This is a genomic window from Streptomyces sp. NPDC016469 (assembly GCF_040632905.1).
In the GTDB taxonomy this organism is placed as follows: Bacteria; Actinomycetota; Actinomycetes; order Streptomycetales; family Streptomycetaceae; genus Streptomyces.
In genome coordinates this window covers 1-54319 of record NZ_JBEYCQ010000002.1, presented here as the reverse complement: position 1 = coordinate 54319, position 54319 = coordinate 1, and the positions used below count along the sequence as shown (strand labels likewise).

Genomic DNA, 54319 nt, shown 5'->3' with positions numbered 1-54319 from the left:
CGGGGCTGGCGCAGGCCGCGGTGTATTCGCGGTCGGCGCGGCGCAGGAGCTCCAGCGCACCGCGCCGGTCACCGCGCCTGCGCCGGTCGTCGGCGGCCGCGTGCAGCACCTTGGCGAGCACCGCGCGTTCGCGTACGGCGCCGGGGCGGGCGGCGGCCCGTTCGGCGGCGCGTTCGGCCTCGTCGAGCAGGTCGGCGCCGCCTTGGACCTCCCACAGGCGCAGCACGCAGCGCGCGTACTCCGCCCAGAGTTCGGTGTCGTCGGCGGGGGCCGGGGTGTGCTCGGCGGCGCCCCTGAGCAGCTGTACGGCGTCGATCAGGCGCTGCACCATCTTGTCGGCCTCGAAGTGGCGCACGAGTTCCCGCGCGCGGCGCACGGCGAGGCCGGCGGCCTGGGGGTTTCCGGAAGTCTTGGGCTCCCGGGTGACGAATCGTGGGGGTACGGGCATGAATCGCTCCAGTACGCGTGCTGCGACTTCGGCAAAGGCATGGGGGACGCGCGGACCCCCGGGTCTCTCGTTCCCCCCGTTCCCCTCGTTCTCCTCACTGTCGTCGGCGTCCTCCGCGTCCCCGTCGGTCTCCCGGGACGCGGTGTCCGCGGCGGGGACGGGCCAAGGGGTGCCGTGCGCGGCGTCGCGTGTGGTGCCGTCGCCGAGCTGGGCGTAGGCCAGGGCCGGGAAGTTGGGGCCGCCCTTGCCGAACCGCTGCTCTATGTACTGCGAACAGTGCTTGAGCACGAGGAGAGCCTCGTCGCGGCCGAGGGGCCCGAGCAGTGCTTCCTGGACGTCGGGCTCGAAGGCGTACCACTGTCCGCGTCCGGTGCCGCCCCCGGTGCGCCTGAGGAGTCCGCTGAGCAGGACCTCGGCGAGTTCGGAGGGGCCGGAATGGGGCAGCATCGTGCGCTGGACGAGTTGCATGACGGGCAGGTAGAGGGGGGCCGCCGCGAGGTAGACGGCGAGCTGTCCGGCGGCCGGGGAGGCCGTCGAGCGGAACCGGCTGACCAGTTGCAGCGAGGACGGCCGGTCGCCCGGGCGGCGGGCGGGGGCCGCCGGCTGGTCGGCCCGGACCCAGCCGACCGCGCCCGGGACGGAGGCCGCCCCGGTGCCGGAGAGCAGCCGGGCCCACGCGGCGAGCGCGTCCGCGAGCGGCGGCAGCACGGGCACGGCGAGGGCGCCGGGGTGGGCGGGGCCCGTCCCGGCGTCGCCGGTGACCTTGAGGAGGGTCGCCCCGGCGGGGCCCTCGCCCCGGGTCAGCGAGCCGAAGGTGACCGGCAGCCGGGTCCGGTTCCACATGCGCTGCGGCAGCGGCTGGAGCACGGCGACCGGGGCGAGCCGGGCGAGCTGGTGCAGCAGCCGGTGGGCGTGTCCGGTGCGCCAGAGCGGGCCCGCGCAGTCGCTGACCACGACGGTCACCCGGCGTCCGGTGGGGTCGCTGAGCCGGTCCGCCGAGTGCAGTGGGGCGGCGGCCGGGTCGGGGCTCCGGCTGACCGTGCAGCCGCCGTCCGGGCCGGGGTGCAGGTAGCGCATCTGCACGTCCCGGAACGCGCCGATCCGGGCGAAGATCTGCTGGAGCTCCTCGAACAGCCGGTCCCAGACCAGCATCGAGGAGGAGGCGTCCATCACGCACTGCACGACGGCGTCGCCGCGCCGCACTCCCCGGAAGACCGGCATGACCATGCCCCCGGCGCGGGCGCTGCGTTCGGCGGTCGCCGTCTCGTCCAGGACCCGGCGCAGCGGTGCGGAGACCGGGCGGTAGCGCTGCAACGGGCGCAGGGCGCGCGTCAGTTCGAGGGGGGCGGGCAGCACGGGCGCGGCCGGCACGCCGAGGGGCAGCACGGCGGCGCGGGCGTCCGCGCCGGGCCGGATGTCCTCCGGGTCCGGTGGCGCGTCGGGGTCGCCGGGCCGGGTACGGCCGGGGAGGGGGTGCAGGGAGATCCGCTCGCCGTCCCCCGCTGCGGGTGTCTCCTCGTGCCGGGCACCCCGGTCCGGGTCCGGGGTGCGGACGTCCGGGGTGGTGGTGCTGCCGGGGCCGGGGCGCTCCTCGGAGGGGCGGTGGCCGGGGCGGCGCGCGGCGTCCGGGCCGGTCTCCTCGCCGGGCGCGGACGCGCCGCGGGTCCACCGGGCCAGCCAGAGGGCGTCGCAGAGCTGCTCGACGTCCGGGTCGAGCCCGGCGCCGCGCAGCCGCGCGACCAGCTCGGGCAGTAACCCGTCGTCGTGGAGCTCGGGCGCGCCGGGCCCGCCGCCGCCACCGTTCTCGTCCGCCGCACCGGACATCAGATCCTCACCTCGGCCGGTCGAGTCGCTGGATGAGCAGGTCGGCGAGCCGGTCGCGGCCCGCCGGTGACGCGGCGTGCGTGAGGTATATGGCGTTCAGCAGCTGGTCGGTGGCGAGGAGTTCGGTGCGGGACCGTTCCAGGAAGTGGGCGATCAGGTCGTCGCTGGCGCGGGCGGCCTCCTCGCCCAGGTGGGCCTTGACGAAGGAGGCGAGGCGCTTGTGGTCGGGGCGGCCGAGTTCCAGGTGGATGCAGCGGCGCATCAGCGGGGCCGGGAAGTCCCGCTCGCCGTTGCTCGTGAGCACGACGAAGGGGAAGGCCCGGCACTGCACCCGGCCCCCCTTGATCCGGACCTTGTTGCCGTCGTGGTCCAGCACGTCCGCCTCGCCGTCGGGCAGCCGGTCGGCGATCCGCTCCAGTTCGGGGATGGCGAACTCGCCTTCCTCCAGGACGTTCAGCAGGTCGTTCGGCAGGTCGATGTCGCTCTTGTCCAGCTCGTCGATGAGCAGGACGCGCGGCCGGTCCGAGGGCAGCAGCGCGGTGCCGAGCGGCCCGAGCCGGATGTAACTGCCCACGCTCTGTGCCGCGTCGTCCCCGGCCGCGCCGCCGGCCGCCGCGTGCGAGGCGATCTGGACGTCCTGGAGCCTGGCGATGGCGTCATAGTGGTAGAGGCCGTCCTGGAGCGTGGTGCGGCTGACCACGGGCCAGCGCAGCACCTTGCCGAGTTCGAGCTCCCGCGCCACGGAGTGGGCCAGGGTGCTCTTGCCCGCGCCCGGGTCCCCGGTGACGAGCAGCGGGCGCCGCAGGTAGAGCGCCGCGTTGATCATCTCCAGTTCCTCGGCGCCGGGCCGGTGCTCCTCGGCGACGCGCCCGGGGATGCCGAGCCTGCGGTCGGCGGACTCGCCACCGTCCGCCTCGCCGGGCCCGCGGCCTCCGGTGAAGTCGCGCCAGGGCGGCGGGGGCGGCAGCTGGGGCACCTCGTCGTGCGGTTCGCCGATGCCCCGGTAGATGAGCCACTCGCTCGGTTCGCTCATAGCGTGTCCCTCGTTGTCACTCGTCCGCCAGGGGCGGCCTGCGTCGGACGTGCCCTACCGTATCGATCCGGCTCAACACCCGTAAGAGGAAGCCCAGTTCGCTTACACGACTGATGCGTTGCGCGGTGGCTCACGGCGCCTCCAGGAAGTCGGAGCCCGGCATCGGACGGTGCGGATCGTCGTAGTAGAGGGCGGCGCCGGCGGACCAGTACATCTCCGTCCGCCCCGCGCTCACCCCTCGTCTCAGTTCATGGATCTTCCACGGCAGCCGGTCGTGGGTGCGGGTGTCCGACACCGCCTCGGCCACGCGCCGGTGGAATTCCTTGCAGACCGTGTCGCCCTCCGCCGTGCGCCGCTGGAACAGCGCCACGCCGAAGCCGCTGTCGAGCAGCCGCACCACCCCGGCCGTCACGTCGGGGTCCGGCAGGCTTCCGTAACGGCACAGGACGGGCACGGTCTCGTGGGCCAGGGTGCGCAGCCGCGCCGACTCCGGTACACGTACCCGCAATTCGTCCTCGCAGTCGACCACCTCGGCCCGGATCGCGGCCGCGAGACCCGCGTCCCACCGGACCGGCCGCTCGCCGGCGGCGCCCTGATACGGGCTGCGCAGCACCACCGGGCGTACGGCTCCGAGCCGCAGCCCGGACGGCGGCAGCACCCACTCGTCCACCGGGAGGCCGAAAAGCGCCGGCGCGACGACGACCTGGAGCATGGCGGGGCTGTCCGGTTCGTCGCACCGCCGGAACGCCTCGGTCAGCGCGGCGGCGAGCCGGTCCGGGACGGTGCCGAGCGGGACGCCCCGGCTGTCCTCGTCCACCGGCTCCGCCTCCCCGGCCCGGCGGTCCACGGCGACCCGCCAGTCGTACTGGTCGCGGGCCCAGCCCTGGAGGTCCACGTGGAGCACGACGCAGTCGCGTTCGCCGTACAGGACCGGGTCGCCCGCCGGGGCGCGGGCGGCCTGCTGGCGGTTCTGCTCCAGCCGCAGCCGGATCGCGGCCCACTCCACGTCGAGCTGCCGCCGCAGGTCGCGGGGCAGTTCGGTGTCGGCGATGCGCTTGACCCAGCCCCAGAGCGCCTTGGCGTTGCGCACGGAGAGCTGGCCGCAGGGCCGGTCGGCCGCGAGGACGCCCATGCAGTAGCGGACGATCAGTTCGAACCGGGCCTCGCGGTCGCGGGCGCGGGCGTCGTACAGCGCGCCGAGTCCGTCGCGCCAGCCGCGCGGGGCCGGGCGGTGGTCGCGGGCGTACACCCCGGGCAGCCGGTCGAGCAGCGTCAGCAGCGACCGGGTGCTCGCCGGGGGCGGCAGCTCGGCGAGCCGGCCGAGGAGCTCGGCGCGCAGCTTGGGGCCGAGGATGCCGCCGGGCGGGTCGGGCAGGTCGCTCTGGGCGTCGGTCCAGGTCCGCTCGGTCCCGGCGGAGCTGGTGTGCCGGTCGGCGTGGTAGCGGTCGTGGGCGTGGAAGACGGACTGGTATATGTCGTCGGTCTCGGTCTCGACGGGCCCGGCCGGCACCTCCAGGGTGCGCAGCCGCTCGACGCCGACGGCGGTGCCGCCCTGGTGGCCGTTGATCTGCGACTTGATGACGCCGACGACCTCGCCCCGGGCCAGGTCGACCAGCGGGCCGCCGGACATGCCGAGCTCCACCCAGTCGCCGTCGATCCTGACGACCTGCTCGGCGTCGCCCGATCCCCCGTACGAGCCCTTGACGACGCAGACACCGCTGCGGTTCCGGAGCCCGCCGCCCTGGACGGGCGCCCAGCCCACGCAGCGGACCTCGCGGCTGCGGAGCATCGCCTCGGACCGCTCGGTGACGTACACACAGGGGTGCTCGACGGGGCGCTGGAGCTGGATGAGCGCGAGGTCGGGGGCCGGCCAGCCGCCCGGGCCCGCGGGCCGGGTGCCGGGCAGGGCGGCGACGACCCGGCCCGGAACCTCGGTCAGTTCCGCGCTGTAGCGGTCCTCCTTGAACCACACGCCCACCACGCCCCCCTCCCCCCGCATCGCCACGTGCGCGCACGTGAGGACCCAGCTGGGTGCGACGAAGAAGCCGCTGCCCAGGAAGTCCCCTTCCGGCCCGTCCTGGGCATACCCGGACGGCGGGCGATGGATGCGTACGGTGGCGTCCTGGACGAGGTCCATGAGGGCAGCCTGGGCGGGGCCGAGGCCCCCCTCTGCGCCCCCCTGTTCCCCGAACGTCATGCCCCGCCGCCGTCGGTGTCGTCCGCACCCCCGGGGTGTGCCGGTGCGCCGGGGGGTGCCCCGGCAGGCGGGTATCCGGGAGGTGCGCCGGCGTCCGGGGGCGTGGCGGGGGGCGCGAAGGGAGGGGTCGTCTGCGCCGGTACGGGAGCGGGCGGGGGCGCGTCGATGGGCGGCCCGCCGCCGTTCCAGGTGAGCGTGACCGTGATGGCGCCCTTGGCCTCGCCGTCCGCGAGCAGCCCGACGATCCTGCCGGATTTGGCGGTCAGCTCGATGCCGAACTCGACGCTCACCTCGTCCGGCCGCACCGCGCGCAGCGGCACGGCGAGCGAGCGCGCGACCCCGGTCACCACGGAGTGCAGGCTCTCGACCCGGGCCTGCACCTGGTCCGCGATGTCCCCGAATCCGGTGTCCGTATAGCTCGGACCGCCGCCGGGCACCGGCCCGGTCAGCTCCTCGGCCCCGGAGATCCTGGCCCAGACCGGCGTGCCGTCCGGCAGCTCAATGCGCGTAATACGGGACCCACTGTCACCCATGACACCCCCCGTTTCGCCAACTACCCGCAGATTAACGGGCGTAGCAGCCCGGGGCGAGGCACTTCGGCCATGCCGCGTGCGCGTGGCGGCAAGGGCCCGCCACCCGGTGGCGGGCCCTCGGGTCATCCCTGGTTCCACCACCGGATGAGCCCGGTGACGACGGCCCCGCCGACCGCGGATGCCAGTGCCCGGGCCAGTCCATGGCCGGCGGTACGGGCGAGGGACCGCGACCCGCGGCGGCCCCCCGGGACGCCGCGCCCGGTGGACGCCCCCGCGCGGTGGAAGGCGCCGCACGACGCCTCCCGCCGCGCGGGAAGGATCGACGCCCCTTCCGGATCGCCCGTAGGCTCGGATGCGCAACCCATGGTTCTTTCCTTTCGTCGGGTGGAGCTGCTGGGCAAGGCACGCGGCCTCCTGTTCGCAGCAGGGGGCCGCAGCCGTTCTCGTATGCCTCGTCCCCTCCTTTCGGCATCGGAGTGCGACGCACTGTATCCACGCCGGAAAGCAGCGGTAAGGGAAACGATCGTGCGGCGGACGGAACGAAATCCGGCTTCGGACGCCGTGGTTCGTCGTAGAAGACGGACGTCCGGGGTCGTCGCAGAAGAAGGTCTGGGCGACATGCCGCCGGAACGGCACAGCACCGGCATACCCGGACCCGCACCGACGGACGCGCGCGTGGGCGGCCTGCACGAGGTCGTGGACACAGCACGCGCGGGAGCCGCGCCCCGCCCCACCACTAGACTTGGGCCATGTACTTCACCGACCGCGGGATCGAGGAGCTGGAGAAGCGGCGAGGCGAGGAAGAGGTCACCTTCGAGTGGCTCGCCGAGCAGCTTCGTACGTTCGTCGATCTGAATCCCGACTTCGAGGTGCCGGTCGAGCGCCTCGCGACCTGGCTGGCCCGTCTGGACGACGAGGACGAGGACGAGTAGGGCTACTCCCCGCCGGGGCGGCCTTCGCGTACGCGGTCGTACGCGAGTCCCAGCGCCCCGTGCGCCATCAGGAGCACCCCGGCGAAGGCCCAGCCGCCGCTGCGCCGGGCCGCTCCCCACAGGGCGAGCGGCAGTCCGGCCGCGAGCTGGGCGCCCGCGAGCGCCCGCGCCCGCGGGCCCCGCACCCACGGTCCGAGCCGGCTGCTGTCCACCGCGCCCAGGTCGACCCTGACCGCGTCGCGCCACCCGGGCCACTCGATGTGCTCGGCCCCCTCCCACGCCTCGCTCCCCTTCGCGCCCGGGGCGAGTCCGGCCGGGAGCGCGAGGCCGGTGCGGGTGAGCACGGCGAGCAGCCCGCGCAGCCGGGCCCGGGCGTCGGCGTCCGGGTCGGGGCGGGTGAGCGCTTCGAGCGACTGCACGTCCAGTACGGGGTCGAGCCCCAGCCGTTCGGCGAACGTGCGCATCGCCTCGTCCTCACCGGCCGGGGTGCCGTCCGCCAGCCAGACGTAGCCCACGGGGCGGCGGAACCCCGAGGCGAGCGTGTAGCCGGCCCGGTCGCCGTCCCACCACAGCGCGAGCACCGGCCAGGTGGAGCCGACGGCGAGCGCCGTGGCCCAGCCGCCCAGCACCCGGTCGACGGGCTCGGGCCGCTCGCCCTCGCCGGACCGGGCCGGGCGGCCGCCCTGCCAGGGCTCCCCCTCCGGTACGAGCGCGCTCCAGCCCGGTCCGGCCGGCGCGAGCAGCAGCGGTTCGCGCAGCAGCTGCGCGACCGGGCGCACGGCGTCCGGCACGGTCCGGCACAGCAGCAGGGCACCCACGGGTGAGGTCGCGTCCATGCCTCACACCGTAGGCCACCTTGTGCCGTTTCGTGGCGTTTTGTGCGCCCTGACCCTGCCCTCCTCGACCCCTTTCCTTGACTTCCCGAAGCCGCGATATATCGTGTTCTTCAAGAGACGCGATATGTTGCGTCGTCAGTGCTATCGGGAGGTCAGATCCATGCCTGTCTCGACGTGGGCCGTCGCCGAGCCTCGGAAACTGGCCTTCGAGGAACCCGTGACCGCGCTGAAGGTGCGCATCGTCAACGGCACGGTCAACGTGGTCGGCACCGACGAGCCGACCGCACGCCTGGAGGTCTCCGCCATCGACGGTCCGCCGCTGGTCGTGACGCAGGAGGACGGCGTCCTGACCGTGGCGTACGAGGACCTGGCCTGGCAGAACCTGCTGAAGTGGCTCGACCGGAAGGAGTGGCGCCGCACCGCGGTCGTCTCGCTCGCGGTCCCGGCCGGCTCCTCGGTGGAGGTCGGCGTGGTCGGCGCCGGGGCCTTCGTGTCCGGTATCCGGGGCCGTACGGAGGTGCGCGGCGTCACCGGTGACACCGCACTCGTCAAGCTCTCCGGGCCGGTCGGCGCGGAGACCGTGTCGGGAAGCGTCGAGGCCCAGTCCGTCACCGGCGACCTGCACTTCAAGTCGGTCTCCGGCGAGCTGACGGTGGTCGAGGGCGCGGGTGCCTCCGTGAAGGCGGAGTCGGTCAGCGGCGGCATGGTGCTCGACCTGGACCCGACCGGGAAGCCCACGGACGTCCGGCTGACCACGGTCTCCGGCGAGATCGCCATCCGGCTGCCGCACCCGGCCGACGCGCGGGTGGAGGCGAACACCGCGAGCGGTTCGGTCTCCAACGGCTTCGAGGACCTGCGGGTCAGCGGCCAGTGGGGCGCGAAGAAGATCACCGGCACGCTGGGCTCCGGCACCGGCACCCTCAGGGCGACGACCGTATCGGGGTCGATCGCGCTCCTGCGCCGCCCGCCGGCCGAGGAGGAACCGTACGAGTCGGCGCCGGCCGGAAAGGTGTTCTGACATGCCCCCCGTTTTCGCCCACGGCCGACTGCGGCTGTACCTCCTCAAGCTGCTGGACGAGGCTCCCCGGCACGGCTACGAGGTGATCCGTCTGCTGGAGGAGCGCTTCCAGGGCCTGTACGCCCCCTCGGCCGGCACGGTCTACCCCCGGCTGGCCAAACTGGAGGCCGAGGGCCTGGTCACGCACGCCACCGAGGGCGGCCGCAAGGTCTACTCGATCACCGACGCCGGCCGCGCCGAACTGGCCGACCGCACCGGGGAGCTCGCCGACCTGGAGCTGGAGATCCGTGAGTCCGTCTCGGAACTCGCCGCCGAGATGCGTGACGACGTGCGCGGGGCGGCGGGCAAGCTGCGCAGCGAGATGCGGGCGGCGGCCGACGAGTCGCGCCACACTCCGGGCGCCGCTCCGGGCGGCAAGGAGCCGTTCGGCGGGTTCGGGGACCTGGGCGACTTCACCGATCTGCGCGACGGGGAGGCGTGGCGCTCCGCGAAGGAGGAGCTGCGCAAGGCCAGGCAGGAGTGGAAGGAGCAGGCCCGCCGCGCGAAGGACGAGTCCCGGCGCGCCCGCCAGGACGCCCAGCAGGCCCGCCGCCAGGCGAAGGAGGCCCAGGACCGGGCGCGCGAGCAGATGCAGAACGCCGCCCGCCAGGTCCAGGAGCACTTCGCCCGGGGCGACTGGCCGGCCGGGGTCCGCGAGGGCCTGGCCGAGATCACCGGCCAGCTCGGCGGCTTCGCCCGTACGGGGAGCTGGGGGCCGTCCATCAAGCCGGACGCCGCCGGGACCGACCCCGAGTGGGGCCGGGAGACGGGGGGCACGGGTGACCCGGCCCGCGATCTGGACCGGCTGCTCGACCGCTTCCGCGACGAGATCCGTGACGCGGCGCGGGACCACGGAGTGACGGAGGCCCAGCTCACGCAGGTCCGCGGCCACTTGGCGACGGCGGCGGCGCATGTGGGTGCGGTGCTGCGGGGGGACGGGGTGAAGTAGACGCGGGCCGGGGTGCGGACTGCCCGCACTCCGGCCCCGTACGTCAGCCCGCCCTGCGGTCCTGGCCCGCGCCGCCGTTCCCGTAGAGCGCGCGCTCCACGCTGCCGTACGTCGCCCCGTGCTCGGCGAGCACGTCGGCGACCGGGCCGGGCATGGCGGTCAGGGCCAGCAGCAGGTGTTCCCCGCCGATGAACCGGTCGCCGCGCCCGAGGGCGACGCGCAGCGACTTCTCCAGGATCTTCTTGCCCTCCCGGGAGAAGGACGGGCCGTTCGACCACCGCCGCCGGCCTCCCCGGTCGCCCCGCAGGGCCCCTTCGCCGTGCGCCTCCTCGATGCGCGAGACGACGGCGGTGAGGTCGATGCCGATGTCCGCGAGGGCGTCGGCGTCGGCCCTGCTCATGCCGCCGCGCCTGCGGGCCTCGGCGAGCGCGGCGTCCACGGACTCCCTGCGGTCCGTGAGGCCGAGCGCGGTGATCGCGAAGGAGGCCCGGCCGCCGTCCTGGTCCAGCAGGGCGAGCAGCAGATGTTCCCCGGTGACCCGGCCGGCCCCGGCGCGCTCGGCGTGCTGCACGGCGCCGGTCACCGCGGCGCGGGCGTCCTTGGTGAATCGCTCGAACATCAATGCCTCCCGTACTTCTTGTGCACGGCCTGCCTGCTGACGCCCAGTTCGGCCGCGATCTCCTGCCACGACCAGCCCTTGGCCCGGGCGCTTCTCACTTGTACGGCTTCCAGCTGCTCCAGCAGCCGCCGCAGCGCGGCGACCGACCGCAGCCCCACCCGGGGGTCGCGGTCGCCCGCCCGCTCGGCGAGATCCGTTGCTTCGGTCATGATGTCAACTTACGTTGACACTCCGCCCATGTCAACCGTTGTTGACAGTGAGCACGATCTTCCCGAACTGGTCGCCCGCCGCGAGACGTTCGAAGCCCTCCCGGGCACGGTCCAGGGGCAGCACCTCGTCGATCACGGGGCGCACGCCGGTGGTGGCGCAGAAGGCGAGCAGGTCCTCCAGTTCGTCCTTGGAGCCCATGGTCGAGCCGACGACCTTCAGCTCCAGGAAGAAGATCCGGGTCAGCTCGGCGTGCGAGGGGCGGTCGCCGCTGGTGGCGCCGGAGATGACCAGGGTGCCGCCGGGGCGCAGCGACTTGACGGAGTGGGACCAGGTGGCGGCACCGACCGTCTCGATGACGGCGTCCACCCGGTGCGGCAGCCGCGCGCCCGCCTCGAACGCCTCGACGGCGCCCAGCTCGACGGCCCGCCTGCGCCTGGCCTCGTCGCGGCTGGTGGCGTAGACCCGCAGCCCGGCGGCCCGGCCGAGCACGATCGCGGCGGTCGCGACCCCGCCGCCGGCGCCCTGCACGAGCACGGAGTCCCCGGGGCGCACCCCGGCGTTGGTGAAGAGCATCCGGTACGCGGTCAGCCAGGCGGTCGGCAGGCAGGCGGCCTGCTCGAAGCTCAGCTCCCTGGGCTTCGGCAGCACGTTGTACGTGGGAACGGTGACCCGCTCCGCGAAGGTGCCCTGGTAGCGCTCGGTGAGGATGGACCGGGGCTCGTCGGGCCCGACCCCGTGCCCGGTCTGGCCGATGACGGAGTGCAGGACGACCTCGTTGCCGTCCTGGTCGATCCCGGCGGCGTCGCACCCGAGGATCATCGGCAGCTTGTCCTCCGCGAGGCCGACGCCGCGCAGGGACCAGAGGTCGTGGTGGTTGAGGGAGGCGGCCCGGACGTCGACGGTGGTCCACCCGGGACGGTCCTGCGGGGCTGGGCGGTCGCCCAGTTCCAGACCGTTGAGGGGGTGGGCGGGGTCCAGGCTGGCTGCGTAGGCGGCGAACATGCCGCCGACGATAGGGGGCGCCGTACTGACGCGTAACCGGCTGAGAGTGTGACGCGCCGCGCACCGGGGCGCCCGCGGCAGGCCCTGTCCCCTACCCGCCCCTACCCGAAACCGGGGCGCTGCCCCGGGCCCCGCTCCTCAAGCGCCGGAGGGGCTTGGTTTCGCGCAGGGGTGGGTTTCGGGGCTCTGCCCCGGACCCCGCGCCTCAAACGCCGGCGAAGCTGGTTTTTGCCCCTCGCCGCCGCACATCTGCGGCGACAGGAGCGACGATCAAGCCTCTCCGGCGATTGAGGAACGGGGGTACGGGGGCAGTGCCCCCGCAACGCCTCAGCGCCGGGCCACGCCCTCCGCCCGGGCCGCCGCCGCCACGGCCGCCGTGACCGCCGGAGCGACCCGCTCGTCGAACGGTGAGGGGATCACGTAATCCGCCGCCAGCTCATCGCCGACCACGTCGGCCAGCGCGTTGGCCGCCGCGATCTTCATGCCCTCCGTGATCCGGGACGCCCGCACCTGGAGCGCCCCGGCGAAGATCCCCGGGAACGCCAGCACGTTGTTGATCTGGTTCGGGTAGTCCGACCGGCCCGTCGCCACGACGGACGCGTACTTGTGGGCGACGTCCGGGTGGACCTCCGGGTTCGGGTTGGCCATCGCGAAGACGAAGGCGCCCGGTGCCATCGAGGCGACGGCCGCCTCCGGCACCGTACCGCCGGAGACCCCGATGAAGACGTCCGCGCCGGCGAGCGCCACCTCCAGGGGGCCCGAGATGCCCGCCCGGTTGGTGAGCTCCGCCAGCTCCCGCTTGACGTCGGTCAGGTCCTCGCGGTCCCGGCTGACGATGCCCTTGCGGTCCGCGACGGCCACGTCGCCGAGGCCCGCCTCCAGCAGGAACTTGGCGATGGCCACGCCCGCCGCGCCCGCGCCCGAGATGACGGCGCGCAGCTCGCCCAGGCCGCGCCCGGACAGCTTCGCGGCGTTGCGCAGGGCGGCCAGCGTGACGACGGCCGTGCCGTGCTGGTCGTCGTGGAAGACCGGGATGTCCAGCCGCTCCTGGAGCTTGCGCTCGATCTCGAAGCAGCGCGGCGCCGAGATGTCCTCCAGGTTCACCCCGCCGAAGGAGGGGGCGAGCCGGACGACGGTCTCCACGATCTCGTCCGCGTCGGTGGTCGCGAGCGCGATCGGCACCGCGTCCACCCCGCCGAACTGCTTGAAGAGGATGGCCTTGCCCTCCATCACGGGGAGGGACGCCTCGGGACCGATGTCGCCGAGGCCGAGCACCGCCGTGCCGTCCGTGACGACGGCGACGACCTGCGACTTCCAGGTGTAGTCGTGGACGAGCTCAGGCTGCTCCGCGATCGCGCTGCACACCTTCGCCACGCCCGGCGTGTACGCGAGGGACAGGTCGTCCCGGTCCCGGATCGGGACGGTTGACTGGACGGCCATCTTCCCGCCCCGGTGGAGCGCGAAGGCCGGATCGAACGGCTCGTCGGTGGTGCTGTCGGTACTGCTGTCGCTGCGAGGATTGACGATCTCCGCTGCCATGGTGTTGACCCCTTAAGTCTTCATCGTTTGAGGGTGGCCACTCCTGGTTGAGGAGGGGTGGGCGGACCCGCGTACGCGCCCTGCGCCTGGCGGTTGGCCCGCCCCGGCAGGGGGTGTTACGTACGCGCGGGCGCGCCGCACACGCGCCCTGAGCCCCGGATGAGGGGTGTAAAGGTCTTTCTTACCGGACGGACCTGGTCACGGACGAGTCCATATGCGCTCCGTGACATGACTCATAGTGGGCTGCCATTTCAACAGGTCAGCCTTGTGCCGGAGCAGAGTCCGGCACGCGAGACGCGCCGCAGATCCTCCGGTCGCGAGAAGCAAACCCCATAAAAGGTCCGGCCTTGGTGTACCGGCCTCAAGAGGTTCGGGGATCGCCCGTTACCCGATTTTGACATGCCGGGCCCCCTGTTCGGGCTAATCCGCATGGCAACATGCCGTAATCACACAAGGCGGCGACACTCGACGCCGTGTGCCATTACCGCCTGGCGAACCGTCCCCACCTGCCGGAGGAATTCGAACATGACCGCACGCTCCACCCGTCGTACGGCCGCGACGACCCGCATCGCCGCGGTCGGCGCCATCGCGGTCGCCGGCACCATGCTGCTGACCGCCTGTGGCGACCAGACGAAGAACAACGACTCCGGGTCGACCAAGGCGAGCACCGGCACGGCCTCCCCCGCCGACCTGCTCCCCGCGGACATCAAGTCCAAGGGCGTCATCCGCGTCGGCTCCGACATCGCCTACCCGCCGGTCGAGTTCAAGGACAAGTCCGGCAAGACCGCGGGTATCGACCCCGACCTCGGCGCCGCGCTCGGCAAGGTGCTGGGCGTCGAGTTCAAGTTCGAGAACGGCACCTTCGACACCCTCGTCACCGGCCTGCGCGCCAAGCGGTACGACATCGCGATGTCGGCGATGACGGACAGCAAGGAGCGCCAGGAGGGCATCGACCCGGAGACGAAGAAGAAGGTCGGCGAGGGCGTCGACTTCGTCGACTACTTCACCGCCGGTGTCTCGATCTACACCAAGAAGGGCGACGACCAGGGGATCAAGACCTGGGCCGACCTCTGCGGCAAGAAGATCGCCGTCCAGCGCAACACCGTCTCGCACGACCTGGCCAAGGACGAGTCCAAGAAGTGCGCCGGCGGGAAGAAGATCGCCATCGAGGCGTACGACACCGACCTGGAGGCCCAGACCCGCATCCGTTCGGGCGGCGCCGACGCCGGCTCGTCCGACTTCCCGGTCACCGCGTACGCGGTGAAGATTTCGGGCGGCGGCAAGGACTTCCAGATCGTCGGTGACCAGGTCGAGGCGGCCCCGTACGGCATCGCGATCGCCAAGGGCAACGACAAGCTCACCCAGGCCATCAAGGCGGCCATGGACGAGATCATCAAGAGCGGCGAGTACGACAAGATCATCGCCAAGTGGGGCGTCGAGGCCGGTGCGGTCACCGAGGCCAAGGTGAACGGCGGGTCCTGACCCGATCCGGCACTGAAAGGCATCAGCCGTGACTGACATCAAGAAGACGGGACCGGCCGACGAGCCGCCCGCATCCTCCGCCACGGCGGCGGCACCCGCACCGGAGGCCATCCGGGCCATCCCGGTCCGGCACTACGGCCGGTACGTCTCGGCGCTGGTCGCCATCGCCCTGCTCGCCTCCATCGTCTACGCCTTCAGCCAGGGCAAGATCAACTGGGGCGCGATCCCGGACTACTTCTTCGACGGCCGCATCATCGACGGCGTGGGGCAGACCCTGCTGCTCACCGCTCTGTCGATGCTGATCGGCGTGGCCGGCGGCGTCCTGCTCGCCGTCATGCGCCTGTCGAAGAACCCGGTGACCTCGTCCATCGCGTGGTTCTACATCTGGTTCTTCCGGGGCACACCCGTCCTGGTGCAGCTGTTCGTGTGGTTCAACCTGGGTCTGGTCTTCGAGTACATCAACCTCGGGCCGATCTACAAGGACTACTGGTCCAGCTTCATGACGCCGCTGCTCACGGCGCTCCTCGGGCTCGGCCTCAACGAGGCCGCGTACATGGCGGAGATCTGCCGGGCCGGCCTGCTCTCGGTGGACGAGGGCCAGACCGAGGCGTCGCACGCGCTGGGCATGAGCCACGCCAAGACCCTCAGGCGCGTCGTGATCCCGCAGGCCATGCGGGTGATCGTGCCGCCCACGGGCAACGAGGTCATCAACATGCTGAAGACGACCTCGCTGGTGGCCGCGGTGCAGTTCTACGAACTCTTCAAGAACGCCCAGGACATCGGACAGGCGTCCGGGGCACCGGTGGAGATGTACTTCCTCGCCGCCGCCTGGTACCTGATCATGACCTCGGTGCTGAGCGTCGGGCAGTACTACCTGGAGCGGTACTACGCGCGTGGATCGAGCCGCAGCCTGCCGCCGACCCCGTTCCAGAAGCTGAGGGCCACCGTGCTCTCGGTGGGCCGCCCGAAGGGAGGCATCGCATGACCGCGATGGTGAAGGCCGAGGGCGTCCACAAGTCCTTCGGCACCGCGCACATCCTCAAGGGCATCGACCTGGAGGTCGCCCCGCAGGAGGTCTTCTGCCTGATCGGCCCGTCCGGTTCCGGCAAGTCGACGTTCCTGCGGTGCATCAACCACCTGGAGCAGATCAGCGCCGGACGGCTGTACGTCGACGGCGAGCTGGTGGGCTACCGCCAGAAGGGCGACAAGCTCTACGAGCTCAAGGACAGCGAAGTCGCCCTGAAGCGCCGGGACATCGGCATGGTCTTCCAGCGCTTCAACCTGTTCCCGCACATGACCGCGCTGGAGAACGTCATGGAGGCGCCCGTCCAGGTGCGGCGCGAGTCCAAGGCGGTCGCCCGGGCCCGTGCCGAGCGGCTGCTCGACCGGGTGGGCCTCCGCGACAAGGCCGGGAACTACCCCTCACAGCTCTCCGGCGGGCAGCAGCAGCGGGTGGCCATCGCCCGGGCGCTGGCCATGGAGCCGAAGCTGATGCTCTTCGACGAGCCCACGTCGGCGCTCGACCCGGAGCTGGTCGGTGATGTGCTCGACGTGATGCGGGGTCTGGCCGAGGACGGCATGACGATGATCGTCGTCACGCACGAGATGGGTTTCGCCCGCGAGGTCGGCGACGCGCTGGTCTTCATGGACGACGGTGTGGTGGTCGAGTCGGGCCACCCGCGCGACGTCCTGACCAACCCGCACCACGACCGGACGAAGTCGTTCCTGTCGAAGGTGCTCTAGGCGGTACGGCGAAGGGCGGTACGGACCCGTCTGGTCCGTACCGCCCTTCCGCCTTCCCGGGGTCACTTCGCCGGCAGCAGCTCCGGACGCAGCATCAGCTCGCGCAGCTGCGCGCGGGTGAGCGGCGGGGACTTCAGCATCGGGCCCTGGACGACGTCGGCCTCGAAGCCGGTGCTGTCGCGTACGCCCAGCAGGGTGCCGTCCGCCAGGGTGAGCCGGGCGACCAGCTCCGGCCCCCACTGCGGGGTGCCGTCGCCGTAGTCCATGTCGTCGCTCCAGATGGTGAGCACCCGTCCGTCGGACAGCTCCTCGCGGACGCAGTCGGTACGGGCCGGCGCCCCCTTGTCCGCCTTGCACAGGTCCTCGGCGGGCGCGCCGCCCAGCTTCTTCCGCACGGCCTCCGCGTCCCTGACGTCGATGGTCAGATACCCGACGCCGCCGTCCTGGCGGATCTCGTACTGCCCGTCGAGCGGCCCGGTCGTGGAGGGTTCGGGCGGCGGTGGGGAGACATGCTTGATGATGTCGGCGAACGACACCTCTTCGACCGTGCCGGTCAGATGCGGCAGCAGCTTGAGCAGCCGCACGTCCCGCGGCGACTCACCGGGCTCCTGTGCCAGGGACGCCACGGACGAGGTCTGCGGGGAGTCCGGCGCCGAGGAGAGCTGGGGCACGAGGAACGCCCCGGCCGCCACCGCGCACACCGCCGTCACCGAGGCCGCGGTCCGGCGCCGCCACCGCACCCGGGCGGCCTTCGCGTAGACCGCCTCCGTGCTGACCACCGGCCGCCCCGCGTCCTCGGCAGCCCGCCCCAGCAGCTCACGCACGTCGTCGCTCATACCAATACCTCCGCCATCTCGGCGCGCAGCGCCGCCAACCCCCGAGCCGTGTGGCTCTTGACCGTGTTCTCCCGCATCCCGAGCGTCGCGGCCGTGGCCTCGACGCTCAGGTCCTCCCAGTAGCGCAGCACCAGGACCGCCCGCTGCCTGGGCGTGAGCCGGGCGAGCGCCGCCCGTACCGCCAGGCCGGTGTCGGTGTCGGGTGTCTCGGCGGCCCGCTCGGGCAGTTCCCCGTACGCCTGCTCGCGGCGCCAGAAGCGACGGCGGCTCGCGATGAAGGTGTTGACCAGGGTCTTGCGCGCGAACGCCTCGATATTGTCGAGCCGCCCGTGCCGCCGTCCGCCCAGCACGACCTTGACCAGGGTCGTCTGGACCAGGTCCTCGGCCTCGTGCCGGTCGCCGCAGAGCAGGAACGCGCTGCGGAACAGGGCGGTACGCCGGCCCTCGACGAAGGCGTGCAGCGCGGCGTGATCATCGCTCCGCATCCGGTTGTCCCTCCCCCGGCCCGCGGGTGCGGACCGTCTCACCCTTCCAGTGCGGTGGGCGGCACGGCGGGTTGCGGCGAACGCACGGGAATGCGGAGGGCGACCTCCCCCGTAATACCCTGTACGCTAAGCGACCCATTACGCCTGCTTCGCACCGCCCCTGGCCCGACGCCGTAAGGACATTTCGTGGAACTGGCCTATTACGCGGACTACGCCGTGCGCCTGGTCAACACCGAGCAGCCGGCCCGGAACAAGGACGCCCTCACCTCGGTCGAGGCGGTCCGGGACCTGTTCGGCCCCAGCGGCCAGGCGGCCCGGCGGGCGACGGAGGCGGACGTGACCCGGTTCCGTTCCGTACGGGCCCGGCTGCGCGCGGTCTTCGAGGCGGCCGACGCCGGGGACGAGCGGCTCGCGGTGGACCGGCTGAACTCGCTGCTGATGGAGTTCCCGGTCAGCCCGCAGATCTCCGGGCACGAGGAGCGCGACGCGGACGGCAGGCCGGACTGGCACATGCACCTGGCGGACCACCCGTCCAACGCCACCGCGGGCTACGCCGCGATCGCCTCCATGGGCGTGGCCTTCCACCTCACCTCGTACGGCGTGGACCGGCTCGGCCTGTGCGAGGCCGCGCCGTGCCGCAACGCGTACCTCGACACCTCGACCAACCGCTCCCGCCGCTACTGCTCGGACCGCTGCGCGACCCGTGCCAACGTGGCCGCCTACCGGGCCCGCAAGCGCCTGGAGACCGAGCGCGCCGCCGAGACCGGCCGCAGCGCGGAGACCGCCCAGGCCACCACCCCGCGCACCGAGCGCTGATCCTTCGTCAGTGGCCGGTAGCGCGCCCGGACCCGGGCCAGCACCAGCTCCTCGGGCACCGTCCCGTAGTCCGTGCTGTCCCCGCCCGCGTAACTGTTGTCCCCCAGCACCCACCAGCCCCCGGCCCTCCGCTCCACGGCCCGCTTCACCACCAGCAGGTCCTGCTGGAACGGGTGGCGCAGAATCACCACGTCACCGGGGCGCACCTCCGCCCCGTACTGCACGAGCAGCCAGTCCCCGTGATGGAGCGTGGGCACCATCGAGGGCCCCGTCACCTCCACCACCTGGAACGGCACCCGCCCCGCGAGCCCCCGCGCGGGCTGCTCGTCGGCCAGCTCCGGCACCTCCGGCACCTCCCTCATCTCCTCCCCGGTCCGTCCGGTACACCGTCCCTCACAGGATTTCGTACATTCGGCCACTGGTCCCACACTCATCCCGGACTTTTGGCCTAAGCCCCTGGGGGCACTCGCAAAAACACGCTTCTCACGGAGTAATGTCCCACCTGAGAAGACGATCACGAGGAAGGACAGCTCAATGCTTTCCCGCCTGTTTGCCCCCAAGGTGAAGGTCAGCGCCCACTGCGACCTGCCCTGCGGCGTGTACGACCCGGCCCAGGCCCGCATCGAGGCGGAGTCCGTCAAGGCCGTCCAGGAGAAGTACCAGGCCAACGAGGACCCGCACTTCCGGGCCCGCGCCGTGGTCATCAAGGAGCAGCGCGCCGAGCTCGCGAAGCACCACGTTTCGGTGCTGTGGAGCGACTACTTCAAGGCCCCGCACTTCGAGAAGTACCCGCAGCTGCACCAGCTGGTCAACGACACCCTGAAGGCCCTCTCGGCCGCCAAGGGCTCGACGGACCCGGCCACCGGCCAGAAGGCGCTGGACCTGATCGCGGAGATCGACAAGATCTTCTGGGAGACCAAGAAGGCCTGATCTCCCGGTTCGCAGCCGTCCGCACCCGGTCCGCAGGCCGCCGTACTCGGCGGTCGTCGCGGGCCGGGTGCGGTGTTCTCGTGGCCGCCCCCGCCCTGTTACGGGTAGTACGGCGTGTGCGTCACCGACGACAGTTTGAGGTACCGGGCGCCGTCGGCGGTGGCCCAGGTGGAGGCGTCCGGGTTGCCCGGCCAGTCGCCGCCGACCGCGATGTTGGCGATGAAGTGCATCCCGGTCCCGGGGGGTGCGGTGTACCAGGTGGTGCCCGTGATGACGCCGTCCACCGCGTAGTCGATGTGGTCGGGGAACCAGCTGAACGAGTAGGTGTGGAACGCGTTCGTCCAGCCGGCGGGGTTGGTCCGGGAGAACTGCTGCTGGGCGTTTCCGGCGCCATGGTTGGTCTGGTAGACGACGTTCGGGTTCTGCCCCACGATCTCCGCCGCGTCGAACTCCGGCAACCAGGGGTTGAGGTACGCCGCCCACACGGCGGGCAGGAGGCCTCGGCCGTTGGGCATGCTCGCGGTGAAGCGGTACGTGCCGTACCCGTACAGCGCCGACGACTCCACGCGGCCCGAGTAGTACACGCCGCCGCCGGCGCTGTACGCCTTGATGATCAGCGTGTCGCCCTCGTACCAGACGCAGTTCGGTGTGTACGTCTCCAGCTCGTTGTTGGGGGTCCACCTTCCGCTGATCTTGTTCCACGCCCTGACGTTCACGGGCGCGCCCCAGGAGGCGGCCCGTGCGCTCTGCGCGCCCAGCATCAGTGCGGGTGGCACGGCCATGGCGGCACCGAGTACGCGCCTGCGGCTCGGCATGTGCGGCATGTCGGTCATCACGTCTCCACTGCTTGGAGGAACGGGTGGGGGGAAAGGACCGGTGGGAGCGGTCCCACGGGCCGCTGACGCGGGACAATAGGAGACCGTGCGCCGGTGAACAAGACTCGGCGCAGAGTTCGGCACGTGCCCGGGGAAGTCGAACTCACGACTGCCCCGGTCCGGCCCGGCAGCTCGGGGGCGGCGTGGTACTCCTCGTGGAAGCCGGTGCAGGCCGGTGATCTCGCCCTCGAACATCACGTCGTCGACACGATCGGCCGACTGGGCGTCGGCGTTCCACCTGCAGATTTCTGTACGTGCACGCTTGTGCGCTTCCACACGGTCCAGCCACGCATGAGCCGCCTGATGCCGGACCTGAAGGGGGAGACCCGCTTCCAGGCCGGCGTACAGGCGGCTTCGCGTGGTTGGCTGAAACTGTGAGCGGCGGGGGCTTCCCGCACCCCTTCACCTGCCCCGGCGCTCCTTGAGGAAGACGCCCGCGAGGGCGGCTCCGGCCAGGACCAGCGCCGAGTTGACCAGGACGGCGACCGAGACCCCGGAGAGCACGCCGGACGGGCCGGTGTCGCCGAGGGCGGTCATCCGGGCGGTGGTGATCGCGCTCATGACCGGGATGCCGAGGGTGATGCCGACCTGCTGGGTCATCGTGGCGAGGCCGGTCGCGAGGCCCTGCTCCTCATCGGGGAGGCCCGAGGTCGCGGTGACCATGAAGCCGACGATCATCAGCATGTTGCCGACGCCCCCGACGAACGTGGCGGCCAGCAGGAGCCAGATCCAGCCGCCCGAGGTGCCGAGCGCGACCAGTGAGAGCGTGGCGAGCGCCTGGACGACTCCCCCGGCGACGATGGCTCTCCGGTTGCCGAAGCGGCCCACCGCCCGGCCGCCGAGCGTGCCGCCGATCACGGTGCCGATGCCCAGGACGCCGAAGGCCAGTCCGGTCGCGAGGGGCGTGTAGCCCAGGACCTCCTGGAGGTAGAGCGTGAGCAGGAAGACCAGGGAGGTCTCGGTGACGAAGGCGATGAGCCCGGTGGCGTTGCCCCAGATGACGCTGCGGCGCTTGAGGATGCGTACGGGGACGAGCGGCGCGGTCGCCCGCTTCTCCACGAACCAGAAGGCGACGAGCAGGGCGAGACCGGCGAGGAGTGCTACGAGGGTGGCGGGCGTGGTCCAGCCGGTCGCCCCGGCCTGGGTCAGCCCGTAGACGAGGAGCAGCAGTCCGCCGGTGACGGCCGCGGCGCCGGGAACGTCGAGCCGGGGGCGCACGGCGGGGCGGGAGTCGGCGATGACGGCCGGGGCCAGGGCGACGACGAGGGCGGCGACGGGGACGTTGACCAGGAAGGCCCACCGCCAGGAGAGCAGGTCGGTGAGGAGCCCGCCGAGGATGGCGCCCGCGGTGAACCCGGCGGACATCAGGGCGCCGTTGAGGCCCAGGGCGCGTTCGCGCAGCGGGCCCTCCTTGAACGCGGTGGTCAGCAGGGCGAGCCCGGCGGGCGTGACGGCGGCGGTGGCGAGGCCCTGGAGCACGCGGGCGGTGAGCAGGACCTCCGGCGAGGCGGCCAGACCGCCCAGCAGCGAGGAGAGGCCCAGGACCGCCATGCCCCCGATGAACAGGCGCTTACGGCCGACGAGGTCGGCGACGCGGCCGAACAGCAGCGTGAATCCGGCGGCGGCGAGGGCGAACGCGGTGGCGACCCACTGGAGGTCCTGGAGCGCGAAGCCGAGACCTTCCCCGACGACGGGCAGCGCGACGTTCAGGATCGAGAAGTCCACGGCGATCATGAACTGGGCGCCGAGAAGCAGGGTCAGGACGAGCTTCTGACGTCCGGTCATCCGGGTCGGTGGCGGCGGTACGGAGACAGTGGGCGCGGGGCGTGACGGGGTGCGGCTGGGCGCGGACATGGTCGTCCCTCCTCGGACGGAAGCTAAACGGTTCCGTGGTTCCGTTAAGATGGAGTGACCGTAGCAGAAGAGAGCTCTCTAATGGAACTGGAGACCCGTTATGGCATCCGAGGGTGTGGAGCCCGGCACCGTACGGCCCGGCGGCCGGACCGCCCGCGTGCGGGAAGCCGTCCTGCGCGCGGCGGGCGACGCGCTGGCCGAGCACGGCTTCGACCGCCTCGACCTCGCTGATGTGGCGCGCCGCGCGGAGGTCGGCAAGACGACCGTCTACCGGCGCTGGTCCTCGCCCACCGGTCTCATCGCGGACCTGCTGGACGACATGGCCGAGCAGTCGTCGCCGCGCGCGCGGACCGGCTCACTGGCCGGTGACCTCAGGGCGAACGCCCGGCTGGTGCTGAAGACGCTCACCGATCCGCGCCAGGGCGCGCTGTTCCGCTCGGTGATCGCGGCGGCGACCTGCGATCCGCGTACGGCCCAGGCGCTGCACCGCTTCTACGCGATCCGGGTCGAGGAGTGGGCCGGCTGTGTCACCGAGGCCGTCGAGCGGGGCGAACTGCCGTCCGGCACGGACCCGGACGAGGTCGTACGCGCCGTCTCCGCGCCGCTCTACTACCGGCTGCTGGCGAGCGGCGACCCGCTGGACGAGGCCGCCGCCGACCGCGCCGCCGACGCGGCGGTCCTGGCGGCGAAGGCGGGGGCGTACGTGAGGTGACGGCGGGGGCTCCACGGCGGAAGGCCCACGGAGGCGGGCTCGGCCTGCGCGGAGGCGGGCTCGGGGCCCCGGGCCGGCCCGCCCCGCCCTCACTCCGTGAGTGCCGCCCGCAGCCTGGCCGCCCACGGGTGGTCCGCACCCTCGGCCAGCGTGATCGTCTCGGCCAGCCAGGCGCGCCCGTGGTCGTCCAGGACCGGCAGCGCCGCCTCGAAGTCCCGCTCGTCCTTGGGCCTCCGGGACTTGGACTTGTAGAGGAGCTGGATCTCGGGCGCGAGGTACGGGACGCCGTGCGGGGAGACCCGGCCCAGCCGCCCCAGCGGGAGGCGGACCCGGGGGTCCCGGCGGAACACCCAGTCGTCGCCGTCCGTGTCGTCCAGCATGAACTGCAACCGCCACGGCTCGTCCGGGCCCGGCCGGCACCAGATGTCGTGGACAGCGGCGGGCAGGATCTCACCGGGGCGCCAGGGCCGCAGCGTGCCGGGCGGATCGGCGGCCCACCACTCCCAGCCGGACAGGACCCGCTGGGCCTCCGCCTGGTCGCGGCGCAGCAGGAGCACGTCGATGTCGCCGTGCTCCCGGTACGCGCGGCCCACCGCGAGCTCGACCGCGTAACCACCGGCGATCCACCACGGGGCGCGCAGCGGGGCGAGCAGGCGGACGGCCTCGGCGAGCGGCGGCGGGTTCCAGGGGCCCCACGGGGTCTCCGTACGCATGCCGGGTCAGCCCTGTCGCAGGAGGTGGCGGTAGCTGTCGGGGTGTTCGCGCAGATAGGTGGCCAGGTCCATGGCGGGGCGGCCGGTCAGTGTCGGCACGGCGTCCGAGACGGTTGCCATCTCCCCGGCCGCGATGGCCTCGTACGAGGTGACCCAGCCGGCCACCTCCCAGTCCTGGGCCCCGTATCCCGCCCGTGAGGCGTACGCCTCCTCGCGGGTCTCCGGCACGTAGGTGACGGCCCGTCCGGTGACCCGGCTCAGCTCCTCCGCCGCCTCGGCGAGCGTGAACGCCTCGGGGCCGGTCAGGTCGTAGGTGCGGCCGTCGTGCGAGAGGCCGGTCGCGTCGGTGTCCGCGAGGAGCACGGCGGTCGCCGCGTCGGCGATGTCCTCGTGGGCGACGGCGGCGACCCGGCCGTCCCCGGCGGGGCCGCGCAGCACGCCGTCGGCGCCGGTCATGGCGGGGAGCCCGGCGAGATACCAGCTGTCGCGCAGGAAGGTGTACCGGACGTCGGCGGTCCGGATGTGCGCCTCGGTGTGCCAGTGGTCCCGGGCGAAGGTGAAGGTCGCGTCGGGGGCGGCGCCCAGGAAGGAGACGTAGACGATGCGTTCGACGCCGGCCGCGACCGCCGCGTCCACCGCCGTCGTGTGCTCGCGGACCCGGTCGGGGCTCTCGTGCGCCGAGACGAGGAACAGGGTGTGGGCCCCGGCCAGGGCGCGCCGCATGGCCTCGCCGTCGCCGTAGGAGGCGGGTGGTGCGAGGTCGGCGCCGGGAAGGCCGGGCAGCCGGGACGGGTCGCGGCCGAGCAGCCGGACGGGGACGCCGGCCCGGGCCAGCCGGGCGGCGACGCGACCGCCGAGCGCGCCGCTCGCCCCCGTGACGGCGGTGGGGGGACCGCTGGTGACGGCCCCGGACGCGGGGTCGGTGGCGGGGCTCATGCGGGGGTGCCCTCCTCGGACGGCCAAGGGCGCACCTCGACGACCGCGTCGACGGGAAGCGGCCCGTAGATGTGGGGGAACTCCTCGCCGCCGGGCGAGGCCGCCTCGTACCGCAGGGGCGCGGTGAGCCGGCCGGGGTCGATGACGAGCACCACGAGCTCCTGGTCGGCGGCCCCGGCCCGGCTCTCCGCGCCGTACAGCATCTCGGCCACGCCGGGAAGCTGGTGGGGCAGCGAGCAGTGGATGAAGCCCTCTTCGTGCAGGGTGCGGCCGCGGGTGGACATCTCGTACGTCCCGATCCCGCGGGCCGCCTCCCAGAGCGGTCCTTCGGTGAGGTGCAGCAGTTCGGCCATGGGCCGAGGCTAACGCCGCGACGGGCCACGCGCCGGAGCCTGTGGATAACCCCTCGCCGCGTCGGCGCGGCGGCCGCCTCCTCAGTCCGCCAGCAGCTTCGCCTCCGTCTCCGGGGCGAGGCCCGCGGCGGGACGGTCGGCCCGCTGGGGTGCCTCGCCGCCGATCTCGCGCAGCCAGGCCCAGGTGTCCGCGACCGTTTCCTCGACCGGACGGCAGCGCAGCCCCTCCGCCAGGGCGCGCCCGACGTCGCCCTGGTGGAGGGTGTCGTACAGCTCCCCCGGCGGCAGCCACACCGGCAGCTCCGTCCACGGCTCGACGCCCGCCGCGAGGATCTTCTCCGCCGGGGTCCAGCGCAGTCGGGCGTCCGAACCGGTGGTGCGCACACAGGCGTCGAGCAGACCGCCCATGGTGGTGTGCCCCGGCCGGCTGACCAGGTTGTACGGACCGTGCAGCCCGCGCTCCGCCGCGTCGAGCACCCAGTCGGCGAGGTCGCGCACGTCGATGTACTGGATGTCCGTGTCGGGGGTGCCGGGGGCCAGGACCGGGCCGCCGCGGGCGATCCGGTTCAGCCACCAGGGCAGCCGGCCGATGTTCTCCCAGGGGCCGAGGATCAGGCCCGCCCGGGCGAGGAGGGCGCGGTCGCCGAAGGCGTCCTGGGCGGCCAGTTCGCCGCCGCGCTTGGCCAGGGCGTACGACTGGTCGGCACCGGCGTCCGGCGAGGCGCCCGTCACCACGGGGCCGTCCTCGGTGAGGCCGGCCGGGGCCGGGTAGTCGTAGACGGAACGGCTGGATATGTATGTGTAGCGGGCGGCCCGGGTGGAGAGCAGGCGGGCGGCGTCGCGCACCGCCGAGGGCGCGCCGCTCCAGGTGTCCACGACCAGGTCCCAGGTGGGGTCCCCGCCGTCCGGCGCCCCGGCGGCGGCGAGCGCGGCCAGGCCGTTGCCGGCGGTGCGGTCACCGAGGATCTCGGCGGTCCCGGGCGGGGGCGCGTGGTGGCCCCGGTGGAAGACCGTGACCTGCCAGCCGCGCGCGAGGGCCGCCTCGGTCACGGCCCGGCCGACGAACTGCGTACCGCCCAGCATCAGAAGCCTCATGCCTCCGACTCTGCCCTGTCGCTGCCCGGTCCGGAACGGCCCACGCTCTCGGCTGAATTACCCGGAGGCGGGAACTCCCCGGGCAGGCCGCCGGTCCGGCCTCCCGCCCCGGCCTCAGGAGCGGGCGAGCGGGCTGCGGTGGCGCAGCAGCCACTGGTGGTATCCGGCCACCCGCCGCGCCGCGTCCCGGTAGGCGGCCTCCAGTTCCGCGTAGACCGCCGTCATGTCCGCGCCGGGCCGGGAGACCAGGAGCAGCCGGACCGCGAGCGGGTCGTCGCGGAGCGGGCGGATCGCCATGTCGTCGCGGGGGCCCGAGGTCGGCTGGCAGGGGGCCACGGCCTCGCCGAGGACGACGAGGGAGGCGGCGGTGAGGTAGTCGCCGTGCAGCACGACGGGGGCCAGCCCGGCCTGGCTGAACATCCGGCGCAGGCCGTCCCATTCGCCGTCCACCGTGGGGTCGACCATCCACCGGTCGGCGGCCAGGTCCGCCAGGTCGACCACGGGCAGCGCGGCGGCCGGGTGGTCGCGGGCCATGGAGACGAACTGCGGTTCGCGGTCCACCAGGACCCGCTGTTCCAGCCCGTCCGGGACGGTGAGCGGGCAGCCCTCCACCTCGTGCACGAAGGCCACGTCGAGCCGGCCCGCGTCGACCGCGCGGAGCAGGGCGCGGGCGGAAACGTCCACCCTCAGCGAGATGTCGGTCCCGGGCAGGCTCAACCGCAGCCGGCGCAGCCAGCCGCCGATGACCCGGCTGGCGGTGCAGCCGATGCGCAGCCGGGGCCCCTCGGCGGCCGCGGCCTCCGCCTTCGCGTCGCTGACCAGGGCGCTCAGGCCGTCGACCAGGGGGCGGGCGCGGCTGAGGACGGCGCGGCCGAGGAGGGTGGGGCGGCAGCCGGTGCGCTCCCGGCTGAAGAGTTCGGCGCCGAGCGCGTTCTCGATCCGGCGCAGCTGGGTGGTGAGCGCGGGCTGGCTCACGCCCAGGGTGCGGGCGGCCCGGTGCAGGCTGCCGGCGTCGGCGATGGCGCACAGCGCCCTGAGGTGTCTCACCTCAAGCTCCATGGTGCCGAGATTAGGGCGGCCGGCCGGGCCGCACCATGGGCCGTAACCCTGTCAAAGGCGGGCGATTCACCGGGCGTTGGGCATGCGAACCGCAGGTGTGCACGGGATGTCCACACACCGGTGATAGGGCCGTGTTATCGCCGGCTGACATCATCCGCGCGGGCTCCGCTTCCCCGACACTCGCTGCGTACCACCCCCGTCCGAGTCCGATCATCGGACGGGGTTCCTCTGACAGGTAACTGGTAGGAGACCCCCCACATGAGACACCCCAGGACCGTCATGTCGGCCGTGCTCGGACTCGGCCTCACCCTCGCCGCGCTGGGCGCGGGACCGGCGATCGCCGCTCCGGAGGCGGCCGCCACGGCCGCGCACGTGGCGTACTCGGCCAAGTCCGCCTCGCACGAGGACGCCGCCGCCAACAAGGCGTTCTTCGAGGCGGTCGCGAAGTCGGTGGCCGAGAAACGGGCGGCCAACCCCGGCGTCCAGTCCGTCACCATCGTCTACAGCGCCGCCAACGCCCCCAGCTTCCGTACCCAGATAGCCAACAGCGCCTCGATCTGGAACAGCTCGGTCTCCAACGTCCGGCTCCAGGAGGGCTCGAACCCCGACTTCGCGTACTACGAGGGCAACGACTCCCGCGGCTCGTACGCGAGCACCGACGGCCACGGCAACGGCTACATCTTCCTGGACTACGCGCAGAACCGGCAGTACAACTCGACCCGCGTCACCGCCCACGAGACCGGGCACGTCCTCGGTCTGCCGGACCACTACTCGGGGCCGTGCAGCGAGCTGATGTCGGGCGGCGGTCCCGGCACGTCCTGCACCAACCCGTACCCGAACGCCAATGAGCGCAGCCGGGTGAACTCCCTGTGGCAGTACGGCTTCGCGGCCGCGCTCACCAAGGCCGGTTCCTGACCGGTCCCGCGCGCACCGACGGGCCGCCTCGCAGGACGGGGCGGCCTGTCTCCGTGGTGCCGTGGGTCAGCCGGTGCCGTATTCGGTACGGATCAGGGTCAGCAGTTCATCCATCGTGAGGCCCAGGCCCCTGGCCTCGCCGACGGTCTCGCGGACCCGTTCGAGGAGGCGGGCGCGGTGCGGGGACGCGCCGTCCGCGATGGCCGCGCCCCGGCCCCGGCGCAGCTCGATCAGGCCCTCCTCGCGCAGCCGCTGGTAGCCCCGCAGCACCGTGTGCACGTTGACGCCGAGCGATTCGGCCAGGACGCGGGCGGCGGGCAGCCGTTCACCGGGGGCCGCCGCGCCGTCGGCCACGGCGCGCCGCACACAGGCGGCGATCTGGTCGCCGAGCGGCACGGTGGAGGTGGGGTCGACCCGGAAGAGCATGGTCAGTGGTCCGTTCGGCGCTGGTCGATCAGGGTGTTGAGGAGCGCGGCCCCGGTCACCGAGTCGTCCACGGTCACCGCGAAGTCGCGGCCGTTCGTCAGCCGGGCCACGATGCCCTCCCCCGACCGGATCATGACACCGCTGCGTCCGGGCCGGATGCGGTACCCCCAGCCGCCGTACTCGGTGAACGGGCTGATGTCACGGCTGGCCGCCGCCTCTATCCGGTCCAGCGGGACCCGGACGCGCGGCCAGGGCAGCAGCCCGGAGACGGTGATCCCGCGCCGGTCCACGGTGACGTACGGGCGGGCGAAGGTCGCCATGAGCAGTCCGAGGACGAGGGGCAGCACGGCGAAGGGCCAGCTGGTCGTGAACAGCATGGCGATGCCGGTCCCGATGACCAGGAGCGCCGTGAGCGGCAGCCACCAGGACCCGGCACCCCTGGCCCACCCGGCGACCTCCCCGGCGCCCAGCGCGACGCGCTCGCCGCCCGCCCCGGGTCCGTCGTCCACGACCGGTTCGGGGGCGGGCGTCAGCGCCGCCACGAGGTACCCGAGCCCGAAGGCGACGACGCCCGCCCCGAAGGCCGCGGCCATGTGCCACATGGGGAAGTGGACGTCCTGCCCCCGGCCCTGCGCGTCCTCGACCGCGTCCACGTTGATGAGGAGGACAGCCCCCATGAGGTAGCCGAGGAAGGCGGCGACGGCGTACCCGGAGGCGACCAGCAGGCGGTGTGCCGTGCCGGCGAACTTCCCGAACCCCGCCATCAGCGTCCACAGGAGACCGATGCCGAGCAGGACGAGTGTGGTGACGACCAGGTACGAGGTCCGGCCGGCGTAGTCGTCCACCCGGCCGTTGCTCACGAAGTGGCTGGCCAGCTGCGCGGGCAGCCGGTCGCGGCGGGTGGCGAAGAGCAGCAGGTCGACGGCGAGCGCGAGCAGGAACGGCAGGGCGGTGAGCACCACGCGGCCGACGGATTTCAGGTTCATCAAAACCTCCCTTGTTCGCATGTTAGTAGAACAATGAAGGTGACGGCAATGCCGTAGGGGTACGTGGGCAGGGGACGCGGGACGCGGTGGGCGGCCCGGCGCCCGTCCGGTCAGGCCGTTTCGAGCGGGAACGCTCCCCGGTGGCCCGTGCCGGCGCCCTCCGCCGGCCGGGGTTCGAACTCCCGGCAGCTCCAGACCTCCTGGACGAAGCCGGTCCGCCGCTCCCACAGCCCGAGCACGTCCTGCTCACCGGCCGTGCCCCGGTACGCCTCCTTGGCGCCCCGGAAACAGGCGAGCCCGCCGGAGAGACCGCGGCCGGGCGCCGGACCCGGGGCCGGGAAGTAGTCGGAGAACGCGCAGGCTATGCAGGTCCGCAGACGGACCCCGGGCGGCAGCTCCCGCTGGATCGTCGCCAGCGCGGACCCGAAGTCGCTCTCGGCCCGCTGCGAACCGAAGGCCGCGCCGCCGAACCGGAGTTCCAGGTACAGATACGGGTCGGGTTTGCGCAGCGAGAGCAGGCAGCTCAGGGTCGCCTGCCGCTCCACCCCCTCCGCCACGACGGGGAACGGCAGGTCCCACTCCAGGACGCAGTCGCCCAGCACCCCGTCGGCCAGCGCGAACAGCCCCTGCTCCGCCGGGCCGGCCGCCACCGGGCGCAGGCCGTCGAAGCTGCCGCCCTCGAAGTCCACGCCCCGGACGCGGAGGCGGAGTTGCTGCCCGTCGGTGGTGAGGATGACGGCGTCCGATCCCTGCCGGTCCCGGTACCACCCTGCCCACGACTCATCTGTCATGAGCAGGGACTGTAGCCCCTGCCTCCGACACCGCCCCTGTCGCCCTCCGCTTGGCCGCCGCCGCCCCTCGGCACCCCCTTTCGGCCGGCGGCTTGTCAGTGCTTCCGGCGGGTCACGAACTCGGCCAGGGCCAGCAGATCGCCCGCCGCCGAGAGGTCCGGGACCGCCCTGGACAGGTGGTGCACGGCCCGCGCCATGCGGTCCGCGGCGCAGCTCTGCGCCCAGTCCCGGCCGCCCGCCCGGTCCACGGCCTCAGCGGCCCTGCTCACCTCGGCGCGGGTGTTCATCGCGCCCCGGTACAGCTCGGCCAGCTCCGCCGCGGCCGGGCCGCCCGCGGTGAGCGCCGCCACCACCGGCAGCGACTTCTTGTGGGCGCTGAGATCCGCGCCGACCGGCTTCCCGGTCTGGGCCGGGTCGCCCCAGATGCCGATCAGGTCGTCGATCAGCTGGAAGGCCAGACCCGCCTCCCGGCCGAAGCCGTCCATGGCCCGGACGGCCCGCTCGTCGGCGCCCGCGTAGAGCGCGCCCAGGGCGCAGGCGCAGCCGAGCAGCGCGCCGGTCTTCGCCGTCGCCATGGTCAGGCACTCGTCCAGCGACACCTGGTCCGGGTCGCGGTCCTCGAAGGCGCAGTCGGCCTGCTGGCCCGCGCAGAGCTCGATGACACAGGTCGAGAGCCGGGCCGACGCCTCGGGCGACATCGCTCTGCCGTCCTCGGCGAGCAGCCGCTGGGCGAGGGCCAGCATCGCGTCGCCGGCGATGACCGCGTCCGGGACACCGAACACCGTCCAGGCGGTGGCCCGGTGGCGGCGGGTGTGGTCCTCGTCGATGACGTCGTCGTGGAGCAGGGTGAAGTTGTGGACCAGCTCGACGGCGACGGCGGCCCGGACGGCCTGCTCGGGATCGCCGCCCAGTGCGCGGGTGGCCGCCAGGACGAGCGCCGGTCTGATCGCCTTGCCGGCGCCGCCCGCCGCCGGGCTGCCGTCGGCGTGCTGCCAGCCGAAGTGGTACATCGCGACCCGCCGGATCGAGCCGGGCAGGGAGGCGACCGCCGCCCGCAGGTGCGGGTCCACGAGGGTCCGGGTGTACTCAAGGAGCGCCGCGGCCTCGTTTCCCTCGGTCGCGGCGTCTGTTCGGGTCATGGTCAATCGGTCACCCCTGTCGTTGCCGCCCCGGCCCCGGCCGCTGTCGCGGCGGGTCGGGGACGTGGGTGGTTGCTGGGAGCGCGGGCGGCCGGGGGCCCGGACCTCGTGACGAGGCCCGGGCCCCGCGGCTCAGCGCCAGCGGCTGACCTCGACGTTCTCCAGGACACCGAGGGCATCCGGGACGAGGACCGCCGCGGAGTAGTAGGCCGTCACGAGATAGGAGATGATCGCCTGCTCGTCGATGCCCATGAAGCGGACCGAGAGGCTGGGCTCGATCTCGTCCGGGATGCCCGTCTGCTGGAGGCCGATGACACCCTGCTCGGACTCGCCGGTCCTCATGCAGATGATCGACGTGGTGCGGGCGTCGCTGACCGGGATCTTGTTGCAGGGGAAGATCGGGACGCCGCGCCAGGCCGGCACATGGTGCCCGCCGACGTCCACGCTCTCCGGGACGAGGCCGCGCTTGTTGCACTCCCGGCCGAAGGCGGCGATGGCGCGCGGGTGGGCGAGGAAGAGCTTGGAGCCGCGCCGGCGCGAGAGCAGTTCGTCCATGTCGTCGGGGCTCGGCACCCCGTCGTGCGGCTGGAGCCGCTGGCCGTAGTCGCAGTTGTTGAGCAGGCCGAACTCGCGGTTGTTGATGAGCTCGTGCTCCTGGCGCTCGCGCAGCGCCTCGACCGTGAGCCGCAACTGCTGCTCGGTCTGGTTCATCGGCTGGTTGTAGAGGTCCGCGACGCGGCTGTGGACCTTCAGGACGGTCTGGGCGACGCTCAGTTCGTACTCGCGCGGCTGTGCGTCGTAGTCCACATACGTGTGCGGGACGACGGCCTCGCCGACGTGGCCCGCGGAGAGGTCGATCTCCGCCTCGCCGTACTTGTTGGTGCGCTGCTGCGGGACGGACAGCAGCCCGGCGAGGTGGCTGCGCAGCGAATCGGCCCGTTCCGCGAGGTTGAGCACGTCCGCCCGCCGGAGCGTGAGCACCGTGCACGCGGTGACGGCGCGGGCGGTGTACTCCCAGACGGCGTCGCCCTCGATGAGGGAGTGGTCCCCGAAATAGGCCCCGTCCGCGTGGACCCCGAGCACCGTCTCGTCCCCGTAGAGGCCGGTGCCGACCTTCTCGACCTTGCCGTGTGCCAGCAGGTAGACGCGGTCCGCCGCCTCGCCCGCCGTGGCCAGGAGCTGCCCGGCGGGGATCTCGCGCTGCTCGCACCTCCGGGCCAGCTCGGCGAGCACCTCCTCGTCCCCGAAGTCCCTCAGCGCCGGCAGCTCCCCCAGCTCGGCGGGGATGACCGCGACCCGGTCCCCGGTCTGCACGAACGTGACACGGCCGTCCCCGACCGAGTAGCTCAGCCGGCGGTTCACCCGGTACGTGCCGCCCTGCACCTGGACCCACGGCAGCATCTTCAGCAGCCACCGGGAGGTGATCTCCTGCATCTGCGGAGCGGACTTGGTGGTCGTCGCGAGGTTCCGCGCGGCCGCCGTGCCGAGACTCTGCTGCGGCGGCACCTGCGCGTTCTGAACCTCTTCACCAACGGACATGTGTCGTCCTCTCGATCTATCGGCTGACCTGCGGGAAGAACACTTCCAGCACGAGGACGGGGCACGCCATTACACAAAAGAGTGTGACTAATCGGGCTTTGGGCGGGGCACAACGCTGCGCGATGCCCACGCGGCGCCCATGCCATGCTCCCCGCCGGCTTAAATTTGTATCCGGAATGCCGATTACCTAATCTGGCCACCATGCGGCTGACCAAGTTCACCGACGTCGCCCTGCGCGTCCTGATGCGCCTCGCCGTCGTGAAGCACGAGGAGCCGCCGACCACCCGCGAGGTGGCGGCGACCATGCAGGTGCCGTACTCGCACGCCGCGAAGGTCGTGGCCCGCCTCCAGCACCTCGGCCTGGTCGAGGCGCGGCGGGGCCGGGGCGGCGGGCTCACCCTGACCGAGGCGGGCAGGACGGCGTCGGTCGGCGCCCTCGTCCGCGCGCTGGAGGAGCCCGGCGACGTGGTCGACTGCGAGGGCTCCACCCCGTGTCCGCTGCGGGCGGCCTGCCGGCTGCGGGGCGCCCTGCGCGAGGCGCAGAACGCCTTCTACGCCTCCCTGGACCCGCTCACCGTCGCGGAGTTGACCGCCGCGCCCACCGGCCCCCTGCTGATCAGCCTCGGCGCCGGGCCGCCGCCCGGGGACTGACCCCCGCCGCACCGGGCCGCCGGCCCGGTGCCTACACTGCCGTTAAATGCGCATCCAAGATGCCAATTCAACATCCGAGGAGTCACCGATGCTCTCCGAGTCGTCCACCGCCACCGTCCGCGCCACTCTGCCCGCCGTCGGCGCGGCCATCGGGGACATCGCCGATCTCTTCTACCGCAAGCTGTTCGACGCCCACCCGGAGCTCCTGCGCGACCTGTTCAACCGGGGCAACCAGGCGTCCGGCGCCCAGCGCCAGGCGCTCGCCGGCTCCATCGCCGCGTTCGCGGCCCAGCTGGTCGAGCAGCCCGACACCCGCCCGGACGTGATGCTCAGCCGGATCGCGCACAAGCACGCCTCGCTCGGTGTCACCCCGGCCCAGTACGACGTCGTCCACACCCACCTCTTCGCCGCGATAGCCGAGGTCCTGGGCGAGGCGGTGACCCCCGAGGTCGCCGCCGCCTGGGACGAGGTCTACTGGCTGATGGCCAACGCCCTGATCGCCATCGAGGAGCGGCTGTACGCGGAGCAGGGCGTCGTCGCCGGGAACGTCTGGCTGGAGTGGGAGGTCGTCTCGCGCACCGAGGAGACCGACGACGTCGCCCGGTTCCGCATCCGCCCCGCCGACGGCTCGCCGGCCCCCGCCTTCCGCCCCGGCCAGTACGTCTCCGTCCAGGTCGAACTCCCGGACGGCGCCCGCCAGATACGCCAGTACAGCCTGACCGGCGCCCCCGGCTCGGCGCTCCGCTCGATCACGGTCAAGCGGGTGCACGGCAACGACGCCCCGGACGGCGAGGTCTCCCGCCACCTGCACGACCGGGTCCGCGCCGGTGACCGGCTCCGGGTCTCCGCCCCGTACGGCGACCTCGTACTGAAGTCCGACGAGGCACCGCTGCTGCTCGCCTCCGCGGGCATCGGCTGCACCCCGATCCTGTCGATGCTGGAGCACCTCGCGGAGTCGTCGCACCGCGCCCCGGTCACCGTCGTGCACGGCGACCGCTCCCCCGCCGACCACGCGCTGCGCACCGACCACACCGCGCTCACGGCCAAGCTGCACGACGCCGCCGCCCACTTCTGGTACGAGAACCCGGAGGCCGGCCACCCCGCCGACCGCACCGGGCTCGTGGACCTGAGCGGCCTCGTCGTCCCCTCGGGCACGCACGCCTACCTCTGCGGCCCGCTGCCCTTCATGCGGTCGGTCCGCACCCAGTTGCTCGCCAAGGGCGTCCCGGCCTCCGACATCCACTACGAGGTGTTCGGCCCCGACCTGTGGCTCGCCTCCTGATCCGGGAGATGTCCGGATCGGATCGCACAGGATCCGAACAGGGCCCCGCCGTCGCCCCGCGACCGGTCGGGGCCCTTCCGGCCGGGTAGAACCGCTCCAGAACGCACCGAAGGAGCCGGCCATGTCCTCACCCATGTCCGCGAGCGCTTTTCTCGCCGCCCTCAAGAAGGAAGGGCTCACCGTCGTCGAGGTCGGCGACTGGCGCAGCCACAACCGCGACCACAAGGGCCCCTGGGGCCCCGTGAACGGTGTGATGATCCACCACTCCGTCACCGAGGGGACCGAAGCCACCGTACGGGTGTGCCGCGACGGCCACCCCGACCTGCCGGGGCCGCTCTGCCACGGCGTCATCGCCAAGGACGGCCGGGTCCACCTGGTCGGCTACGGCAGGACCAACCACGCGGGGATGGGCGACGGCGACGTCCTGCGCGCCGTCGTCGCGGAGAAGAAGCGCCTTCCCCGCGACAACGAGACCGACACCGACGGGAACCGGCACTTCTACGGCTTCGAGTGCGAGAACCTGGGCGACGGCAAGGACCCCTGGCCCGACGTCCAGCTCGAAGCGATCGAGAAGGTCTCCGCGGCCATCTGCCGCCACCACGGCTGGACCGCCCGCTCGGTCATCGGCCACCGCGAGTGGCAGCCCGGCAAGGTGGACCCGAAGGGCTTCGCGATGGACGACATGCGCGACCGCGTCCACGACCGCCTGAAGTGAGCCCCGGGCGGCGCCCGCCGCCACAATGGAGCACATGTCCTCCCCGTCTCCCGAATCCCGGCTGCGCCCGCGGCTGCCCTCGCCCGTGCAGCCGGCCGAGGACGAGCGCTTCGCCCGGCACGGTGTGACGCTGCTGCTCAAGCGCGACGACCTGATCCACCCCGACCTGCCGGGCAACAAATGGCGGAAACTCGCGCCCAATCTGGCTGCCGCCGCCGGACGGCCCGTGCTCACGTTCGGCGGCGCGTACTCCAACCACCTGCGGGCCACCGCCGCCGCCGGCCGGCTCCTCGGATTCCGCACCGTCGGAGTCGTACGCGGTGACGAGCTGGCCCACCGCCCCCTGAACCCCTCGCTCGCCCGGTGCGCCGCCGACGGCATGCGGCTGCACTTCGTGGACCGGGCGACCTACCGCGCCAAGTCCGACCCGGCGGTCCTGGCCGGGCTGCTGGACGCGTACGGGGACTGCGAGGTCGTCCCGGAGGGGGGCAGCAACGCCCTCGCGGCCCGGGGCTGCGCCGCGCTCGGGCGCGAACTGCGGGGCGTGGCCGACGTGGCGGCGGTGGCCTGCGGCACCGGCGGCACCCTGGCCGGGCTCGCCGCCGGACTCGCGCCGGGGCAGCGCGCGCTCGGCGTCCCGGTCCTGCGCGGCGGCTTCCTGGGCGAGGCGGTGCGGGAGCTCCAGCGGGACGCGTTCGGCGGTCCGGCGGGCGACTGGTGGCTGGACGAACGGTTCCACTTCGGCGGCTACGCCCGTACGACACCCGCCCTGCACGCCTTCGCAAACGATTTCGAGGACCGGCACGGGCTGCCCGTGGAGCGACTGTATGTGGCCAAAATGCTGCACGCGCTCACCGTGCTGGCCGAGGAGGGCGCCTTCCCCGCCGGGACCACCGTCGCGGCGGTGATCACCGGCCGCCCGGACGAGGACGCTCAGCCGTCCTCCCGGTAGGCCGCCGCCTCCTCCAGGTCCAGGCGGCGCAGCAGGGTCCGCATCATCTCGTCGTCGATCCTGCGCTCGTCCCGCAGCCGTACGAAGACCTCACGCTCGGTCTCGATCATCTCGCCGGCCAGCCGCCGGTAGGTGTCGTCCGCCGATTCACCGGTGACCGGGTTGGCCGCGCCCAGGCGTTCCCACACGGCGTTGCGGCGGCGCTCCAGGACGGTCCGCAGGCGGTCCGCCAGGGGCTCGGGCAGCCGATTGCGCTCGTCGGTGAGCAGCTCGTCCAGGCGGGCTTCGGCGGCCGTGGACGCCTCGTTCTGGGCCTGCGCCTCGGCCAGCGTGTCGGCCTGCCGGTCGCGGCCCGGAAGCTTCAGCACCCGCACCAGGAGCGGCAGCGTGAGCCCCTGGATCACCAGCGTGCCGATGACGGTGGTGAACGTCAGGAACAGCACCAGGTTGCGGGCCGGGAAGGCCGAGCCGTCGGCCGTGACGAGTGGGACGGAGAAGGCGATGGCGAGCGAGACGACCCCGCGCATACCGGCCCAGCCGACGATCAGCGGTGAGGTCCAGTTCGTGCCGGGTTCCCGCTCCCTGACACGCCGCGACAGCCACCGGGGCAGGTACGTCGCCGGGTAGACCCAGACGAAGCGGACGACCACCACGGCCAGGAAGACCAGCACCGCGTATCCGAAGGCGTCCGTCACGGAGTACGTGCCGAGCCCCTTGAGCACGAACGGCAGCTGGAGGCCGATCAGCGCGAACACGGCGGACTCCAGGACGAAGGCGACCATCTTCCAGACGGCGGCCTCCTGGAGCCGGGTGGCGAAGTCGACCTGCCAGGAGCGGTGGCCCAGGTACAGCGCGACGACGACCACCGCGAGCACCCCGGAGGCGTGCACCCGCTCGGCCGCCGCGTACGCCACGAACGGGATCAGGAGCGACAGGGTGTTCTGGAGCAGCGGCTCCCTCAGGTGGGTGCGCAGCCAGTGCAGCGGGACCATGAGCAGCAGGCCGGCCCCGACGCCGCCGACCGAGGCCAGGAGGAATTCGCCGATCCCGCCGCTCCAGCTCACGCCCTCGCCCACGGCGGCGGCGAGCGCCACCTTGTAGGCGGTGATCGCGGTGGCGTCGTTCACCAGGGACTCGCCCTGGAGGACCGTCGTGACGCGCGCGGGCAGCCCCACCCGGCGGGCGATGGCCGCGGCGGTGACGGCGTCCGGCGGGGCGATCACGGCCCCCAGCACCAGCGCGGCGGTCAGTGGCAGATCGGGCACCAGCAGATACGCCAGCCAGCCGACCGCGACCGTCGCGAACAGCACGTAGCCGACCGACAGCAGCGCCACGGGCCGCAGGTTGGCCCGCAGGTCCAGGTAGGAGCTGTCCACGGCGGCCGTGTAGAGCAGGGGCGGCAGCAGCAGGGGGAGCACGATGTGCGCGTCCAGGGTGTACGACGGCACCCCCGGCACGTACGAGGCGATCAGGCCGACGGCGACCAGGAGAAGGGGGGCCGGCACCGGGGTGCGGCGTGCGAGGCCCGCGGTCGCGGCGCTGCCCGCGACCAGCGCCACCAGGGGCAATGCGTCCATCTCATGATCCTCGCATCCGTCGTAACCTGGCCACCATGAGTGGTTGCCCGCATGTACCGGACCTGCCGTGCCCCGAGCCCGCGCCGCTGGGTGACACCTGTCCCGAGTGCCTGGCGGCCGGCACCCACCCCGTGCAGCTGCGGCTGTGCCTGAGCTGCGGCCACGTCGGCTGCTGCGACTCCTCGCCCGGGCGGCACGCGACGGGGCACTTCGAGCAGACCGGCCATCCGGTCATGCGGAGCTTCGAACCGGGCGAGAACTGGCGTTGGTGCTTTGTCGACGGTTCGATCGTCTGACGTCCGGGTACGTCAAACCGGCGCGCGTTGTTCGTAATTGAGCGACGCAGACCCCTAGCCACTGTGTGTACTCATGGACCTACCATGAGTGACAGCCGCGGGTGGGGGTTCCGGCGACACGGCATCATGGATCGCGATAGCGTCGCCGGACCGAGAACCGAAGACGTACCGCATGGCTCCGGGCGCCCTTCCCGGAACCTCGAATGAGTTTGTGCCACCTTGGAGGTGAGGGTGTCCCAGATCGCAGGCGAGCCCGGGAATCAGGACTTCGTAGAGGTCCGGCTGCCCGCTGCGGGTGCCTACCTGTCGGTGCTGCGCACGGCCACGGCCGGTCTCGCAGCACGCTTGGACTTCACTCTCGACGAGATCGAGGACCTTCGCATCGCGGTCGACGAGGCGTGCGCGATCCTGCTCCAGCAGGCCGTGCCCGGCTCCGTCCTGAGCTGCGTATTCCGTCTCATCGACGATTCACTCGAGGTGACGGTCGCGGCCCCGACCACGGACGGCCGGGCCCCGGAGCGCGACACCTTCGCCTGGACGGTGCTCTCCGCGCTGGCCGGGAAGGTCGACTCCTCGGTCGCCGACGACCGTACGGTCAGCATCAGCCTGTACAAACAGCGCGGCGCGGGACCCGGGCCGGCGTGAGCAACGGGAACGGGGACGGTCCTGTGCGGGACGAGACGATCCGACCAGGGGTGGTGCGTGCGGCAGGCATCCCGGATCAGCAGGCCCTGCCTCATCCGGTGGACGGGGCGGACCTGCCCCGTGCGGTGGACGGGGCGGACGGGCCCGCCGGCATTACGGTCGCGGTGGAGCAGTCGCAGGCGGAGCGGGCAGGCCAGATGAGCGAGCACGGGCACCACGATCCAAACGACCGCAGCGGGGCGCGGGCGTTGTTCATCGAGCTGGGCAAGCTCCCCGACGGTTCGCCGGAGCGGGCCGAGCTGCGCAACCGGCTGGTGCGGATGCATCTGCCGCTGGTGGAGCACCTGGCCCGCCGCTTCCGCAACCGCGGGGAGCCGCTGGACGACCTGACCCAGGTCGCCACGATCGGGCTGATCAAGTCCGTCGACCGGTTCGACCCGGAGCGGGGCGTCGAGTTCTCGACGTACGCGACGCCGACGGTCGTCGGGGAGATCAAGCGCCACTTCCGCGACAAGGGCTGGGCGGTGCGGGTGCCGCGCCGCCTCCAGGAGCTGCGGCTCTCGCTGACGTCGGCGACCGCCGAGCTGTCCCAGCTGCACGGCCGTTCCCCCACGGTGCACGAGCTGGCGGAGCGGCTGGGGATCTCCGAGGAGGAGGTCCTGGAGGGCCTGGAGTCGGCCAACGCGTACAGCACGCTCTCGCTGGACGTGCCGGACACGGACGACGAGTCGCCGGCCGTGGCGGACACGCTGGGCTCGGAGGACGAGGCGCTGGAGGGTGTGGAGTACCGGGAGTCGCTGAAGCCGCTCCTGGAGGACCTGCCGCCGCGCGAGAAGCGGATCCTGCTGCTGCGGTTCTTCGGCAACATGACCCAGTCGCAGATCGCGCAGGAGGTCGGCATCTCGCAGATGCACGTCTCGCGGCTGCTGGCCCGCACGCTGGCGCAGCTGCGCGAGCGGCTGCTCGTGGAGGAGTAGCGGGCGCGGTGACGCGGAAGAGGCCGCCGGGTCGTCCCCGGCGGCCTCCTCGTGTCTCCGGGAGCCGTCAGGCGTCCTCGGTGTCCGCGTCGGGCGTCGCGCCCGGCCTGCGGATGCCGAGGGCCTCGATGGTGGCGGGCCTGACCAGCTGGTAGAGCGCGGTCAGGGCGACCGCCGCGAGCACGATGCCGGCGGGGATCAGCCCGCCGTGGGAGCGCAGCAGCGTCCAGGCCACCGGCAGCGCGATGATCTGCGTGATGAGCGCGGGGCCCCGGCTCCAGCTGCGGCGGCGCAGCAGGCCGCGGGCGGCGAACAGCGGGATCAGGCCGAGCGCGATGACGGTCAGCCCGCCCATCTCGGCCTGCTCGGGGCTGTCGGGCCGGCCCAGCAGGCCCATCACCAGCATGTAGATCCCGCCGATGACGAGGGCCGCGCCTTCGAGGCCGCTGATCGCGGCCACCAGCGTGATCCTGGCCGGCTTCGCCGGCTCGGCCAGGGGCGAGGGCGCGTTCTGCTGAGTACTCACCCTTGCAGGTTGGCATCCCGGCCCCGGCGAAGGAAAGCCGGGGTGGCGCGCGCCACCGCCGCGCCCCCGCGCCGTCACCGAGCGTGAGGTCCGGCGGGCAGGACTTCGGGGGTGTACCTCGCGGTAGGTAGGCTGGCTGTCATGCGCGCACTTCTTGTGGTCAATCCAGCCGCCACCACCACCAGTGCGCGGACCCGTGACGTGCTGATCCACGCGCTGGCGAGCGAGATGAAGCTGGAGGCCGTCTCCACGGAGTACCGCGGGCACGCCCGCGACCTGGGGCGGCGGGCCGCCGACAGCGACGACATCGACCTCGTGGTGGCGCTCGGCGGCGACGGCACGGTCAACGAGGTCGTGAACGGCCTGCTGCACCGGGGCCCCGATCTGGACAACCTGCCGAAGCTGGCCGTGGTGCCCGGCGGCTCCACCAACGTCTTCGCGCGGGCCCTCGGACTGCCCAACGACGCGGTGGAGGCGACCGGCGCCATCCTGGACGCGCTGGCGGACCGGACCGAACGCACGGTCGGCCTCGGCCTCGCCGCGGGTACGCCGGGCACGGAGGACGAATCCGTTCCGGAGCGCTGGTTCACCTTCTGCGCCGGCCTCGGATTCGACGCCGGGGTGGTGGGCCGGGTCGAACAGCAGCGGGAGCGCGGCAAGCGTTCGACCCATGCCCTGTACGTGCGTCAGGTGGTCCGGCAATTCCTGGAGGAGCCGCACCGGAGACAGGGCGTGATAACGCTCGACGTGCCCGGCGAGGAGCCGGTCACCGATCTCGCGCTTTCCATAATCTGCAACACGTCACCCTGGACGTATCTGGGGAACCGGCCGGTGTACGCGGCCCCGAAGGCGTCCTTCGACACCGCCCTGGACGTGCTGGGCCTGCGGAAACTGTCCACGGCGGCGGTCAGCCGCTACGCCACCCAGCTGCTCACGTCGAGCCCGGAGAAGGGCCCCCGGGGCAAGCACGCGGTTTCACGGCACGACCTCACGGACTTCACCTTGCATTCAAAGGTGCCACTGCCCTTCCAGATGGACGGTGACCACCTCGGAGTGCGTACGAGTGTGACGTTCACAGGCGTACGCCGTGCACTGCGTGTGATTGTGTGAGTGGAAGGGACCAAAGTCCTTTAACTCGAACGTTTGGACTGGCTTCCACCCTCTAGAAGTACGGCTGTGACCTAGCCGACACCGAGGAATCAAAAAAAACTTTCCTGAAGGGGTTGTATCCGTCGCCGAGGTTTGCGAATCTCTACATGGCGATCGGGACGGCCCGCAACAACGGCCTCCACTGAGAGCCAGAACCCCTCCTCACTTCACAGGACCACAACCAGTTCATCTGGGCGTCGGGCCTCCACCTGTGGGGGGATTCGTGAAAGCGTTCACATTCACAAGCCACAGTACGTACACCAAGGAGAGGTAGCAGCCATGGACTGGCGTCACAACGCCGTTTGTCGTGAGGAAGACCCGGAGCTGTTCTTCCCCATCGGCAACACCGGTCCTGCGCTGCTGCAGATCGAGGAAGCCAAGGCCGTCTGCCGTCGCTGCCCCGTCATGGAGCAGTGCCTGCAGTGGGCGCTCGAGTCCGGCCAGGACTCCGGCGTCTGGGGTGGCCTCAGCGAGGACGAGCGCCGCGCAATGAAGCGCCGCGCCGCTCGCAACCGGGCGCGCAACGCCAGCGCCTGACCGACGCCACCGCTACGAACCTCAGCGCAGGCGGCGCGTACAGCGCGTACGCACCACCCCGCCCCCCGAGTCGCAGCGCGCAGTACCCCCGAAGCGCATGCTTGACCGAAGAGCCCGGACCGTTCACCAACGGTCCGGGCTCTTCGGCGTGTACGGTGCCGCTACTTCTCGTTGCTGACCGGGAGGTCGAGCACGACCTGCGTCCCGCGCTCCGGTGCCGGCACCATGCCGAACGTGCCGCCGAGCTCGCCCTCGACCAGGGTGCGGACGATCTGGAGGCCGAGGTTGCCGGCCTTCTGCGGGTCGAACCCCTCGGGCAGACCGCAGCCGTCGTCCTGGACGGTGATGAGCAGCCGCCCCTCGGCGGGCGAGCCGCCCCGGACCGCCGACACCTCGACGGTGCCGGACTCCGCGACGGAGAAGGCGTGCTCCAGGGCGTTCTGCAGGACCTCGGTGAGGACCATCGAGAGCGGCGTCGCCACCTCGGCGTCGAGTATGCCGAAGCGTCCCGTGCGGCGGCAGGTCACCTTGCCCGGCGAGATCTCCGCGACCATGGCGATCACCCGGTCGGCGATGTCGTCGAACTCCACCCGCTCGTCCAAATTCTGGGACAGCGTCTCGTGCACGATGGCGATCGAACCGACGCGCCGCACCGCCTCGTTGAGCGCCTCGCGGCCCTGCGCGGAGTCCATCCGGCGGGCCTGGAGGCGCAACAGGGCGGCGACCGTCTGGAGGTTGTTCTTCACCCGGTGGTGGATCTCCCGGATGGTGGCGTCCTTGGTGATCAACTCGCGCTCGCGGCGGCGCAGTTCCGTCACGTCACGCAGGAGGACGAGGGAGCCGATGCGGACCCCCTTGGGTTTGAGCGGGATCGCGCGGAGCTGGATCACCCCGCCGGCGCACTCCACCTCGAACTCGCGGGGCGCGTAACCGCTGGCCATCTTGACCAGGGCCTCGTCCACCGGGCCCCGGGACGGGGCGAGTTCGGCGGTGATCTGGCCGAGGTGCTGGCCGACCAGGTCGGAGGCGAGGCCGAGGCGGTGGTACGCGGAGAGGCCGTTGGGGCTGGCGTACTGGACGACCCCGTCGGCGTCCAGCCGGACGAGGCCGTCGCCGACGCGCGGGGACGCGTCCATGTCGACCTGCTGGCCCGGGAAGGGGAAGGACCCGGCGGCGATCATCTGGGCCAGGTCCGACGCGGACTGGAGGTAGGTCAGCTCCAGCCGGGACGGCGTGCGGACGGTGAGGAGGTTGGTGTTGCGCGCGATCACTCCGAGCACCCGGCCCTCCCGGCGCACGGGGATCGACTCGACCCGTACGGGCACCTCCTCGCGCCACTCCGGGTCGCCCTCGCGCACGATCCGGCCCTCGTCCAGCGCGGCGTCCAGGAGCGGGCGGCGGCCGCGCGGAACCAGGTGGCCGACCATGTCGTCCTGGTAGGAGGTCGGGCCGGTGTTGGGCCGCATCTGCGCGACGGAGACGTACCGCGTGCCGTCGCGGGTGGGGACCCACAGGACGAGGTCGGCGAAGGAGAGGTCGGAGAGCAACTGCCACTCCGAGACCAGCAGGTGGAGCCACTCGAGGTCGGTGTCGCTCAGAGCGGTGTGCTGGCGTACGAGGTCGTTCATGGAGGGCACATGTGCGAGCGTACCCGTGGATGCGCGGCGGTCCGAACCGGAAGCGCCGCCCGTACGTGCGGTGAACCGGGGCCGACATCGGCACCGCGCATGGATGGACACGGCCCAGTGGTCTAGTCCACAATGTCTGCTGTAGAACCTCCGCTCTCCCCGCACAGGAGAGCGGACCGAGGTACCCGCGCTCTCTGCCCTGACTGCGCCGGTGCCTCTCCCCCGGCCGGGGGCACCGCACACCGTCGGCCGGACCGGCCGCCCGCGAGGGCGGCCCTGCTCCGGGCTGCGGTGCTGGTCGGGCTGAGGGTCCCGGCCCGGCGCCGCGGCCCGCGGGTTTCTCCGGACCTCAGCGGGTCTCGGTGACCTTCGCGAGCGCACGCGGCGCGTCCGGGTCCTGACCGCGGGCGATCGTCACCTCGTACGCCAGCATCTGGAGCGGCAGGATCTCCAGGACCGGCTGAAGTTCCTCGGGGACCCCGGCCGTCGGCAGCACGAACCCCGCGGACGCCGCCGCCACCTGGGCCTCGGGCCCGACGACGAAGAGGTCGGCGCCCCGGCCGCGCAGCCGGTCCAGGACGGGCTGGAGGGCCTCGCCGCCCCGGCCGTCGGTCACCACGGCGATGACCGGCGAGATGTTGTCGACCATCGCGAGGGGACCGTGCAGCAGGTCGGCGCCCGAGTACGAGAGGGCGGGGATGTAGCTCGTCTCCATGAGCTTCAGGGCGGCTTCCTTGGCCGTGGGGTAGCCGTATCCCCGCGAGGTGATGACCATGCGCTCGGCGAACCGGTAGCGCGAGGCCAGGGCCCTCACCTCGTCCTTGCGGGCGAGCACCTCCTCCGCGAGCTCCGGCAGGACCCGGGCCGCCGCCCCGTCGCCGCCGCGCAGCCCCTCCACGAACAGGTACAGCGAGAGCAGGGACGCGGTGTACGTCTTGGTGGCCGGCAGCGCCTTCTCCGGCCCGGCCAGGATGTCGATGTGGTACTCGGAGACGGCCGCGAGCGGTGAGTCCGGATTGTTGGTCACCGCCAGCGTCACCGCGCCGGCCTCCCGGGCCGCCTTGGTCGACGCCACCAGGTCGGGCGAGCCGCCGGACTGGCTGACGGTGATCACCAGGACGTCGCGGAGGTCCGGCTTCGCGCCGTACGCCGTGGTGGTGGACATGGAGGCCAGCCCGCAGGGCAGCCCCAGCGTGATCTCCAGCAGGTACTTCGCGTAGAGCGCGGCGTTGTCGGAGGTGCCGCGGGCGGTGAGCAGGACGAAGCGCGGATTCCTCGCCGCGATCCGCCCCGCGGTCTCGCGGACGGCGGGTGCGCCGCGTTCCAGGATGCGGCGGAGCATCGCGGGCTGCTCGGCCATCTCGCCGGACATGATGCGGCCGGGCCGCTCGCCGTCACCGGCCGGGTACGTGGCGGACATGTCTGGTGCCTCCCGGGTCTCGCGATGCCTCGCCCAAGTCGAACACGGGGCCCGTGGAGGCCGCCAGCGGGCGGCGGCCGGTGGGGCGCCCGCGTACCGGTACGGGCCCCTCGGAGGCGGACCGAGTCTGCTAGATTGGAACCTTGATTGGTCTATACCACATATCGTCACTCTCGATCGGATCGGCAGGCCCCGCGTGGAAGTTGTCATCGTCCCGGACGCCAAGGCAGGCGGCGAACTGATCGCGGGGGCCATCGGCGCCCTGCTCGGCCGCAAGCCCGACGCCCTTCTCGGCGTTGCCACCGGCTCTACCCCGCTGCCCATCTACCAGGCCCTCGCGGACATGGTCCGCTCCGGGGCCGTGGACGCCTCGCGCGCCCGCGTCTGCCAGCTGGACGAGTACGTCGGGCTGCCGGCGGGCCACCCGGAGTCGTACCGCTCCGTGGTGCTCCGCGAGGTGGTCGAACCGCTCGGGCTCTCCGAGGCCGCGTTCATGGGCCCCGACGGCTCCGCCGAGGACGTCCAGGCGGCCTGCGAGGCGTACGACAGGGCGCTGGCCGAGGCCGGCGGCGTCGACCTCCAGCTGCTGGGCATCGGCACCGACGGACACATCGGCTTCAACGAGCCCTGCTCCTCGCTCGCCTCCCGCACCCGGATCAAGACGCTCACCGAGCAGACCCGGGTCGACAACGCGCGCTTCTTCGACAACGACATCGACCAGGTGCCGCACCACGTCATCACCCAGGGCATCGGCACGATCCTGGAGGCCCGCCATCCGATCCTGCTCGCGACGGGCGAGGGCAAGGCGGACGCGGTGGCCGCGACGGTCGAGGGGCCGGTCGCCTCGATCGTGCCCGCATCGGCGCTCCAGCTGCACCCGCACGCGACCGTGGTGGTGGACGAGGCGGCGGCGTCGAAGCTGAAGCTGGCGGACTACTTCCGCGCGACGTACGCGGCGAAGCCGGCCTGGCAGGGGCTGTAGTCCGCACGCGAGAGGGCCGGGACACCGTGGTGGTGTCCCGGCCCTCTCGCGTGCGCGGGTTACGCGGAGGCCGTGATGATCTCCGCAGCCGCCTGGCCGCAGACGCGGGCGGCGCCGTGCGTCGCGATGTGCAGCGCTCCCCGGGGCCCGGCCTGGGGGACGCCCATCTCGACCACGATCGTGTCCGGGCGCGCCGCGAGCAGCGCGTCCAGGGCCTCGCTCATCCACGCGTGACGGTGCGCGTCGCGGACCACGGCGACGATGCGCCGCTCCCCCGCCGCCCGCAGCGCGGCCTCGGCCGGGGCCGCGGAGTCGCCGTCGTACGTGTCGGTCTCCGTGCCGGGGACGAGCCGGGCCAGCTCGGCCGCGACGCCCCAGGGGGTCTCGTCGCCGACCGCGATGTTCGCGACCGGGGTGAAGGCGGCCACGTACGCCGGCCCGGTGAGCGGTGCGGCCTCGCCGGTCACCTTCACCGCGCGGCGGGCGGCGACCAGGCCGACGTCCGAGGCGATGCCGGTGCTCCGTGCGGTGCCGGGCGCGGTCCCCTCCTGTGCTGCCGCGCCCGGCTCCCGTACGGCCCCCCTGGCCTCCCGCGTCCAGGACGCGAGGGCCCGCACCCGTGCGGCGGCGTCGGCGAGCCGCTCCTCGGGAAGTTCGCCGGAGCGCACCGCCGCGACGAGCGCGTCGCGCAGCCGCAGGACGGTGCTGTCGTCGTCGAGCCCGCCGCCCACGCACAGGGCGTCGGCACCGGCCGCGACGGCGAGGACGGAGCCGCGTTCGATCCCGTACGTCGAGGCGATGGCCTGCATCTCCACGGCGTCGGTCACGATGAGGCCCTGGTACCCCAGTTCCTCGCGCAGCAGACCGGTGAGGATCTGGGGGCTGAGGGTGGCCGGGCGGTGCGGGTCGAGAGCGGGCAGCAGGATGTGCGCGCTCATCACCGACTTGGAACCGGCCGCGATGGCCGCCCGGAAGGGGACGAGCTCCCTGGCGTGCAGGGTCTCCAGGTCGACGTCGATGCGGGGCAGCGCGTGGTGCGAGTCGACCGCGGTGTCGCCGTGCCCGGGGAAGTGCTTGGTGCAGGCGGCGACTCCGGCGGCCTGGAGGCCCTCGACGTACGCGGCGGTGTGCCGGGCGACCAGGTGCGGGTCGGCGCCGAAGGAGCGGACACCGATGACGGGGTTGCCCGGGTTGGAGTTGACGTCCGCGGACGGGGCCCAGTTGAGGTTGACCCCGCACTCGGCGAGCCGGCGGCCCAGCTCGTGGGCGACGGCCCGGGTCAGCTCGGTGTCGTCCACCGCGCCGAGCGCCAGGTTGCCGGGGAAGGACGAGCCGTGCCGCACCTCGAGGCGGGTGACGTCGCCGCCCTCCTCGTCGATGGCGACGAGGACGTCGTCCCGCTCGGCCCTGAGCTGGGCGGTGAGCGCGGCGAGCTGCTCGGGCGTCTCGATGTTGCGGCCGAACAGGCCGACGGAGGAGAGCCCTTCGCCGACCCGGCGCAGCAGCCACTCGGGCGCCGTGGTGCCGGTGAAGCCGGGCTGCAGCACGGCGAGGGCGTCACGGGTGAGGGTGTCCGTGGTGGAGGTGAGGGTGGTCATGGGGCGGCGTTATCCCTTCACGGCGCCGGAGGTGAGACCGGTCGCCATGTGCTTCTGCACCAGCAGGAAGAAGGCGACGACCGGAATGGCGATCAGCGTGGACGCGGCCATCAGCGCTCCGTAGTCGATGCCTCGCGAGGTCGTGAAGTTCATCAACCACACGTTGAGGGTGTACTTGTCGTTGTCCTGGAGGACGACGTAGGCAAGCAGGTACTCGTTCCAGGCCGTGATGAGCGAGAAGATCGAGGCGGCGGCGAGGCCGGGGGCCAGCAGCGGGAAGGTGATCCGCCAGAAGGCGGCCATCCGGCTGCATCCGTCGACCATGGCCGACTCCTCCAGTTCCTGCGGGATGTTGATGACGAAGCCGCGGATCATCCACGTGGCGAACGGCAGCGTGGAGACGAGGTAGATGACGATGACGCCCCAGTACTCGTTCAGCCCGCCGAGGTCGTTCAGCTGGATGTAGATGGGGATCAGCATCGCCGTCGGGGGCAGCAGCTGGACGACGAGCAGCACGATCATGAAGAACTTGCGGCCGCGGAACTGGAACCGGCCGATGGCGAACGCCGCGATCGTGGCGAGCAGCATCCCGCCCAGCACGGCGACGCCGCAGACGATCAGGCTGGACTCGATGGCGGTGCCGAAGTTCGGCTGCTTGATGGCGCGGGAGAAGTTGTCGAACGTGATCGACGACGGCCAGAGGGTCTGGTCGTAGCTGCGGATCTCCGCGTTGGGGCGCAGCGCGCTGATGACCAGCCAGTAGACCGGGAAGGCCATGAGCACGAAGGCGACGAGGCCGGCGATGTTGTAGCCGAGCCGCCTCTTCTTGCGGTCCGGGCGGAGGACCTGGGGGGTGGAGGTGCTCACTCGACCTCTCCGATCTTGAGCAGCTGGCGCAGGTAGTACACGGCGACGCCGGACAGCAGCAGGACCGTGATGAGCGAGATGGCGGCGCCCTGACTGAACGAGTTGGACTCGAATGCCTTCTCGAACGAGTAGATGCCGAGGACGGAGTACTCCGGCTCGGGCTTGTTGCCGCGCATCAGGAAGATCTGGGCGAAGACGTTGAAGTCCCACAGCACGGAGAGGGTGGCGACCATCTGGAAGACGGGCTTGATGACCGGCCAGGTGACGTAACGGAAGATCCCGAGCGTTCCGGCCCCGTCCAGGGACGCGGCCTCCTCCAGTTCCTGGGGGACCTGGGTGAGCGCGGCGTAGAGGGTCACGGTGACGAACGGGATGGCCCCCCAGACGACGACCGCGCCGATGATGACGAAGCCCTGCTTCGGGTCGAGGAACCAGTTGTGGCCCTGCGCGTCGATCCCGAGGTACTTGGTGAGCACCATGTTGAGGACACCGTAGTCGGAGTCCGCGAACCACCGGAAGATGGAGGTGGCGACCAGCAGCGGCATCGACCAGGCGGCGACCAGTGCGGCCGTCAGCAGCAGCCGGACCCAGGTGGACATCCGCTGCATGATCATGGCCAGGGCGAGTCCGCCGGCCATGGTGGCGAGCACACAGACGGCCATGAAGATGACAGTCCGCCAGACGACGTCCCAGAACTCGCCGTCCCCGAGGATGTTGGTGAACTGGTCGAAGCCGACCCAGGGAGCGTCCGAGCCGGACCACAGCTCGCGCCGGCCCACGTCCTGGAAGGACATGATGACCGTCTTGATGAAGGGCCAGACGAAGACCGCGGCGATCGCGATGAACGCCGGGGCTATCAGGAGGTACGGCAGCAGAGCGCCGGCCTTCCGCGGTTTACGGTTCACGTTTCTCGCGGGCTGAGGATCCACGCCCTCGGGGGCCCGCGGGACGGACACCGGCGGGTCGGCTGCTTTCATATCGGCGGCACTCATTGTGCTTGCCTTCCGTTTCGGACCGGATACCGGAGGACGGGGGCAGCGGACCCTTGCGGGCCCGCCACCCCCGTGGACGATCAGTCGAGTCGGTGCCTCATGCGCTCACCGGCTCGAAATCCGTGAGCCAGGGGCTCAGGACTCCTTGTTGATCATCGAGTCGATCTCCGCGTCGGCCGCCTTGGTGGCCTCCTCGACCGACTTGCCCTTGAGGATGTCGAGCAGCATGATCTCGAGCGTTTCCTTCTTCTCGATCGCGGTCCAGCCGGGGGCGATCGGGGTGAACCAGGCGTCCGGGACGGCGTTGGCGACGGCCGCGGTCTCCGGCTTGGCCTTCAGCGGCTCAAGCTGCTTGGTGTTGTTCGGAAGGATGTTCTTGGACGCGAGAACCTCCTCCGACTTCTCGGAGGTGAACATCGAGATCCACTCCTCGCCGAGATCCTGGATCTTCGACTTGGAGATGGTGGCCAGGTCCGAGCCGCCGATGAAGGAAGGCAGCGCCTTGCCGTTCGGGCCGGGCATACCCGCCGTGGCGATCTTGCCCTCAAGCTTCGGGTTGCCGTTCGCCTTCGAGTCGACGACGCTGCCGGCCTCCCAGCCGTTGCCGTAGAGAAGCGCGGTCTTCTCGTTGGCCATGACGTTGGCGTGGTCCGCCTCGTCCTTGGTCTTGTCGCCGTGGTTGTACTTCTTGACGAGCTCGACGAAGTCCGTGATGCCCTTCTGGGCCTCGGGGGTCGAGAGAGTGGACTTCCACTCCTTCTTGCCCTCGTCGTACTTGGCGATCTGGCCGCCCTCGGCAGCGACGTAGGACATCGCGGCGTACCAGTAACGGCCCGGCAGGTACAGCGGCGAGAACGCCTTGTCCTTGCCGTACTTCTTACCGATCTTGTCCAGCGCGGCGGTCAGCTCGTCCTGGGTGGCGGGGAGGGTGTCCTTGCCGGTGCCGGCCTTGAACATGTCCTTGTTGTAGATCGCGACACGGGCGCCCGCGTAGTAGGGAACGCAGTACTGCTTGCCCTCGAAGGCGCAGGTGTCCGCGAGGCCCTTGATCCAGGTGTCCGAGTTCTCATACTTCTTCGGGTCGATCTCGCCGAGCGCCCCGTTGAGGATGTAGGTCATGGTCTCGGTGTTGCCGAGCTCCACCACGTCCGGGAACTTGTCGCCGGCCAGAGCGGCGTCGAGCTTCTTGGCCTTGTCGCCCCACTGCTGGTACTGGACCTTGACCGTGACCTTGGGGTACTTCGCCTTGAACTGGCTGTTGACGTCCTTGACCAGTTCGGGCCACGTGCTCTGCGCGTCCGACATCAACCAGACAGTGAGCGTTTCCTTACGGTCCTTCGGGTCCTTCGACGACGCCTTGTCGTCGTCCGAACCACACGCCGCGATGGAAACCAACATGCCCGCGACGCCGATCGCCGCGATGAGCTTGCGCTTCACGCCACCCTCCTCAGGGATGCTGCAACCCCCTCCCCACCGCGCGAGAACGTCGACGAGTACCTCTGGGGCTGGGACCTGGTCTTTAATGGTTTAGACCAGTACCGGGAGCTTGGCCTAGACCTTTAGGGGTGTCAAGGGTGTATAAGAAGTGCACTCGCGTCCGTTATAGGACCGACACCTGAGGGAGGGCGACGAGCCGTGACCGGACCGTGCCACCATGTGAGCCGCGACAGACGGAGGAGCCGGTGACGGCAGCAACGCAGCAGTCGGGAAGGCGGGCCATGGGCGCCGACGGGGGCAGTTCGGAGAACGAGACGGGTGCGGGCGCCGGGACGCGCACCGCGCGCGTACCGAAGTACTACCGGCTGAAGCGACATCTCCTCGACATGACCGACACCATGCCGCCGGGCACCCCCGTCCCCCCGGAACGGACCCTGGCCGCCGAGTTCGACACCTCGCGCACCACCGTGCGCCAGGCGCTCCAGGAACTGGTCGTCGAGGGCCGGCTGGAACGCATCCAGGGCAAGGGCACCTTCGTCGCCAAGCCGAAGGTCTCCCAGGCCCTCCAACTCACCTCGTACACCGAGGACATGCGCGCCCAAGGGCTCGAACCGACCTCGCAGCTCCTGGACATCGGCTACGTCACCGCCGACGACACCCTCGCCGGGCTGCTCGACATCAGCGCCGGCGGCCGGGTCCTGCGCATCGAGCGCCTGCGCCTGGCGAGCGGCGAACCGATGGCCATCGAGACCACGCACCTCTCGGCCAAGCGCTTTCCCGCGCTGCGCCGTTCACTGGTCAAGTACACCTCGCTCTACACCGCGCTCTCCGAGGTGTACGACGTCCGGCTGGCCGAGGCCGAGGAGACCATCGAGACCTCCCTGGCCACCCCGCGCGAGGCCGGGCTGCTCGGCACCGACGTGGGCCTGCCGATGCTGATGCTCTCCCGGCACTCGCTGGACGAGCAGGGCGAACCGGTCGAGTGGGTGCGCTCGGTCTACCGCGGCGACCGCTACAAGTTCGTGGCCCGCCTGAAGCGGCCGCTGGACTGACCCCCCGTACGCACGTACGCCCGAACGGCCCCCGAACCCGCTCCCGGGGGCCGTTCGTCGTTGCCGGGGCCCCCGCTTGGCCTGGACCAGCCCCTGGACGTTTGCCGCCATTCCGGCCATCCGGCCGGTCCGTGACGACCGTTGCCGGACCGCAATGCGGACAGGGGGTGACGGTGGCCGGATCCCTCGCCTAGATTTCCTGCGCATTACAGGTGATCAGCGAGGGGACGGAGTCGCCGCCATGCCGGAAGAACCAGAAGGAAAGCCACCCACCGTCACACCGTTGCGGGTGGTCATCGCCCTGTGTCTCGTCGCGCCGTTCGTGGCGATGCTCTGGGTGAGTTCGTACGCGAAGATCGACCCGGCCTTCATCGGCATCCCGTTCTTCTACTGGTACCAGATGCTCTGGGTGCTGATCTCCACCGCGCTCACCATGATCGCCTACAAGCTGTGGCAGCGTGACCAGCGCGCCCGCAAGGGGGGTGCGTCGGCATGAAGGACGGCGTGAACGGCGTCGCGCTCGGCGTCTTCATCTTCTTCTTCCTGGCCGTCACGGTCATGGGCTTCCTGGCCGCCCGCTGGCGCAGGGCCGAGAACGAGGCCACGCTCGACGAATGGGGCCTGGGCGGAAGGTCGTTCGGCACCTGGGTCACCTGGTTCCTGCTCGGCGGCGACCTCTACACCGCGTACACCTTCGTCGCCGTGCCCGCGGCGATCTACGCGGCGGGCGCGTCCGGCTTCTTCGCGGTGCCGTACACCATCCTGGTGTACCCGCTGATCTTCACCTTCCTGCCGCGCCTGTGGTCGGTCTCGCACAAGCACGGGTACGTCACCACCTCGGACTTCGTCCGCGGCCGGTTCGGCTCGAAGGGGCTGTCGCTGGCCGTCGCGGTCACCGGCATCCTCGCCACCATGCCGTACATCGCGCTCCAGCTCGTCGGCATCCAGGCGGTGCTGGACGTGATGGGCGTCGGCGGCGGCGAGAACACCAACTGGTTCGTCAAGGACCTGCCGCTGCTGATCGCGTTCGCGGTGCTCGCCGCGTACACCTACTCCTCGGGGCTGCGGGCACCCGCGCTGATCGCGTTCGTCAAGGACGGGCTGATCTACCTGGTCATCGCCGTCGCGATCATCTACATCCCGATCAAGCTGGGCGGCTTCGACGACATCTTCGCCGCCGCCCAGGACAAGTTCAACCCGCCCGGGAAGCCGCCGACCGGGGCGCTCGCACCGGGTGAGGCGGGCCACTGGGGTTACGCCACCCTGGCGCTCGGGTCCGCGCTGGCGCTGTTCATGTACCCGCACTCGATCACGGCGACGCTCTCCAGCCGCAGCCGTGAGGTGATCCGCCGCAACACCACCATCCTGCCGCTCTACTCGCTGATGCTGGGGCTGCTCGCGCTGCTCGGCTTCATGGCGATCGCGGCCGGCGTCAAGGTGGAGAACGGCCAGCTGGCCATCCCGCAGCTGTTCGAGAACATGTTCCCCGACTGGTTCGCGGGCGTGGCCTTCGCCGCCATCGGCATCGGCGCCCTGGTGCCGGCCGCGATCATGTCCATCGCCGCGGCGAACCTGTTCACGCGCAACATCTACAAGGACTTCCTGAAGCCGGACGCGACGCCCGAGCAGGAGACCAAGGTCTCCAAGCTGGTCTCGCTGCTGGTCAAGGTCGGCGCGCTCGCCTTCGTCCTCACCATGGACAAGACCGTCGCGATCAACTTCCAGCTGCTGGGCGGGATCTGGATCCTCCAGACGATGCCGGCCCTGGTCGGCGGCCTGTTCACCCGGTGGTTCCACCGCTGGGCGCTGATCGCCGGCTGGGCGGTCGGCATGATCTACGGAACGGCTGCCGCCTACGGGGTCGCGAGCCCGTCGCAGAAGCACTTCGGCGGGTCCTCCAAGGAGATCCCGGGCCTCGGCGAGATCGGCTACATCGGCCTCACCGCCTTCGTGCTGAACGTCGTGGTCGTCGTCGTCCTCACCTTCGTCCTGAACGCCGTGAAGGCGCCCGTCGGGACCGACGAGACGTCCCCGGGCGACTACACCGCGGACGCGGGCGATCCGGGTGTCCAGGAGAAGCTGCCGCCGGCCACGGCGGGGGCGCCGGGCGGCCACTGACCGCCGGATACGCGTGAACGGGCCGCCGCGGAAGTCGGCGCCGGTTACGTCACC

56 protein-coding genes (1 of these 56 cut by a window edge) are annotated in these 54319 nt (G+C 71.9%); 24 read left to right on the top strand and 32 right to left on the bottom strand.

Translation table 11 applies throughout. From position 1 onward, the window contains the following. The 4 genes from ABZ565_RS02275 to ABZ565_RS02260 all read right to left on the bottom strand — a co-directional run. On the bottom strand, nucleotides 1-2272 hold the 5' portion of the coding sequence (locus tag ABZ565_RS02275) for an SAV_2336 N-terminal domain-related protein (protein ID WP_361019436.1). It extends 1160 nt beyond the left edge of the window; 2272 of the gene's 3432 nt are visible here — the first part of the coding sequence; its start codon is at nucleotides 2270-2272; its stop codon lies beyond the left edge, outside the window. A 7-nt stretch (nucleotides 2273-2279) separates the two neighbouring features. After that, nucleotides 2280-3305, bottom strand: a complete 1026-nt coding sequence (locus tag ABZ565_RS02270; RefSeq protein ID WP_361019433.1) for a MoxR family ATPase — start codon at nucleotides 3303-3305, stop codon at nucleotides 2280-2282. Nucleotides 3306-3435: 130 nt separating this feature from the next. Next, nucleotides 3436-5442, bottom strand: coding sequence for a trypsin-like peptidase domain-containing protein (locus ABZ565_RS02265; RefSeq protein ID WP_361019430.1), 2007 nt, complete (start codon nucleotides 5440-5442; stop codon nucleotides 3436-3438). Nucleotides 5443-5498: 56 nt separating this feature from the next. Continuing rightward, nucleotides 5499-6035, bottom strand: coding sequence for a CU044_2847 family protein (locus ABZ565_RS02260; protein ID WP_361019427.1), 537 nt, complete (start codon nucleotides 6033-6035; stop codon nucleotides 5499-5501). Nucleotides 6036-6784: 749 nt separating this feature from the next. Here ABZ565_RS02260 and ABZ565_RS02255 point away from each other — a divergent pair. After that, nucleotides 6785-6967, top strand: coding sequence for a DUF6104 family protein (locus tag ABZ565_RS02255; protein WP_003961784.1), 183 nt, complete (start codon nucleotides 6785-6787; stop codon nucleotides 6965-6967). A 2-nt stretch (nucleotides 6968-6969) separates the two neighbouring features. Here the strand turns inward: ABZ565_RS02255 and ABZ565_RS02250 are convergent, their stop codons facing one another. After that, nucleotides 6970-7803 carry a hypothetical protein gene (locus ABZ565_RS02250; protein ID WP_361019425.1) on the bottom strand — a complete coding sequence of 278 codons (834 nt, stop codon included), beginning with the start codon at nucleotides 7801-7803 and terminating at the stop codon, nucleotides 6970-6972. Nucleotides 7804-7963: 160 nt separating this feature from the next. On the opposite strand from ABZ565_RS02250, the gene ABZ565_RS02245 reads away from it, so the two are divergent. After that, a complete protein-coding gene (locus ABZ565_RS02245) occupies nucleotides 7964-8821 on the top strand; it encodes a hypothetical protein (RefSeq protein ID WP_361019422.1) in 858 nt (285 codons plus the stop codon). A 1-nt stretch (nucleotide 8822) separates the two neighbouring features. Continuing rightward, on the top strand, nucleotides 8823-9809 hold the full coding sequence (locus ABZ565_RS02240; RefSeq protein WP_361019419.1) for a helix-turn-helix transcriptional regulator: 987 nt from the start codon (nucleotides 8823-8825) through the stop codon (nucleotides 9807-9809). A 43-nt stretch (nucleotides 9810-9852) separates the two neighbouring features. On the opposite strand, the gene ABZ565_RS02235 is transcribed toward ABZ565_RS02240, so the two are convergent. The 4 genes from ABZ565_RS02235 to ABZ565_RS02220 form a co-directional block, all read right to left on the bottom strand. Further along, nucleotides 9853-10428 carry a Clp protease N-terminal domain-containing protein gene (locus ABZ565_RS02235; RefSeq protein WP_361019416.1) on the bottom strand — a complete coding sequence of 192 codons (576 nt, stop codon included), beginning with the start codon at nucleotides 10426-10428 and terminating at the stop codon, nucleotides 9853-9855. After that, a complete protein-coding gene (locus ABZ565_RS02230) occupies nucleotides 10428-10637 on the bottom strand; it encodes a helix-turn-helix domain-containing protein (protein ID WP_018102716.1) in 210 nt (69 codons plus the stop codon). Before ABZ565_RS02230 ends, ABZ565_RS02235 begins: the two co-directional genes overlap by 1 nt. Before the next feature lie 31 nt (nucleotides 10638-10668). Beyond that, entirely contained in the window at nucleotides 10669-11640 is a 972-nt protein-coding gene (locus ABZ565_RS02225; RefSeq protein WP_361019413.1) for a zinc-binding dehydrogenase, read from the bottom strand. Nucleotides 11641-11967: 327 nt separating this feature from the next. Then, a complete protein-coding gene (locus tag ABZ565_RS02220; RefSeq protein WP_361019410.1) occupies nucleotides 11968-13179 on the bottom strand; it encodes an NADP-dependent malic enzyme in 1212 nt (403 codons plus the stop codon). 525 nt (nucleotides 13180-13704) lie between these two features. Here ABZ565_RS02220 and ABZ565_RS02215 point away from each other — a divergent pair. The 3 genes from ABZ565_RS02215 to ABZ565_RS02205 are packed head-to-tail and all read left to right on the top strand — an operon-like array spanning nucleotide 13705 to nucleotide 16404. Beyond that, nucleotides 13705-14661 (top strand): ABC transporter substrate-binding protein, encoded by a 957-nt coding sequence (locus tag ABZ565_RS02215; RefSeq protein ID WP_361019407.1) that lies wholly within the window; start codon nucleotides 13705-13707, stop codon nucleotides 14659-14661. A gap of 28 nt (nucleotides 14662-14689) precedes the next feature. Continuing rightward, a complete protein-coding gene (locus ABZ565_RS02210; RefSeq protein ID WP_361019404.1) occupies nucleotides 14690-15646 on the top strand; it encodes an amino acid ABC transporter permease in 957 nt (318 codons plus the stop codon). After that, on the top strand, nucleotides 15643-16404 hold the full coding sequence (locus ABZ565_RS02205; protein WP_361019401.1) for an amino acid ABC transporter ATP-binding protein: 762 nt from the start codon (nucleotides 15643-15645) through the stop codon (nucleotides 16402-16404). The genes ABZ565_RS02210 and ABZ565_RS02205 overlap by 4 nt, the downstream gene beginning before the upstream one ends. Before the next feature lie 62 nt (nucleotides 16405-16466). On the opposite strand, the gene ABZ565_RS02200 is transcribed toward ABZ565_RS02205, so the two are convergent. Further along, the gene (locus ABZ565_RS02200) at nucleotides 16467-17240 is read right to left on the bottom strand and encodes a hypothetical protein (protein WP_361019398.1); all 774 of its coding nucleotides are present in this window, start codon (nucleotides 17238-17240) and stop codon (nucleotides 16467-16469) included. Then, entirely contained in the window at nucleotides 17237-17725 is a 489-nt protein-coding gene (locus tag ABZ565_RS02195; protein WP_361019395.1) for a SigE family RNA polymerase sigma factor, read from the bottom strand. The genes ABZ565_RS02200 and ABZ565_RS02195 overlap by 4 nt, the downstream gene beginning before the upstream one ends. 186 nt (nucleotides 17726-17911) lie before the next feature. Here ABZ565_RS02195 and ABZ565_RS02190 point away from each other — a divergent pair, with 186 nt between their 5' ends. Further along, nucleotides 17912-18541: a CGNR zinc finger domain-containing protein gene (locus tag ABZ565_RS02190; RefSeq protein WP_361019392.1), complete on the top strand. Its 630-nt coding sequence runs from the start codon at nucleotides 17912-17914 to the stop codon at nucleotides 18539-18541. On the opposite strand, the gene sodX is transcribed toward ABZ565_RS02190, so the two are convergent. Next, the gene (sodX, locus tag ABZ565_RS02185) at nucleotides 18445-18903 is read right to left on the bottom strand and encodes a nickel-type superoxide dismutase maturation protease (RefSeq protein WP_164404433.1); all 459 of its coding nucleotides are present in this window, start codon (nucleotides 18901-18903) and stop codon (nucleotides 18445-18447) included. The two genes, ABZ565_RS02190 and sodX, sit on opposite strands and share 97 nt — an antisense overlap. A 172-nt stretch (nucleotides 18904-19075) precedes the next feature. Between sodX and sodN the strand changes: the two genes are divergently transcribed. Continuing rightward, on the top strand, nucleotides 19076-19471 hold the full coding sequence (gene sodN / locus ABZ565_RS02180; RefSeq protein ID WP_239223397.1) for a superoxide dismutase, Ni: 396 nt from the start codon (nucleotides 19076-19078) through the stop codon (nucleotides 19469-19471). Nucleotides 19472-19569: 98 nt separating this feature from the next. Here the strand turns inward: sodN and ABZ565_RS02175 are convergent, their stop codons facing one another. After that, on the bottom strand, nucleotides 19570-20304 hold the full coding sequence (locus ABZ565_RS02175; protein ID WP_361019388.1) for a glycoside hydrolase family 16 protein: 735 nt from the start codon (nucleotides 20302-20304) through the stop codon (nucleotides 19570-19572). A gap of 126 nt (nucleotides 20305-20430) precedes the next feature. Here ABZ565_RS02175 and ABZ565_RS02170 point away from each other — a divergent pair, with 126 nt between their 5' ends. Beyond that, a complete protein-coding gene (locus tag ABZ565_RS02170; RefSeq protein WP_361019385.1) occupies nucleotides 20431-20724 on the top strand; it encodes a hypothetical protein in 294 nt (97 codons plus the stop codon). Between the two features lie 24 nt (nucleotides 20725-20748). Here ABZ565_RS02170 and ABZ565_RS02165 read toward each other — a convergent pair whose 3' ends face one another. Then, nucleotides 20749-22200 (bottom strand): MFS transporter, encoded by a 1452-nt coding sequence (locus ABZ565_RS02165; RefSeq protein WP_361019382.1) that lies wholly within the window; start codon nucleotides 22198-22200, stop codon nucleotides 20749-20751. Between the two features lie 100 nt (nucleotides 22201-22300). Between ABZ565_RS02165 and ABZ565_RS02160 the strand changes: the two genes are divergently transcribed. Next, a complete protein-coding gene (locus ABZ565_RS02160; protein ID WP_361019379.1) occupies nucleotides 22301-22912 on the top strand; it encodes a TetR/AcrR family transcriptional regulator in 612 nt (203 codons plus the stop codon). An 89-nt stretch (nucleotides 22913-23001) separates the two neighbouring features. On the opposite strand, the gene ABZ565_RS02155 is transcribed toward ABZ565_RS02160, so the two are convergent. From ABZ565_RS02155 to ABZ565_RS02135, 5 genes are all read right to left on the bottom strand, one after another. Continuing rightward, nucleotides 23002-23625, bottom strand: a complete 624-nt coding sequence (locus ABZ565_RS02155; protein ID WP_361019376.1) for an amino acid transporter — start codon at nucleotides 23623-23625, stop codon at nucleotides 23002-23004. Between the two features lie 6 nt (nucleotides 23626-23631). After that, nucleotides 23632-24561 (bottom strand): SDR family oxidoreductase, encoded by a 930-nt coding sequence (locus ABZ565_RS02150; RefSeq protein WP_361019373.1) that lies wholly within the window; start codon nucleotides 24559-24561, stop codon nucleotides 23632-23634. Beyond that, entirely contained in the window at nucleotides 24558-24914 is a 357-nt protein-coding gene (locus ABZ565_RS02145; RefSeq protein ID WP_361019370.1) for a DUF952 domain-containing protein, read from the bottom strand. The genes ABZ565_RS02150 and ABZ565_RS02145 overlap by 4 nt, the downstream gene beginning before the upstream one ends. 81 nt (nucleotides 24915-24995) lie before the next feature. Beyond that, nucleotides 24996-25997, bottom strand: a complete 1002-nt coding sequence (locus ABZ565_RS02140; protein WP_361020019.1) for an NAD-dependent epimerase/dehydratase family protein — start codon at nucleotides 25995-25997, stop codon at nucleotides 24996-24998. Between the two features lie 126 nt (nucleotides 25998-26123). Further along, nucleotides 26124-27068 carry a LysR family transcriptional regulator gene (locus tag ABZ565_RS02135; RefSeq protein ID WP_361019366.1) on the bottom strand — a complete coding sequence of 315 codons (945 nt, stop codon included), beginning with the start codon at nucleotides 27066-27068 and terminating at the stop codon, nucleotides 26124-26126. Between the two features lie 258 nt (nucleotides 27069-27326). On the opposite strand from ABZ565_RS02135, the gene snpA reads away from it, so the two are divergent. Next, nucleotides 27327-27983 (top strand): snapalysin, encoded by a 657-nt coding sequence (gene snpA / locus ABZ565_RS02130; RefSeq protein WP_361019363.1) that lies wholly within the window; start codon nucleotides 27327-27329, stop codon nucleotides 27981-27983. Between the two features lie 66 nt (nucleotides 27984-28049). On the opposite strand, the gene ABZ565_RS02125 is transcribed toward snpA, so the two are convergent. From ABZ565_RS02125 to ABZ565_RS02105, 5 genes are all read right to left on the bottom strand, one after another. After that, a complete protein-coding gene (locus ABZ565_RS02125; RefSeq protein ID WP_361019360.1) occupies nucleotides 28050-28409 on the bottom strand; it encodes a GntR family transcriptional regulator in 360 nt (119 codons plus the stop codon). A 2-nt stretch (nucleotides 28410-28411) separates the two neighbouring features. After that, a complete protein-coding gene (locus ABZ565_RS02120; RefSeq protein WP_361019357.1) occupies nucleotides 28412-29395 on the bottom strand; it encodes a DUF1648 domain-containing protein in 984 nt (327 codons plus the stop codon). Between the two features lie 110 nt (nucleotides 29396-29505). Then, the gene (locus tag ABZ565_RS02115) at nucleotides 29506-30186 is read right to left on the bottom strand and encodes a DUF6304 family protein (protein WP_361019354.1); all 681 of its coding nucleotides are present in this window, start codon (nucleotides 30184-30186) and stop codon (nucleotides 29506-29508) included. A gap of 95 nt (nucleotides 30187-30281) precedes the next feature. Further along, the gene (locus ABZ565_RS02110) at nucleotides 30282-31325 is read right to left on the bottom strand and encodes a family 2 encapsulin nanocompartment cargo protein polyprenyl transferase (protein ID WP_361019351.1); all 1044 of its coding nucleotides are present in this window, start codon (nucleotides 31323-31325) and stop codon (nucleotides 30282-30284) included. Nucleotides 31326-31457: 132 nt separating this feature from the next. Next, nucleotides 31458-32864: a family 2B encapsulin nanocompartment shell protein gene (locus ABZ565_RS02105; RefSeq protein WP_361019348.1), complete on the bottom strand. Its 1407-nt coding sequence runs from the start codon at nucleotides 32862-32864 to the stop codon at nucleotides 31458-31460. 201 nt (nucleotides 32865-33065) lie between these two features. Here ABZ565_RS02105 and ABZ565_RS02100 point away from each other — a divergent pair, with 201 nt between their 5' ends. From ABZ565_RS02100 to ABZ565_RS02085, 4 genes are all read left to right on the top strand, one after another. Then, complete coding sequence (locus tag ABZ565_RS02100) at nucleotides 33066-33515, top strand: Rrf2 family transcriptional regulator (protein WP_361019345.1); 450 nt, start codon at nucleotides 33066-33068, stop codon at nucleotides 33513-33515. Nucleotides 33516-33603: 88 nt separating this feature from the next. After that, nucleotides 33604-34797: a globin domain-containing protein gene (locus tag ABZ565_RS02095; RefSeq protein ID WP_361020017.1), complete on the top strand. Its 1194-nt coding sequence runs from the start codon at nucleotides 33604-33606 to the stop codon at nucleotides 34795-34797. 121 nt (nucleotides 34798-34918) lie between these two features. Next, nucleotides 34919-35512: an N-acetylmuramoyl-L-alanine amidase gene (locus ABZ565_RS02090; protein ID WP_361019343.1), complete on the top strand. Its 594-nt coding sequence runs from the start codon at nucleotides 34919-34921 to the stop codon at nucleotides 35510-35512. A gap of 34 nt (nucleotides 35513-35546) precedes the next feature. Continuing rightward, nucleotides 35547-36464, top strand: coding sequence for a pyridoxal-phosphate dependent enzyme (locus ABZ565_RS02085; RefSeq protein ID WP_361019340.1), 918 nt, complete (start codon nucleotides 35547-35549; stop codon nucleotides 36462-36464). Here ABZ565_RS02085 and ABZ565_RS02080 read toward each other — a convergent pair. Further along, nucleotides 36446-38041 carry a Na+/H+ antiporter gene (locus ABZ565_RS02080; protein WP_361019337.1) on the bottom strand — a complete coding sequence of 532 codons (1596 nt, stop codon included), beginning with the start codon at nucleotides 38039-38041 and terminating at the stop codon, nucleotides 36446-36448. The two genes, ABZ565_RS02085 and ABZ565_RS02080, sit on opposite strands and share 19 nt — an antisense overlap. 35 nt (nucleotides 38042-38076) lie before the next feature. Between ABZ565_RS02080 and ABZ565_RS02075 the strand changes: the two genes are divergently transcribed. From ABZ565_RS02075 to ABZ565_RS02065, 3 genes are all read left to right on the top strand, one after another. Continuing rightward, on the top strand, nucleotides 38077-38337 hold the full coding sequence (locus ABZ565_RS02075; protein WP_361019335.1) for a UBP-type zinc finger domain-containing protein: 261 nt from the start codon (nucleotides 38077-38079) through the stop codon (nucleotides 38335-38337). Between the two features lie 231 nt (nucleotides 38338-38568). Continuing rightward, nucleotides 38569-38982 (top strand): anti-sigma regulatory factor, encoded by a 414-nt coding sequence (locus tag ABZ565_RS02070; protein WP_018105584.1) that lies wholly within the window; start codon nucleotides 38569-38571, stop codon nucleotides 38980-38982. A gap of 23 nt (nucleotides 38983-39005) precedes the next feature. Further along, nucleotides 39006-39959 carry an RNA polymerase sigma factor SigF gene (locus ABZ565_RS02065; RefSeq protein WP_361020015.1) on the top strand — a complete coding sequence of 318 codons (954 nt, stop codon included), beginning with the start codon at nucleotides 39006-39008 and terminating at the stop codon, nucleotides 39957-39959. 67 nt (nucleotides 39960-40026) lie between these two features. Here ABZ565_RS02065 and ABZ565_RS02060 read toward each other — a convergent pair whose 3' ends face one another. Then, nucleotides 40027-40419 (bottom strand): hypothetical protein, encoded by a 393-nt coding sequence (locus ABZ565_RS02060; RefSeq protein ID WP_361020013.1) that lies wholly within the window; start codon nucleotides 40417-40419, stop codon nucleotides 40027-40029. Nucleotides 40420-40626: 207 nt separating this feature from the next. Here ABZ565_RS02060 and ABZ565_RS02055 point away from each other — a divergent pair, with 207 nt between their 5' ends. Both ABZ565_RS02055 and ABZ565_RS02050 read left to right on the top strand, forming a co-directional pair. After that, the gene (locus tag ABZ565_RS02055; protein WP_361019332.1) at nucleotides 40627-41595 is read left to right on the top strand and encodes a diacylglycerol kinase family protein; all 969 of its coding nucleotides are present in this window, start codon (nucleotides 40627-40629) and stop codon (nucleotides 41593-41595) included. 318 nt (nucleotides 41596-41913) lie between these two features. Further along, nucleotides 41914-42171, top strand: coding sequence for a WhiB family transcriptional regulator (locus ABZ565_RS02050; RefSeq protein ID WP_003953983.1), 258 nt, complete (start codon nucleotides 41914-41916; stop codon nucleotides 42169-42171). 161 nt (nucleotides 42172-42332) lie between these two features. On the opposite strand, the gene ABZ565_RS02045 is transcribed toward ABZ565_RS02050, so the two are convergent. Then, nucleotides 42333-43799 (bottom strand): histidine kinase N-terminal domain-containing protein, encoded by a 1467-nt coding sequence (locus ABZ565_RS02045; protein WP_361020011.1) that lies wholly within the window; start codon nucleotides 43797-43799, stop codon nucleotides 42333-42335. 349 nt (nucleotides 43800-44148) lie between these two features. Continuing rightward, nucleotides 44149-45219 (bottom strand): SIS domain-containing protein, encoded by a 1071-nt coding sequence (locus ABZ565_RS02040; RefSeq protein WP_361019329.1) that lies wholly within the window; start codon nucleotides 45217-45219, stop codon nucleotides 44149-44151. A gap of 196 nt (nucleotides 45220-45415) precedes the next feature. Here ABZ565_RS02040 and nagB point away from each other — a divergent pair, with 196 nt between their 5' ends. Further along, nucleotides 45416-46201, top strand: a complete 786-nt coding sequence (nagB, locus tag ABZ565_RS02035; protein ID WP_361019326.1) for a glucosamine-6-phosphate deaminase — start codon at nucleotides 45416-45418, stop codon at nucleotides 46199-46201. 59 nt (nucleotides 46202-46260) lie between these two features. On the opposite strand, the gene ABZ565_RS02030 is transcribed toward nagB, so the two are convergent. The 4 genes from ABZ565_RS02030 to ABZ565_RS02015 all read right to left on the bottom strand — a co-directional run bounded on the left by ABZ565_RS02030 (nucleotide 46261) and on the right by ABZ565_RS02015 (nucleotide 51095). Next, the gene (locus ABZ565_RS02030; RefSeq protein WP_361019324.1) at nucleotides 46261-47799 is read right to left on the bottom strand and encodes a glycoside hydrolase family 3 protein; all 1539 of its coding nucleotides are present in this window, start codon (nucleotides 47797-47799) and stop codon (nucleotides 46261-46263) included. Between the two features lie 9 nt (nucleotides 47800-47808). Continuing rightward, entirely contained in the window at nucleotides 47809-48666 is an 858-nt protein-coding gene (locus tag ABZ565_RS02025; protein ID WP_361019321.1) for a carbohydrate ABC transporter permease, read from the bottom strand. Next, nucleotides 48663-49658, bottom strand: a complete 996-nt coding sequence (locus ABZ565_RS02020; protein WP_361019318.1) for a sugar ABC transporter permease — start codon at nucleotides 49656-49658, stop codon at nucleotides 48663-48665. The genes ABZ565_RS02025 and ABZ565_RS02020 overlap by 4 nt, the downstream gene beginning before the upstream one ends. A 135-nt stretch (nucleotides 49659-49793) precedes the next feature. After that, nucleotides 49794-51095 carry a sugar ABC transporter substrate-binding protein gene (locus ABZ565_RS02015; RefSeq protein WP_361019316.1) on the bottom strand — a complete coding sequence of 434 codons (1302 nt, stop codon included), beginning with the start codon at nucleotides 51093-51095 and terminating at the stop codon, nucleotides 49794-49796. A 281-nt stretch (nucleotides 51096-51376) separates the two neighbouring features. Between ABZ565_RS02015 and ABZ565_RS02010 the strand changes: the two genes are divergently transcribed. The 3 genes from ABZ565_RS02010 to mctP all read left to right on the top strand — a co-directional run bounded on the left by ABZ565_RS02010 (nucleotide 51377) and on the right by mctP (nucleotide 54265). Beyond that, nucleotides 51377-52147 (top strand): GntR family transcriptional regulator, encoded by a 771-nt coding sequence (locus ABZ565_RS02010; protein ID WP_018105573.1) that lies wholly within the window; start codon nucleotides 51377-51379, stop codon nucleotides 52145-52147. Nucleotides 52148-52388: 241 nt separating this feature from the next. Further along, a complete protein-coding gene (locus ABZ565_RS02005) occupies nucleotides 52389-52643 on the top strand; it encodes a DUF3311 domain-containing protein (protein WP_361019313.1) in 255 nt (84 codons plus the stop codon). Continuing rightward, on the top strand, nucleotides 52640-54265 hold the full coding sequence (mctP, locus tag ABZ565_RS02000; protein WP_361019311.1) for a monocarboxylate uptake permease MctP: 1626 nt from the start codon (nucleotides 52640-52642) through the stop codon (nucleotides 54263-54265). Before ABZ565_RS02005 ends, mctP begins: the two co-directional genes overlap by 4 nt. Nucleotides 54266-54319: the final 54 nt, after the last annotated feature.

Bases quoted from the DNA above. Each gene is read 5' to 3' on its own strand.
- ABZ565_RS02270 (WP_361019433.1), bottom strand. From the start codon at position 3,305: ATGAGCGAACCGAGCGAGTGGCTCATCTACCGGGGCATCGGCGAACCG.
- ABZ565_RS02265 (WP_361019430.1), bottom strand. From the start codon at position 5,442: ATGGACCTCGTCCAGGACGCCACCGTACGCATCCATCGCCCGCCGTCC.
- ABZ565_RS02260 (WP_361019427.1), bottom strand. From the start codon at position 6,035: ATGGGTGACAGTGGGTCCCGTATTACGCGCATTGAGCTGCCGGACGGC.
- ABZ565_RS02255 (WP_003961784.1), top strand. From the start codon at position 6,785: ATGTACTTCACCGACCGCGGGATCGAGGAGCTGGAGAAGCGGCGAGGC.
- ABZ565_RS02250 (WP_361019425.1), bottom strand. From the start codon at position 7,803: ATGGACGCGACCTCACCCGTGGGTGCCCTGCTGCTGTGCCGGACCGTG.
- ABZ565_RS02245 (WP_361019422.1), top strand. From the start codon at position 7,964: ATGCCTGTCTCGACGTGGGCCGTCGCCGAGCCTCGGAAACTGGCCTTC.
- ABZ565_RS02240 (WP_361019419.1), top strand. From the start codon at position 8,823: ATGCCCCCCGTTTTCGCCCACGGCCGACTGCGGCTGTACCTCCTCAAG.
- ABZ565_RS02235 (WP_361019416.1), bottom strand. From the start codon at position 10,428: ATGTTCGAGCGATTCACCAAGGACGCCCGCGCCGCGGTGACCGGCGCC.
- ABZ565_RS02230 (WP_018102716.1), bottom strand. From the start codon at position 10,637: ATGACCGAAGCAACGGATCTCGCCGAGCGGGCGGGCGACCGCGACCCC.
- ABZ565_RS02225 (WP_361019413.1), bottom strand. From the start codon at position 11,640: ATGTTCGCCGCCTACGCAGCCAGCCTGGACCCCGCCCACCCCCTCAAC.
- ABZ565_RS02220 (WP_361019410.1), bottom strand. From the start codon at position 13,179: ATGGCAGCGGAGATCGTCAATCCTCGCAGCGACAGCAGTACCGACAGC.
- ABZ565_RS02215 (WP_361019407.1), top strand. From the start codon at position 13,705: ATGACCGCACGCTCCACCCGTCGTACGGCCGCGACGACCCGCATCGCC.
- ABZ565_RS02205 (WP_361019401.1), top strand. From the start codon at position 15,643: ATGACCGCGATGGTGAAGGCCGAGGGCGTCCACAAGTCCTTCGGCACC.
- ABZ565_RS02200 (WP_361019398.1), bottom strand. From the start codon at position 17,240: ATGAGCGACGACGTGCGTGAGCTGCTGGGGCGGGCTGCCGAGGACGCG.
- ABZ565_RS02195 (WP_361019395.1), bottom strand. From the start codon at position 17,725: ATGCGGAGCGATGATCACGCCGCGCTGCACGCCTTCGTCGAGGGCCGG.
- sodX (WP_164404433.1), bottom strand. From the start codon at position 18,903: ATGAGGGAGGTGCCGGAGGTGCCGGAGCTGGCCGACGAGCAGCCCGCG.
- sodN (WP_239223397.1), top strand. From the start codon at position 19,076: ATGCTTTCCCGCCTGTTTGCCCCCAAGGTGAAGGTCAGCGCCCACTGC.
- ABZ565_RS02175 (WP_361019388.1), bottom strand. From the start codon at position 20,304: ATGACCGACATGCCGCACATGCCGAGCCGCAGGCGCGTACTCGGTGCC.
- ABZ565_RS02165 (WP_361019382.1), bottom strand. From the start codon at position 22,200: ATGTCCGCGCCCAGCCGCACCCCGTCACGCCCCGCGCCCACTGTCTCC.
- ABZ565_RS02160 (WP_361019379.1), top strand. From the start codon at position 22,301: ATGGCATCCGAGGGTGTGGAGCCCGGCACCGTACGGCCCGGCGGCCGG.
- ABZ565_RS02155 (WP_361019376.1), bottom strand. From the start codon at position 23,625: ATGCGTACGGAGACCCCGTGGGGCCCCTGGAACCCGCCGCCGCTCGCC.
- ABZ565_RS02150 (WP_361019373.1), bottom strand. From the start codon at position 24,561: ATGAGCCCCGCCACCGACCCCGCGTCCGGGGCCGTCACCAGCGGTCCC.
- ABZ565_RS02145 (WP_361019370.1), bottom strand. From the start codon at position 24,914: ATGGCCGAACTGCTGCACCTCACCGAAGGACCGCTCTGGGAGGCGGCC.
- ABZ565_RS02140 (WP_361020019.1), bottom strand. From the start codon at position 25,997: ATGCTGGGCGGTACGCAGTTCGTCGGCCGGGCCGTGACCGAGGCGGCC.
- ABZ565_RS02135 (WP_361019366.1), bottom strand. From the start codon at position 27,068: ATGGAGCTTGAGGTGAGACACCTCAGGGCGCTGTGCGCCATCGCCGAC.
- snpA (WP_361019363.1), top strand. From the start codon at position 27,327: ATGAGACACCCCAGGACCGTCATGTCGGCCGTGCTCGGACTCGGCCTC.
- ABZ565_RS02125 (WP_361019360.1), bottom strand. From the start codon at position 28,409: ATGCTCTTCCGGGTCGACCCCACCTCCACCGTGCCGCTCGGCGACCAG.
- ABZ565_RS02120 (WP_361019357.1), bottom strand. From the start codon at position 29,395: ATGAACCTGAAATCCGTCGGCCGCGTGGTGCTCACCGCCCTGCCGTTC.
- ABZ565_RS02115 (WP_361019354.1), bottom strand. From the start codon at position 30,186: ATGACAGATGAGTCGTGGGCAGGGTGGTACCGGGACCGGCAGGGATCG.
- ABZ565_RS02110 (WP_361019351.1), bottom strand. From the start codon at position 31,325: ATGACCCGAACAGACGCCGCGACCGAGGGAAACGAGGCCGCGGCGCTC.
- ABZ565_RS02105 (WP_361019348.1), bottom strand. From the start codon at position 32,864: ATGTCCGTTGGTGAAGAGGTTCAGAACGCGCAGGTGCCGCCGCAGCAG.
- ABZ565_RS02100 (WP_361019345.1), top strand. From the start codon at position 33,066: ATGCGGCTGACCAAGTTCACCGACGTCGCCCTGCGCGTCCTGATGCGC.
- ABZ565_RS02095 (WP_361020017.1), top strand. From the start codon at position 33,604: ATGCTCTCCGAGTCGTCCACCGCCACCGTCCGCGCCACTCTGCCCGCC.
- ABZ565_RS02090 (WP_361019343.1), top strand. From the start codon at position 34,919: ATGTCCTCACCCATGTCCGCGAGCGCTTTTCTCGCCGCCCTCAAGAAG.
- ABZ565_RS02085 (WP_361019340.1), top strand. From the start codon at position 35,547: ATGTCCTCCCCGTCTCCCGAATCCCGGCTGCGCCCGCGGCTGCCCTCG.
- ABZ565_RS02080 (WP_361019337.1), bottom strand. From the start codon at position 38,041: ATGGACGCATTGCCCCTGGTGGCGCTGGTCGCGGGCAGCGCCGCGACC.
- ABZ565_RS02075 (WP_361019335.1), top strand. From the start codon at position 38,077: ATGAGTGGTTGCCCGCATGTACCGGACCTGCCGTGCCCCGAGCCCGCG.
- ABZ565_RS02055 (WP_361019332.1), top strand. From the start codon at position 40,627: ATGCGCGCACTTCTTGTGGTCAATCCAGCCGCCACCACCACCAGTGCG.
- ABZ565_RS02050 (WP_003953983.1), top strand. From the start codon at position 41,914: ATGGACTGGCGTCACAACGCCGTTTGTCGTGAGGAAGACCCGGAGCTG.
- ABZ565_RS02045 (WP_361020011.1), bottom strand. From the start codon at position 43,799: ATGAACGACCTCGTACGCCAGCACACCGCTCTGAGCGACACCGACCTC.
- ABZ565_RS02040 (WP_361019329.1), bottom strand. From the start codon at position 45,219: ATGTCCGCCACGTACCCGGCCGGTGACGGCGAGCGGCCCGGCCGCATC.
- ABZ565_RS02030 (WP_361019324.1), bottom strand. From the start codon at position 47,799: ATGACCACCCTCACCTCCACCACGGACACCCTCACCCGTGACGCCCTC.
- ABZ565_RS02020 (WP_361019318.1), bottom strand. From the start codon at position 49,658: ATGAGTGCCGCCGATATGAAAGCAGCCGACCCGCCGGTGTCCGTCCCG.
- ABZ565_RS02010 (WP_018105573.1), top strand. From the start codon at position 51,377: ATGGGCGCCGACGGGGGCAGTTCGGAGAACGAGACGGGTGCGGGCGCC.
- ABZ565_RS02005 (WP_361019313.1), top strand. From the start codon at position 52,389: ATGCCGGAAGAACCAGAAGGAAAGCCACCCACCGTCACACCGTTGCGG.
- mctP (WP_361019311.1), top strand. From the start codon at position 52,640: ATGAAGGACGGCGTGAACGGCGTCGCGCTCGGCGTCTTCATCTTCTTC.